This window comes from Pseudomonas sp. BP01 (assembly GCF_022760795.1).
Taxonomy (GTDB): domain Bacteria; phylum Pseudomonadota; class Gammaproteobacteria; order Pseudomonadales; family Pseudomonadaceae; genus Aquipseudomonas; species Aquipseudomonas putida_Q.
In genome coordinates, this window is sequence record NZ_JAFBKA010000014.1 from 56,804 (window position 1) to 111,688 (window position 54,885).

Genomic DNA, 54,885 nt, shown 5'->3' on the forward strand with positions numbered 1-54,885 from the left:
ACCTGCGCCTCGCGGCGCTGCGCCGGCATGCCGGCAAGGGCCCGGTGGATCGCCCACAAGGCAACCAGCCCCAGCGGCAGGTTGATCCAGAATACCCAGCGCCATGACAGGTACTCGGTCAACCAGCCCCCCAGCACCGGCCCGGCGACACTCGCCACTGCATACATGCTGCTGAAATAGCCCTGGTAGCGGCCACGTTCACGTGGGGGCACGAAGTCGCCGATAATTGCCTGGCTGACCGAAACCATGCCACCCGCGCCAATGCCCTGCAGTACCCGGGCCAGCACCAGTTGCTGCATGTCCTGGGCCATGGCGCAGGCGATCGAGGCAAGGGTGAACAGGCTGATGCCGGTCAGGATCATCCGCCTCCGCCCGTACAGGTCACCCAGCTTGCCGTAGATCGGCACGGCCACGGTCATTGCCACCATGTAGCCGGAAATAACCCACGCCAGCAGGCCGACATCGTTGAACTGAGCCGAGATCGCGGGCAGCGAGACGGCGACGATGGTCTGGTCCAGTGCGCCGAGGAAGATCGCCAGCATCAGGGCGGTCAGCACGTTGCGCAGTGTGGTGGGGGGCAGGGCGGCGGTCACGGGAATACCTTGTTTGTCTGTGGCTGCCTCTTCGCGGGCAAGGCGAATTGTAACCTGAGTTAGGTAGCTTCCTATGTACTATCTGCATCCCCTATGCCGAATCGGCATTGGCGCATTCATCCAGTGCAGCATGGCTGCGTGATATCGTTGGTATGCCACAGGGGCTGAAATCCGGGGCTTGCACCAGCTTGGTGCAGCAATATGCCGCAGGATTTTCAGCCCGCTGTCTCCCACACCTTTTATTCCTCTGCCTGCATGTCGAGCATGACCGCCCAGATGGCGACGGTTGGAACAGGTCAGGTAGACCCGATTACAGGGGTCGGTAGTTACCGTTCAAATTTCAACTTATTTGCGGAGTGATCATGCCCAAGGCTTCCCATCAAGATCTGCGTTTTGCCTTCCGCGAACTGCTCGCTTCAGGTTCCTGTTACCACACGGCATCGGTGTTCGACCCGATGTCGGCACGCATTGCCGCAGACCTGGGCTTCGAGGTCGGCATCCTGGGCGGGTCCGTCGCTTCGTTGCAGGTGCTGGCCGCGCCGGACTTTGCCCTGATTACCCTCAGCGAGTTCGTCGAGCAGGCCACCCGTATTGGCCGGGTAGCACAATTGCCCGTGCTGGCTGATGCCGACCACGGCTACGGCAACGCGCTGAACGTGATGCGCACGGTGATCGAACTGGAGCGCGCCGGCGTGGCCGGGCTGACCATCGAAGACACCCTGCTGCCCGCCCAGTTCGGGCGCAAGTCCACTGACCTGATCCCGGTCGAGGAAGGTGTTGGCAAGATCCGTGCGGCGCTGGAGGCACGGGTAGATTCGTCGTTGTCGATCATCGCCCGCACCAACGCTGGCGTGCTCACCACCGAAGAAATCATCGTGCGCACCCAGAGCTACCAGAAGGCCGGTGCCGATGGCATCTGCATGGTGGGCGTGAAGGACTTCGAGCAGCTCGAGCAGATTGCCGAGCACCTGACGGTGCCACTGATGCTGGTCACCTATGGCAACCCCAACCTGCATGACGATGAACGCCTGGCGCGCCTGGGCGTGCGTATCGCAGTCGATGGCCATGGCGCCTACTTTGCTGCGATCAAGGCCACTTACGATTGCTTGCGCTTGCAGCGTGGCCAGCAGAACAAGTCGCAGAACCTGAGCGCCACCGAACTCTCGCACACCTACACCCAGCCCGAGGATTACATCCGCTGGGCCAAGGAATACATGAGCGTCGAAGAGTGACCGGCAGGGCGCCGTCAACTCAACGGACGGCGCTCAAGGTTGCAGTGTGAGGCACGCAATGTGCCTGCTCGCAGCTGGCTGCGGCGCTGGGCTGACTGCGTAGCAGCTCGGCGCGCCAGCACGCTGAACCATACAGCCCTGCGACCGCAGTCAGGGCCATGACAAGGGCGACTCTTCTGGATTTGATGCCCATGGTGCTCACCTCCTGTTACAGCAATAGGTGATACCTTCCAGCGTAGGCCAATTTCAGCGTTACAGATCCCGATCCCACTCCGGCTCGTCCTTGAACCGCTGCACCAGGAAATCCAACATGCTGCGCAAGGTCGCCGGCATGTGCTTGCGTGACGTGTACACCGCATTCAGGTTCAGTTCACGTGGCTGCGCTTCGGGCAGCAGGCGTACCAGTTCGCCCCTGCGCAGGGCGTCGGCGGCCTGGTAGGTTGGCAGCATGGCGATTCCTGCGCTGGCCAGGGCTGCCTTTTGCAATGTCATGGCTTCGTTGGCGCTGATGTTTCCCGCCACCGGTACGGCGACCTGCTGGCCGGCTACCTCGAAATGCCACAGGCTGTGGCCGAAATAGGCATGGGTCAGGCAGTTGTGCCGGCTCAGGTCCTCGACCCGTTGCGGTACGCCGTGCTCGCTCAGGTAGGCCGGGGCCGCGCACACCACCGAGCGGCACACGCTCAGGCGGCGGGCGATCAGGTTGGGGTCCAGCTCGTTGCTGGTGCGGATGGCCAGGTCGATGCGCTCATCCACCAGGTTGACGGTGCGATCGAGCATTTGCAGTTCCACCTTCACCCCAGGATAGCGCCGCACATAGGCAGTCACCGCGTCCACCAGCTGCGCCTGGCCGAAAGAGGTGCTGACGCTGATGCGCAGCGCGCCTTTCGGCGCGTCATCCGGCTGCTGCACCGCGGCCTGCAGGTCGCCGGCCAGTTCCAGCAGTTGCCGGCAGCGGGGCAGGGTTTCCTGGCCGGCCGCGGTGAGGCTGAGCTTTCGAGTGGTGCGCTGCATTAGCCGCGCGCCAACCCAGTCCTCCAGCTCTGCCAGGTAACGCGACACCACGGGGCGAGAAAGCTGCAGGTGGTCTGCCGCTGCCGACTGGCTGCCCAGGTCGACGACGGTAACGAAAACGCGCATGGCGTTGAGACGGTCCATGATTTGCCCGGTTTTAGAAACAAACTATGTTCAAGCATGGCATTTTTTGTCACGGATCGGGCAACTAAGCTGTTGGGCATCGTTCAACTGAAGGCCTTGCCCATGTCCCTGTTCACCCCCCTGCGGGGCCTGCTGCTGGCCTGCGTGACCCTGGCCGGCCCGGCGCTGGCAGCCGAACCGTTGCAACTGGACGTCTACAACCCCGGGCACGCGGCCATTTTCCCGGTCAGCTCGGTGATTGTCAGTGGCGAGCACGATGCCGTGCTGGTCGATGCCCAGTTCGGCAAGGCCCAGGCCCGGCAACTGGTGCAGCGCCTGCAGGCTGGCGGCAAACGCTTGACCACCATCTACATCAGCCACGGCGACCCGGACTATTACTTTGGCCTGGACACCCTGACCCAGGCCTTCCCCGACGCCAAGGTGCTGGCCTCTGCCGCCACGGTTGCACATATCCGCCAGACCATGGACGCCAAGCTGGCGTACTGGGGGCCGCAGATGGGGGCAGACAAACCGGCGCGACTGGTGTTGCCGCAGGTGCTCGAAGGCCAGCGCCTGACACTGGAAGGGCAGGCCCTGGACGTGGTTGGCCTGGACGGCCCGCAGCCAGACCGCAGCTTCGTGTGGATCCCGTCAATCAAGGCGGTGGTCGGTGGCGTGGTGGTGGCTGAAAACATTCATGTGTGGATGGCCGATACTCAATCGGCCAAGTCCCACGCCGACTGGCTTGGCACCTTGGCGCACATCGAAGCGCTGGGGCCACGCACGGTCATCCCTGGGCACTACCTGGGAGACAGCAGCCGTTCACTGCAGGCTGTGCGTTTCACCGCAGACTACATTCGTGGGTTCGATGCCGAAACCGCCAAGGCGAAAGACGCCAACGCGCTGATCGAGGCCATGAAGCAGCGTTACCCGGGCCTGGCCGATGAAAGCTCGCTGGAGCTCGGGGCCAAGGTCGCCAAGGGCGAGATGAAGTGGTAATTCCGTTCAATTGATGGAGAGTGTTCCCATGAGCAAGATCGCAATCATCGGCGCCACTGGCCGCGCTGGTAGCCAGTTGCTGGAAGAAGCCCTGCGCCGTGGCCACAGCGTATTGGCCATTGCCCGTGACCCTTCGCAACTGCAAGGCCGTGAAGGGGTGACCGTCAAGGCGCTGGATGCCAAGGACAGTGCGGCCCTGCAAGCGGCGGTAACGGGGGTGGACGCGGTGTTGAGCGCGGCGCATTTCTCGACCATCGAGCCGCATGCCATCATCGAGCCGGTCAAACGGGCCGGGGTAAAGCGCCTGCTGGTGGTGGGTGGTGCCGGCAGCTTGTTGCTGCCGTCGGGGCATCGGGTGATCGACAGCCCGGACTTCCCGGAGGCCTACAAGGCCGAGGCCACGGCCGGGGTGCGTTTTCTGGAAGCGTTGCAGCGCGACCCGAACCTGGACTGGACCTTCCTCTCACCGTCTGCGGAGTTTGTTGAAGGTGAGCGCAGTGGGCGCTACAAAGTGGGCAAGGATCATCTGCTGATCGGTGCGGATGGCAAAAGCTGGATCACCTTCGCCGACTATGCGATTGCCATGCTCGACGAACTGGAAAAGCCGGCGCATTCGCGGCAGCGGTTTACCGTCGGGTATTGAGTCGCCTGCTTCGCGGGCATGCCCGCGAAGAGGCCCTTATTGGCTAGCCTGGCTCTCCAGCCAGTCCAGTAACTCCATCAACCCTGGCGGCAAGCTTCTGGCCTGGCTCACCAGGTAATACCCTTTACCGGTCACCACCTTCAGCGCAAACGGCATGCACAGCCGCCCCCCGCGCAAGTCATCGCCAATCAGCGACCAGTCGCCGATGGCCACGCCCGTCCCCTGAGAGGCCATGGCCATCGCCATGTCCAGTGTCTCGAAATGCTGCTTCGGCCCATGAGTGGCCAACGTCACCCCAGCGGCCTGTAGCCACAACTGCCAGTCGTGTTCATCCCGCGAGGGGTGCAGCAGCATGTGCCGCGCCAGGTCTTCCACCTGCTGCAACGGTATCGGCCCTTCACGCAGCGAGGGTGCGCACACTGGCGTAAGTTGTTCGTCGAACAGCTTGCGCACCTGCAGCCCGTGATTTGGCGCATCGCCATAGACCACCGCCGCATCGAAGCCCTCGCGACGAAAATCCACCCCATGTTGCACCGTGGTGGTCAATTCCACCGGTACATCCGGGCGCAGTGCCTGCCATTCCATCAGGCGCGGCAGCAGCCAGCGCATCACGCACGTCGGGGCCTTGAGCTGCAAGGTCGTGCTGCGCCCACCCACTTCACGCACGCCTTGCTCGATCAGCGCGAACACCTGCTGTACCCGAGGCAGCCAGTCCTGGCCTTCACGGGTCAGGCTAAGCCCACGGGCCTGGCGCTGGAAAAGCGCATAACCCAGGTGCTCTTCGAGGGCGGCGATCTGGCGGCTGACAGCGCCTTGGGTGATGTGCAGCTGTTGCCCGGCACGGGTGAAGTTGCAGTGCTGGGCGGTGACCAGAAAGGTATGCAGGGCGGGCAGGGGCGGGAGGCGTTTCATTGCGCTGAGCCATGATTGCAGAACATGGCTAGTATGTGTTTTTTTGCATTGTGGCGATAGCCGTCGCTTGGGTCCAATAAGGGCATAATCCAACAAGATTCAGGGTGAAAAGCGATGGCAACCTGCGGCGAAGTACTGGTCAATCTCCTTGAAGGCTATGGTGTGGACCATGTCTTCGGCATTCCCGGTGTACATACCGTGGAGCTGTATCGCGGCCTTGCCGGCTCGTCCATCCGCCACATCACCCCGCGCCACGAGCAGGGTGCCGGGTTCATGGCTGATGGCTATGCGCGTACCGGGGGCAAACCTGGGGTGTGCTTCATCATTACCGGCCCTGGCATGACCAACATCACCACCGCCATGGGCCAGGCGTATGCCGACTCGATCCCGATGCTGGTGATTTCCAGCGTGCAGTCCCGGGACCAGCTGGGCGGTGGCCGCGGCAAGCTGCACGAGCTGCCCAACCAGGCGGCGCTGGTGTCGGGAGTGGCCGCGTTTTCTCACACCTTGATGAGTGCTGCAGACCTGCCGCAGGTGCTGGCGCGGGCATTTGCCGTGTTCGAGAGCGCCCGGCCACGCCCGGTGCATATCGAAATCCCGCTCGACGTGCTGGTGGAACCGGCGGACTTCCTGCTGCCGGGCCGTCCGGTGCGTGGCAGCCGGGCAGGGGCAGCGCCGCAGGCCGTGGCACAGATGGCCGAGCGCCTGGCAGGTGCCAAGCGGCCCTTGATCCTGGCGGGCGGTGGCGCGTTGGCCGCAGGTGCTGCGCTGGCGCGCCTGGCCGAACACCTTCAGGCGCCAGTGGCGCTGACCATCAATGCCAAGGGTTTGCTGCCGGCCAGCCACCCGCTGCAGATCGGTTCGACCCAGTCGCTGCCGGCTACACGGGCGCTGGTGGCTGAGGCCGACGTGGTGCTGGCGATCGGTACCGAATTGGCCGAAACCGATTATGACGTGACCTTCAAGGGTGGGTTCGAGATCCCGGGCAGCCTGCTGCGCATTGACATCGACCCGGACCAGACCGTGCGCAACTACCTGCCCGAGCTTGCGCTGGTGGCCGATGCCGAACTGGCTGCCGAAGCATTGCTGGGTGCCTTGCAGGCTCAGCCGCTACCCGTGCGTGAAAGCACTTGGGGTGTGGCTCGCGTAGCTTGCCTGCGCCAGGAACTGGCGGCAGGTTGGGACCAGCCAACCCTGAGCCAGACGCGTCTGCTGAACGCGATTCTCGAGCGACTGCCCAATGCCGTGCTGGTAGGCGATTCGACCCAGCCGGTTTACACCGGCAACCTGACCCTGGACATGCACCAGCCACGTCGCTGGTTCAATGCCTCCACCGGTTACGGCACCCTGGGTTACGCGCTGCCTGCGGCCATGGGCGCCTGGCTGGGGAGTGCGGAGCAAATCGGCCAGCGCGCGCCGGCGGTGTGCCTGATTGGTGACGGCGGTTTGCAGTTCACCCTGCCAGAACTGGCCAGCGCGGTGGAGGCGCAGGTGCCGTTGATCGTGCTGTTGTGGAATAACCAAGGGTACGAGGAGATCAAGAAGTACATGGTCAACCGGGCAATCGAGCCGGTCGGGGTCGATATCCATACTCCGGACTTCCTCGGCGTGGCGCGGGCATTGGGGGCTGCGGCGGAGCATGTGACGGACGTGAAGCAGCTGCAGGCGGCGCTGGGGCAGGCGGTGGAGCGCAAGGGCCCGACCTTGATTCAGGTTGACCAGAATCAGTGGCAGGAAACCGTGGCGGGTTGAATCAAGGTTATTACCTGTGCGGGCCCCTTCGCGGGTAAACCCGCTCCCACAGGATCACCACAGCTTTCGAACACTGTGGCGATCCTGTGGGAGCGGGTTTACCCGCGAAGAGGCCAGTACAGTAAAAGCTGGACTCAGCCAGCAGTAGCCCGCAACCGGGCCACATCCCGAATCGGCGGCGCGCCATACAGCCGGCTGTATTCACGGCTGAACTGCGACGGGCTTTCATACCCCACCCTGTAGGCCGCCACCGCCGCCTCGAGCCCGTCGTTGAGCATCAACCGCCGCGCCTCCTGCAGGCGCAGCTGCTTCTGGTACTGCAACGGGCTCATTGACGTCACGGCCTTGAAGCGGTGGTGCAAGGTCGACGTGCTGAGGTTGACCTCCCGGGCCAGGTCTTCGATGCGCAGGGGCAACTGGTAGTTATTGTTCAGCCAGGTAATGGCCTGGCAAACCCGGTGAGTCTGGCTGTTGGCCAAGGCAATCTCATATAGCCGGCAACCCTGCGGCCCACGCAGCAGGCGATAGAGAATCTCGCGGCGGAACAGCGGCGCGAGCATGGCGATGTCGCGTGGGGTGTCCAGCAGGCGCAGCAGCCGCAGCAAGGCGTCGAGCAATGCGGCATCGGTCCTTTCCACATACAGACCACGGCCCGAGGGCCGGTTGGGTACCAGCATCGGCCCGCTTTCGGCGATCAGCTGGCTGATCTCGGCCGGGTCCAGGTCCATGCGCAGGCCCAGGCTCGGGTTCTCCGGGCTGGCGTCGAGCCTCACGCCACTCAGCGGCAGGGTCACCGAGACCACCATGTAGTGCAGTGGGTCGTAGGCATACTGCTCGTCCCCGAGGAACAGGCTTTTGCTGCCCTGGGCAAGGATGCACAGCGCGGGTTGGGCCAAGGTCGGCACCGAGCGCACGTTCTCGGTGTAGCGCACCAGATACAAGTCATCAATGGCCGATGCCGGGCCATGGGGGTCGCCGGCATGGCGGCGGATCAGCTCGGCCAGTTCCTGGCGCTGCAATTCCAGGGGCGGGTCGATGGACGTGGCGGTGGTCATGATGGCGTTCCTCTACTGACCGACGCAGCATAGGTTTGGGCAAAGACGGGCGCTAGTCGAAAGCTGCACGCCGCTTGCCTGATCCTGCCGCGCTGTAGGATCAGGCAAGCGGCGAGCAGTAATGGCCTAACGCGCCGCGCGTGTGAGCCCCTAACCTTGGCAGCCTGGCTTTTCCGTCCGCCTGCTTCAAGGAGATTGTGCAATGACCCTAAAACAACCGGTCACCCATCTTGCTTTCATCCGTGCCAGCAGCGGGCGCTCGGCAGAGCTGGGCGCGCGCCTGCGCGACCTGCTCGAGCCCTCGCTGCGTGCGCCGGGTTGCCTGAGTTTCACCGTGCAGCGCTCCCAGGCCGATGCCGACCTGTGGTTGCTCAGTGGCAGCTGGCAGGATCAGCAGGCGATGAGTGGCTACTTTGCTTCGCCGACCCTTGAAGTGTTCGGCGAGCTGGTGCAGGCGCAGGTGGTCAGCAGCCTGGACTTGCATACCTTCGATTGAGGGTGGATGAGGTAAAGTGACGCCCTTGTTCAACCAAGCGGATAGCATCATGGCACGTAGGGAATTCACTCATTTCGAAGCGGTATCGGCGATGGTGCCGGTGGACGGTGGCGGCTACAACGCGGCCATTGCGGTCAAGGCCCTGGCCATGGGCGGCGCGCCGCGCTTTCACAAGGTCCTCGACGGGCAGGTGTTCAAGGGTGCTGTGGCCGCCGACGAAGCGGCCACGGCCGAGCTGCAGCGCCTGCAAGGCGTCAGCGAAGAGGGTGAACTGATCTGGTGATCAGGCCGGCGGGCGGCCCATCTTGAACAGGTTGCCCAGCTCGAAATAGTCCGCCGGGCCACCGCCACGCAGGATCGGTTCGGCGGCCGCGGTATCGTAGATGCCGTTTTTCAGCAGGTGCTCGGCAATGTGCACCGCCACCACCTCACCGAGGATCAGCCAGCTGGGCACCAGTGCCTGGTCGGCCCGCTTGAGCTGGACGATCTGGCTGACCTTGCACTCGAACGCCACCGGAGCTTCGCCTACGCGGGGCACGCTGACGATGCTCGACGGCGTGGCGGTAAGGCCGCTCAATTCAAACTCGCTCACTTCGGCAGCAACCGGCGCGCAGCTCTGGTTCATCTGCTCGGCCAGTGGGCGGGTGGCCAGGTTCCAGACGAATTCGCCGGTCTGCTCGATGTTGTTCAGGCTGTCTTTGCGCCCGACGCTGCAGAAACCGATGATCGGCGGGATGTAGTTGAAGGCGTTGAAGAAGCTGTAGGGCGCCAGGTTCAGGCGGCCTTCGCGGTCATGCGAGGAAATCCAGCCGATAGGGCGGGGGCCGACGATGGCGTTGAACGGGTCGTGGGGCAGGCCGTGGCCTTTGGCAGGTTCGTAGTAATACATCTGTGCTGGGCTTGTTGGCCCTACCTCCTGGTGGACAAGGTGCCTAGTGTGCCAAGCCTGTGCTCGCCTGCAAATGATCAAGCCCGGCCGAAGCCGGGCTGGGTGCTCGCATCAGGTATTAGCTGATGCGGTGGGCGTTGGTGCGGTCAAAGCCGTCTTCGGCGAAGCGTTGGCCACCGGTACGGTCGAAGCCATCTTCAGCAAAACGCTGGCCGCCAGTGCGGTCGAAACCGTCTTCAGCGAAACGTTGGCCTCCGGTGCGGTCAAAGCCGTCTTCAGCGTAGCTGGCGGACTGAGTTTGAGCCGCGGCAAAGGTGTGTGCGCTGGTACGGTCGAAGCCATCTTCGGCGAAGGCACCCGCTGCGAAAACCGAGAGGGCGAGGGTGAGGATCAGTTTGTTTTTCATGGTCGTTGCTCCGGGGTTCGAGAAGTTGTTTGTTTCTATGGGTTTAATCATACGCCGATTAATTTGATTAAAAAGCGCAAAAAATAGCGTTTAAAAATCGAATAAATCGATGTATTTGCGCAGGCTTCGCGTGGGTCAGGCAGCGGTGTTATTCAGTTTCCGCAAGCCCTCGCGTTGTCGTTTCGTCAGCCATCGCAGCTTGAAGGTCGGGAATTAAAGGGGTGTTAACAGCGAAGTATCTTGTTTCAAAGCGCGACTTCCTCACCAAACCCCATGAAAAGGGCGGCCTGGACTTCGGCACAATCGGTTCGTCGGCCGTGCTGGGCGGGGTGCTGCTGGTGCTCGTGTTGATGGCCACCTGGTACCAGCGTCGGGAACCGCGCCAGGTGTTGGAGATGTCCTGAACAGGCTCTGAGGCACGAGTGAGCCGATTAACTGAGCTATTCGGCTCACAGGATGAGCCGAATAGGATTTTTAATCGGCTCACAGCGAGATGAGTGTTGATCGAACAAATGAAAAGGGCGCACCTGGAACGGTGCGCCCTTTTCATTTCAGCAGCTTCAGATTCACTCGGTAGTAATCCGCGAGTGTTGCTTGGTGTCCTTCATGGTCGCGTAAACCAGCAGCGAGCAGGCAATACAGCCGGTGACGTACCAGTAGAAGCCGCTTTCCATGCCTGCGCTCTTGAACCACAAGGCCACGTACTCGGCGGTGCCGCCGAAGATCGACACGGTCAGGGCGTACGGCAGGCCCACGCCCAGGGCGCGAATTTCCGTTGGGAACAGCTCTGCCTTGACCACGGCATTGATCGAGGTGTATCCGCTGACGATGATCAGCGCCGCCATGATCAGGAAGAATGCGCCCCACCAGGTCTGGATGGTGTGCAGGGTGCTGAGGATCGGTACGGTGAACAGGGTGCCGAGCACACCGAAGGCGATCAGGATCGGACGTCGGCCGATTTTGTCCGACAAGCCACCGATCACCGGCTGCAGGCACATGAACAGGAACAGGGTGGCGGCCGAGATGGTGGTCGAGTCGCTGATGCTCATGCCCACGGTGTTGACCAGGTACTTCTGCATGTAGGTGGTGTAGGTGTAGAAGGCCAGGGTGCCGCCCATGGTCAGGCCGACCACGGTCATCAGCTCCTTGGGGTGGCGCAGCAGGGTGCGCATCAGGCTTTCCTTGGCCTTTTCCTTCTTGGTGAACGAGGCGGTTTCTTCCATGCCGCGACGCAGGTACAGGGCCACCACTGCGCACAGTGCACCGATCACGAACGGCACGCGCCAGCCCCAGGCATACAGCTGCTCTGTGGTCAGGGTCTGCTGCAGGACAATCAGTACCGCCAGGGCGATGAGCTGGCCGGAGATCAGGGTCACGTACTGGAAGCTGGAGAAGAAGCCACGGCGTTCCTTGCTGGCCATTTCGCTGAGGTAGGTGGCCGAGGTGCCGTACTCGCCGCCCACCGACAGGCCTTGCAGCAGGCGTGCGATGACCAGCAGGACCGGTGCGGCGACGCCGATGGTTTCGTAGCCCGGGGTCAGGGCAATGACCAGCGAGCCGGCGCACATCAACAGTACCGATGCCATCAGCGCAGCCTTGCGGCCTTTGCGGTCGGCGTACAGGCCCATCAGCCAGCCACCGATCGGGCGCATGAGGAAGCCCACGGCGAAGATCGCGGCGGTATTGAGCAATTGTGCGGTGGAGTCACCGGCCGGGAAAAAGGCCTTGGCGAAGTACAGCGAGAATGCGGCGTAGACGTACCAGTCGTACCATTCGACCATGTTGCCGATGGACCCGCTGAAGATCGACTTCAGGCGGCTGGCGGTGGTTTTTTCCGCGGCGGGCGCAGTGGCCGCCCCGGCGGGCAGGGAGGTGGCGTTATCCATCAGGGATACCTTCTCGTTGTTTTTGTGGAGCGCGCCGTGGCGCAGCTTGCCATGGCAATTGCAGAAGGTGTGCCAAATGGGTGCAGGCTGATTCATTTGAGGGCAGAACCGCGTGATAGCTGGCTTGTAGGAGCGGCCTTGCGTCGCGATGGGCTGCAAAGCAGCCCCAGGATCGTTGGAAATAAGCGGATTCTTGCCGATCAGCCATTGCAGGTAAGCGGAAATCCGCTCATTCGCGCCCGACAAACTCCTCGCGCGCCAGCCCATGCCGCTGCATCTTTTCGTTAAGCGTACGCCGCGGCAGCTGCAACGCCTCCATCACCGACTTGATCTCGCCCCCATACTGGCGCAAGGCTGCGCGCAGGCATTGCGCCTCGAACGCTTCCATCTGTTCGCCCAGCGACTGCCCGGCAGGTGCCACTTCGATGTTCGGCGAGCTCAGCCCCAATGCATGGCGCTCCGCCGCATTGGCCAGCTCCCGGACGTTGCCTGGCCAGTCATGGGACAGCAGTTGTGCCAGTTGTACACCCGACAGCAGCGGGGCGGCACGGCCCAGCTTTTCGCCTGCGGCGCGGGCAAAGTGCTCGAACAGCAGAGGAATGTCCTCACGCCGCTCACGCAGCGGCGCCAGGCGGAGCTCGGCCACATTCAGGCGATAGGCAAGGTCTTCGCGAAAGCGCCCGGCGCGAGCCTCTTCGAGCAGGTCGGGCTTGGTCGCGGCAATGACACGCAGGTCGACGCTGATGCTCTGGTTGGCACCCAGGCGCTCCAGCTTCTGCTCCTGGATCACGCGTAACAGCTTGGCCTGCTGCGCCAGCGGCATGCTCTCGATTTCATCGAGAAACACCGTGCCACCGTTGGCGTACTCCAGCTTGCCGATGCGCTTGCCCTGGGCGCCGGTGAAGGCGCCGCTTTCATGGCCGAACAGCTCGGCCTCGAACAGCGACTCGGGAATGGCCGCGCAGTTGAGTGCGACGAAGGGTTTACCGGCGCGAGGGCCAAAATCGTGCAGGCAGCGGGCCACGCGCTCCTTGCCACTGCCGGTTTCGCCACGGATCAGCACATTGACGGGCAGGCTGGCCAGCTCCAGTACTTGTCGGCGCAGCTGTTGCAGGCCCTGTGACATGCCCAGCAGCGTGCCTTCCAGGCGTGACTTGAGGTCTGCCTGTTCGTGCAGCCGGCGGTTTTCCAGCACCAGCTGGCGCTTTTCCAGGGCCCGGCGCAGGCTGCCCAGCAGGTGCTGCGGGGTGAAGGGCTTTTCGAGGAAGTCGTAGGCACCGCTGCGCATGGCTTCCACGGCCATCGGCACGTCGCCGTGGCCCGTCAGCAAGATGACGGGCAAGTCGGGGTCGTCCGCCTGCAGGCGTTCGAGCAATTGCAAGCCATCCATGCCGGGCATGCGCACATCGCTGATGATCACCCCGGGAAAGTGCCGCGGCAGGTGTGCCAGGCACTCTTCGGCGCGTGCGAACAGTTGCACGCTGAAGCCGGACAGGCTCAGCCATTGCTCGACCGCAGTGCGGATACTGGCTTCATCATCGACGACGATCACTGAATTCAACATACAGGCTCCAGGTCACGGGGCAGGGTAAGGCTCAGGCGTGCACCACCTGGCAGGTTTTCGGCCTGCAGCTGGCCACCGGCCTCGTGGACGATACCGTAGGAAATGGCCAGGCCCAGGCCCAGGCCTTCGCCCACCGGCTTGGTGGTGAAGAACGGGTCGAAGACCTTGGCCAGGTCGGCCTCGGCAATGCCGCCCCCCGAATCCAGCACACTCAGGCGCCACCGCTCGCCCTCGGGTTCGATGCGCACCTCCAGGCGTTTGTAGCGCTTGTTGGCCATGGCGTCGAGGGCATTGCGCAACAGGTTGATCAGCACTTGCTCCAGGCGAATGGCATCGCCGCGTACCCAGGCCGGGCGCGCCAGGTACAGGGCCACCTCTACCTCTTCGCTGCGAATGCGGGTTTCCAGCAGGTGCAGGGCCTGGTCGACCACGGTGGCCAGGTCGAGGCGCTCGCGCAGGCCGACCGGGCTGTTGCGGGCAAAGGTTTTCAGGTGGCTGGTGAGCGCGGCCATGCGCGTCAGCATCTGCTCCAGTGGCTCCAGGGCCTGGCGCGCCTCGTCATGGCGGCCATGGTCGAGCAGCAGGCGCAGGGTTTCCAGTTGCATGCGTTGGGTGGTCAGCGGCTGGTTGATTTCGTGGGCCATGGCGGCCGACATCTGCCCCAACGCCGCCAGCTTGGCTGATTGCACCAGGCCCTCTTGAGCCGTGCGCAGTTCGCGGGTGCGCTCCTCGACCTGGCGCTTCAGCTCCTCGCGGCTGCGCTGGCGAAGACGCGCCAGGCGCAGGCGCTGGCTGACGAACAGCGCGGCGAACACCAGGCTCAGCCACACGGCGGCGGCGCCCAGGGCGGCATTGCGGCCGTCGGCAGTGACCTGCGGTTTGCGCAGCAGGTGCAAGGTCCAGTTTTCGCCTTCCAGTGGCAGGCTTTCCCACAAGTATTCGGCGCTGCCCTCGGGGCCTTGCACGCGGCTAAGGGTACTGTTGGCAGCAAAGCGCGTCAGCACCTGATGCTGCAACGGCACCAGCGGTTGTTTGTCGTACTGGCGGGTTTCGGCAAGCTCGGCACGGTCGGCACCACTGAGCGGCTGCAGCTCGCGGTAGCGCCAGCCGTCCTGGTTGGCGATGAAGGTGATGCCGCGAGCGTCGCTCACCAGCAGGATGTCGCTGCCCTGGCGCCACTCGCGTTCAAGTTCCGGGAACTCCAGCTTCACCACCATGGCACCGAGGAAGCGGCCATGCTCGTCGTTCACCGCACTGGCGAGGAAGTAGCCCGGCACGCCACTCGTCACGCCCACGGCGTAGAAGCGGCCACTGCCCTGGCTGCGGGTTTGCTTGAAGTAGGGCCTGAAGCCGTAGTTGGAACCGACGTAGCTGCTGGGCAGCCGCCAGTTGCTGGCGGCGATGGCCAGGCCGGTGCGGTCGAGCAGTTCGAGCGTGGAGGAGTTTGCGGCGCCGTTGATGCGTTCAAGCTTGCGGTTCAGGGCGTCCTGCACCTGTTCGCTGACCGGGTCGCGCAGGGCGGCGATCAGCTCCGGGTCCAGCGCCAGCACGGCGGGCAGGGCGCGGTAGCGGTCGATCAGGGTATGCAGGGTATTGGCGTACAGGCCCAACTGCTGGCTGGCACGCTGGGCGTCGTCTTCCATGGCCTGGCGCTTGGCCTGGTGCATGGCCCAACCGGCAATGAGGGCGGTACCCAGCACGATCAGCAGGGTGATCAGCCCCAGACGCAGGGCGCGAAAGGAAAAGGGCATTGGGGCGGATCCGGTAATGGGGTATCGGGCCCGGCCCCTTCGCGGGCTTGCCCGCTCCCACAAGTACTGCACAGGCCTCTTGGGCTGTGAGTATTCTGTGGGAGCGGGCAAGCCCGCGAAAGGGGCGGTACAGGCGACCTTCAGTTACAGCAGTTCGAAGCTCTGCTGCTGCACCGCCTGGGAATCCAGCCCGACCTGGACATTGAATTCACCTGGCTCGGCAACCCGCTGCAGCTGGCCATTGTAGAACTTCAGGTCTTCCTCGCTGATGCGGAAGATCAAGGTGCGCGACTCGCCCGGCTTGAGCATCAGTTTCTGGAAATTCTTCAGTTCTTTGACCGGGCGGCTCATCGACGCCGACACATCCTGCAGGTACAGCTGCACCACGGTCTCGCCTGCCACCTTGCCGGTGTTCGTCACCGTCACCCTGGCCTCCAGTGTGTCGCCGCGCTTGAGGTCCTTGTTCGAAAGCTTCAGGCCCGACAGCTCGAAGCTGCTGTAGCTCAGGCCATAGCCAAACGGGTACAGCGGGCCGTTGGGTTCTTCAAAGTACTGCGAGGTGTAGTTGCCCGGCTTGCCAGGGGTGAAGGGGCGACCGATGCGGGTGTGGTTGTAGTACATGGGAATCTGCCCGACCGAGCGCGGGAAGGTGATGGCCAGCTTGCCGGACGGGTTGTAGTCACCAAACAGCACGTCGGCGATGGCATTACCGCCTTCGGTGCCGGCGAACCAGGTTTCGAGGATGGCGTCGGCCTGCTCGCGCTCCCAGCTGATCGACAGCGGCCGGCCGTTCATCAGCACCAGTACCAGCGGCTTGCCTGTGGCCTTCAGGGCCTTGATCAGTTCGCGCTGGCTGGCCGGGATTTCCAGGGTGGTACGGCTCGACGACTCGTGGGACATGCCGCGGGACTCGCCGACCACCGCCACCACCACATCGGCTTGCCTGGCCGCCTTGAGCGCTTCATCGATCAGCACCGCAGGCGGGCGCGGGTCGTCGACGATTTCCGGGGCATCGAAGTTGAGGAAGTTCAGGTAATCGAGGATGGCCTTGTCGCCCGTGACGTTGGAGCCTTTGGCGTAGACCAGCTTGGCCTTGCCTTCCACGGCGCGGCGCAGGCCTTCGCGCACGGTCACCGAGTGCACCGGTTTACCGTCGGCGGCCCAACTGCCCATCATGTCAATCGGGGCATCGGCCAGTGGGCCGACCAAGGCAATGGTGCCAGCCTTTTTCAGCGGCAGGGTCTGGTTGCGGTTTTCCAGCAGCACCAGGCTGCGGCGTGCCACGTCACGCGCAGCTTCGCGGTGCAGGCGGTCGTTGCCGTAATAGTCCTTCAGGTCGGTTTCGGCTTTGCCGATGCGCACGTACGGGTCCTTGAAAAGGCCCATGTCGTACTTGGCGCCAAGCACTTCGCGTACCGCCTGGTCCAGTTCGCGCTGGGTCACTTCGCCGGACTTCAGCAGGCCTGGCAGCTCTTCGCCGTACAGGGTGTCGTTCATGCTCATGTCGATGCCAGCCTTGATCGCCAGCTTGGCGGCTTCACGGCCGTCGCGGGCGACGCCATGACGGATCAGCTCCTGGATGGCGCCGTGGTCACTGATGGTCACGCCTTTGAAGCCCCACTCCTTGCGCAGCAGGTCGTTCATCAACCAGGTGTTGGAGGTGGCCGGCACACCGTTGATCGAGTTCAGTGCCACCATCACCCCGCCAGCACCGGCGTCGAGCGCGGCGCGGTAGGGCGGCAGGTAGTCGTTGTACATTTTCGGCAGGCTCATATCGACCGTGTTGTAGTCGCGCCCGCCTTCCACTGCACCGTACAGGGCGAAGTGCTTGACGATGGCCATGATGCTGTCGGGGTTGGCCGGGCTGCTGCCCTGGAACGAACGCACCATCACCTGGCCGATTTTCGAGGTCAGGTAGGTGTCCTCGCCGAAGCCTTCGCTGGTACGGCCCCAGCGCGGGTCGCGGGCGATATCGACCATGGGTGCGAAGGTCATGTCCAGGGCGTCGGCGGAGGCTTCGATGGCTGCAGTGCGGCCCACCTTGGCGACGGCGTCCATGTCCCAGGTGGCGGCCATGCCCAGGCCGATCGGGAAGATGGTGCGTTCGCCGTGAATGGTGTCGTAAGCGAAGAACATGGGGATCTTCAGGCGGCTGCGCATGGCCGCGTCCTGCATCGGGCGGTTTTCGGGCGCGGTGCGCGAGTTGAAGGTGCCACCGATGCGGCCGGCGGCAATTTCTTCGCGGATCTTTTCGTGGGGCATTTCCGGGCCGATGCTGATCAGGCGCAGCTGGCCGATTTTCTCGGCTTCGGTCATCTGGCTGATCAGATGCTCGATGAACGCCTGCTTGTCCTGCAGGGGCGGGGCATAGGGGGCGGCAAGGGCCGCCTGACTGGCAAGGCCCATGGCCAGGCCCAGCAAAGACAGTTTCATCATCAATTCCGTTGTGGGGCCTCTGCCGTATCCAGGGTGATACGCGCGCGGCCGAAGTTTTCAGGCGGCTATTGTTGTACGATTCGCAGGCTTACTTTCCAGCAGCGGATTATGCCTGAATATGTCGCCTGCGGATGAAGCCCCGAGTGCCGGGACAACAACTATAAGAACGCTCAAGAGACCGACGGCATGACCCCCTTCGACGAGTACCATCAACGGCAGATTGCCGAAGCCATTGCGCGCGCTGAACGGCGCACCGATGCCGAACTGGTGACGGTGCTGGCCCGCCGTGCCGACGATTACGCCTACTGGCCGTTGTTGTGGGCCGCCGTGCTGGCGTTGGCGGTGCCGGGCCTGTTGCACTGGCTGCTGGGCTGGCCCGGCGTGCGAGGCTTGCTGGTGGCCAACGTGCTGCTGTTCGTCGGCTTGTGCCTGCTGCTGCGCAACCCGCGTCTGGCCAGCTGGCTGATCCCCCGTGCCCTGCGTCGCTGGCGTGCTTCACGGCTGGCCCGCCAGCAGTTTCGCGAGCAGAACCTGCAGCGCACCGCAGGCGCCACGGGTGTGCTGATTTTCGTCAGCGAGGCGGAGCGGCATGTGGAAATCCTGGTCGATCGGGGTATCGAACACTGCCTGGATGCCGAAGCCCGGGCAGCGATCGGAGCGCGCTTTGCCGAACAGGTGCGCCAGGGCCGGACGTTGCAGGGCTTTGTCGAGTGCATCGAGGCGTGTGGCGAGCTGCTTAGCCAGCACGTGCCGCCAACCCATGCCCGTAACGAGTTGCCCAACCGGCTGGTGATTCTCGATTGATTCGGATCCGCCTGGCTTGACGCCTTCCCTGTGGGAGCGGGTTCACCCGCGAATGCTGCCTAGAGGCCACCGACGCATTCGCGGGTAAACCCGCTCCCACAGGGTGTAGAATGCGCTTCCCGCTATTCGAGGCACCGTTTCTCCATGTCCGCCAGTACTTCCGCCCCCTCCGCGCCGGATGCGCGCGCTCAGTTTCTCGACCTGCTGAACGCCGCCCTGCACGGCGATACCTTGGTCAAACTGGTGCTGGCGCGCCATGTCGGTGCCGATCAGACCTTGCAACGGATCATCGCCAAGCCGCTGCAGGTCAAGGGCCAGCCGTGCCTGTCGCTGGTCTACCGCCACCAGACCCGCGACATCACCCGCAACCTGCCGCTGGACCAGGCCCAGGCGCTGGTTGCCGAGCTGCTGCCAGACAGCTTCCGCAACGCCCACCTGTTCGATGCTGACGGCGAAGTGCAACTGACCTTCAGCAAGAAGGGCAAGCCGATGCTGCAGCGTCACGGCGCACAGGCACCGCGTGAGGTCACTGCCGGCAGCGGCCATGACCGCGAGAAGAAGCGTTACCTGGAGTTGTCTCGCCCGTTTTTGCGTGACCTGGGCGTAACCGATGCACAAGGCGCGTTGATTCCGTCGATGTCGCGCAAATGGAAGCAGATCAACAAGTTCATCGAGGTCTTCGACCACGCCCTGGCCAGCGCCCCGGTGTCGGCCGAGCAGGCACTGCGGGTAGCCGACTTTGGCTCGGGCAAGGGCTACCTGACCTTCGCCATGCACGATTACCTGCGCAACAGCCTGGGCCGCGATGCACAGGTCACTGGCGTAGAGTTGCGCCAGGACATGGTCGACCTGTGCAACACCGCTGCCGCACGCCTGGAGCACCCGGGCCTGGAGTTTCAGTGCGGTGACGTGCGCAGCGTGGTGCCAGAGGCCATCGAGGTGATGATCGCCCTGCATGCCTGTGACATCGCCACCGACTACGCCATCCATACCGGCATCCGCTGCAACGCCGCGATCATCATGTGCTCGCCGTGCTGCCACAAACAGATCCGCCCGCAGCTGCACAGCCCGGGGTTGCTGCAACCCATGCTCCAGTACGGCCTGCACTTGGGCCAGCAGGCTGAAATGCTGACCGACAGCCTGCGCGCGCTGTACCTGGAAGCCTGCGGTTACGAGACCAAGGTGTTCGAGTTCATCTCGCTGGAGCACACCAACAAGAACAAGATGATTCTTGCGGTGAAGCGGCAGAAGGGGGGAGACAACGGGGCGTTGCTGGAGAAGATTGGCCAGCTCAAGGCTTTTTATGGGGTGCAGGAGCATTGCCTGGAGACGTTGCTGCGGGCGGATGGGTTGCTCTGACGGCAACCCCCAGCAAGCCTGCGCGCGCGCTCCTGCTGGGAGCGTGCTAGCGTCGAGTGGCTGGTAGCTCGATCGCCAAATCTGCCAGCCCCAACGGATGCGTACTGGCATCAAAGAAATGCACCTTCGTCCCCGCCAGATCCCCGAACCGATCAATATAGTGTTGCTTCTGGTTGATCACCGAAGCCTCGCTCAGTGGCCTTATGGCAATCGACAGATGCTTTGGCCGCGCCTGTCGGATAGCTTCGAGCAGGTGCTGGTCGCTGCTGTCCAGATGCTGCCCGAACAGGCATAGCCCCTGGCTCTCCTGTGCCAACTGCCCCAGGCACCAGCCCAGGTAGTCCGAGTTGCGGATGGCGCGCAGTTTTTCGTCGCTGCGGTCTTCGTTGACGAACAGCGGCACCTCGCCAGGGATATTTACCGCAAAGCCATCGAGCAGCTCGGCGTTGTCGGCGCTGCGTTGGCGGGTGGTGCCGTCGGGCAGCTTGAGCAGGTGCAGGCCGCCGTGCAGGTGCAGCACCCGGGTGCCTTCGCTGCGGGTGCGGCGCACATCGAAGAAGCCTTGCTCGTCGAACAGCTCGGCAAAGCCCTGCGGAGCGTGTTGTACGGACCAGGGCAGCAGCAGGTCGTAGTTGCTGGTGTAGACGCTGCGGTAGCCGCGCAGGGCCTGGTTGAGGGCTGCCAGGGTGGTGGCCGGCATCAGTGACCACGGCAGGTGCACCGTGCGCACGGCGTGAATCAACGCTTCCTTGATCGAGTAGTAGCGGTTCAGCGGCGCGGTGGAGTTGATGGCCAGCGCGGCGTTTGCGCGCACGGTGGTGTTCAGGGTGCTGAGCACGGGTTCGAACAGCTCTGTGGCCAAGGATTTGAACAGCGCCTGGTCACTGACCGCCAGGCCTTTCTTGCGACCGGCGCGTTGCGCTTCCTCGAACAGCGAGAAGTAGCCGAACGGCTTCCACACTGCGCGGCTGGCACCGTTGCCCAGCAGCAGGGCGTCGCAGGGGTGGCGGGCAGCGAGTTCTGGCCAGGGAGTGAGGGTGGCGTCAAGTGCGGGCATGCTGGGTTCCGTAGGGTGGAGCGGAGAACGGGGGGGACTTTAGCATGTCATGCAGCGTGAGCGAGGGTTGGTGTCCTGCCAACAGCCTTGTGTTACCTGGACTGGCCCTATCGCCGGCAAGCCAGCTCCCACAGGTACGCCATAGCCTGTGAACCCTGCATCGTATCTGTGGGAGCTGGCTTGCCGGCGATAGGGCCAGTGGCAATAAAACACCTCGTTAGCCCTGCTCGGCAACCGGCACACTGCGGCTCCGGTTACGCCACACCCGGTACGCGCGAATCCCGGCCCGTACAGAACCAAACAGCAGCTTGTCTTCCATTTCCCGCGCCATCCCCGAGCGCACCAGCATGCGCAGAAACGTACCCCGGGCGCGTGCGATGGCAAAGAAGATGCCCTGCGCTGTCAGGGTGTCGCGTACTTCACGCAGGGCAGCGATGCCGCTGACGTCGATGTTGGTGACTGCTTCGGCATCGAACAGCACGGCCTTGGGCTGGTGCTGGCTCTGTACCGCCTCGAGCAGGCGCATCTTGAAGTAGTCGGCGTTGAAGAACAGGATCGCGTCGTCGAAGCGGTACACCACCAGCCCAGGCACGGTACGCGCGTCCTTGAATTTGCGGATGTCGACCTGGCCTTCGGTGCCCGGCAGCCAGCCCAACACGGCATCGGTGGGCTGGTAGATGCTGTACAGCAGGCGCAAAATCGCCAGGGTGACGGCAAACACGATACCGGGCAGCACGCCCAGGCCCAGCACGCCCGCCGTGGTCAGCAGGCACAGCCAGAACTCGAAGCGGCTGAGACGCCTGATGCTACCCAGCGACTTGATGTCGATCAGCCCCCAACCGGCCATCAGCAGCACGGCGCCCAGTGCAGCCTGCGGGATCCACGCCATGGGCGCGGTGAAAAACAGCAGGATCAGGGCGATGACCAGTGCCGCGATGATGCCTACCAGCTGGCTTTTGCCACCGACCATGTCGTTGACCGCCGTACGCGAGTCGGCGCCGCTGATGGCAAAGCCTTGGGAGACCCCGGCGGCCAGGTTGCTGACGCCCAGGGCGACAAACTCGTGGTTGGCGTTGATCGCATAGCCATGCCGGGCGGCAAAGCTGCGCGCAGTCAGCATGGCACTGCAGAAGCTGACGGTGGCAATACCCAGGGCGTCGCGCAACAGGCTTTTCATTTCCTCCAGGTTGCTGTGCGGCCAGGCCAGCTGCGGGATGCCGGCAGGTACCGGGCCGAGGACGGCAACGCCGAAGCGGTCAAGGCCGAACAGCCCGGCCAGCAGCATGAACAGCGCCACGACCGTGAGGGCTGCAGGCAGGCGCGGGTAGCGCCGCGGCAGCCAGATCAGCAGGCCCAGGGCGGCCAGGCCGATGAGCAACGTGACCCAGTGAATCTCGCCCAGGCGCTGGAAGAAGTTGATCAGGCTGAGGATGAAACCGTCGCCTTCGATCTTGAACCCCACCACCTTGGACAGCTGCCCGGCGATCAGGCTCAGGCCGATGCCGTTGAGGTAGCCGATCAGGATTGGCCGCGAGAAGAAGCTGGCGATGAAGCCGGCACGGGCCAGGCCGGCGGCAATCAGCATTACGCCAACCAGCACGGTGACGATCACCGACAGTTCGACGATGCGTTGCGGGTCGCCCATGGCCAGCGGTGCCACAGCACCGGCGATCATCGCGCAGGTGGCGGCGTCGGGGCCGACCATCAGTTGGCGCGAGCTGCCGATCAAGGCATAGACCATCATGGGCAGAACGCAGGCGTACAGGCCGTATTGTGGTGGCAGGCCGACGATTTGCGCATAGGCGATGGCGATGGGGATCTGGATCGCCGCGACCGAAAGCCCGGCCTGCACGTCGGCATGCAGCCACTCACGGCGGTAATGCAGCAGGTTGGCAAGGCCCGGTAGCCAGCGGGAAAGAAACATACGTCATCCTTTCGAAATGTTTCACGAATCCATTGAGCATATTCGCCACAAGCAGTTTCGCTTGCGCGCGAATGCACCCGCAGCGCATTGAAGCGGATCGGCAGGCAAATGGCCATGGGCCAGGTCAACGTGGGGGACAGAAACGAAAAAAGGAGCCAAGGCTCCTTTTGACTGCGATGACGTTGCTGGAACGTCATGCTGGAATGCGATGTGGAGCGGGTAGAGGGAATCGAACCCTCAACTAAAGCTTGGGAAGCTTTCGTTTTGCCACTAAACTATACCCGCGTCTGCGCAGCACTTTTTACCAGAACCCTTCACGAATTAGAAGCCCAAGTTATAAAAAAGCTTGTCGGCACCCCATAGCCTGCGGATATCAGCTACAGAGTGCCGAGGCGCTCAGATGGCCAGTGCATGCTGCCCCTGTTGAACGTGCTGGTAGCGTTGACGAGGTTCACGCACGGTCGGCTTGAGGAAACCAAGCAAGACGCTGCGGGTGTTTTCGCAGGCGGTCTTGTTTTCCATATCGAGGAAATGCCCCGCCTCGCGGATCACGCTGAACTGGCTTCTGCCCACATGCTTGCCGAACTGCCGGGCATCTTCGACCGTGGTGTACTCGTCGCGGGCGCCGTTGACGAACAACACCGGGATGTCGATGTTGCGCGCACCCTCCAGCGCTCGCTCCAGGTCGTGTTGCAGCACCTGGTTGATGTGGAAGTGCATCTGCGCGTACTCATGGCTGTCCAGGCTGCTGACGTGCCGGTAGTTGAAGCGCTTGAACAGTGATGGCAGGTGCTTGCCGATGGTGTCGTTGACCAGGTTGCCGACCTGATACCGGTCGCAGGCGGCCAGGTACTGGCAGCCACGGTCCAGGTAGTCGCGCATCGGCTCGTTGATCACTGGCGAGAACGAACTCACCACAGCCTTCTTCACGTTCCGCGGCTGGTGCGCCAGCGCCAGCAGCGTGCTTGCGCCACCCCACGAGAACGACATCACGTGGTCTGCCTGGAAGTGCTCGATCAGTTCAAGGAGGATATGCGCCTCGGTTTCCTTGCTGATCAGACGTTCCTGACGGTTGTGGGGCTTGGACTTGCCGGCATACGGCTGGTCGAACAGCACGATGTTGAACTGCGGGTGCAGGTTACGTACCGTCTGGGCGAACGAGGCGGTGGTGGCCAGCGAACCATTGATCAGGATGATCGTATTCTCGGCCGCATCCGCGCGATAGAACTCCGTGTAAACCCGGTACTGACCTTGGATATCAAGTACAGCGATTTCTGGCCTCATGTCATCGACTCCTGGCGCAAAAAGGGTATTCGCGTCACCTAGGGTGCACGTTCTTTATGACAGGTAGGCATTTGCCTGAAGAGAAACCGGGGGCCCTGTGTCGATCCTTGGCACTTGCGTCGACGGTATTGTTTTTGGCGGGCAATTCGCCGTGCCCCAAGGCATCGAGGCCTTGGGTAGCCGGCAAAAAGTGTCTTCGACTGCGGGCGTGACTTGCTAGTCACATGCAGACTGACGATTTGGATTCAAGCAGTGGCTCGCGGATCGCGCAAGTGCCGTTCGGGGAGAAATGTGACTTTTGTAGCTGAGCGGTCGTATGGCGACCCTGTAATGTCTGCCCAGGCCTAGACAGTGGCTATCTCGGCCGCCGTCAGGTCTCGGAACTCCCCCGGCGCCAAACTCGTGTCCAGCCGGATGGCCCCCATGCTTTCCCGATGCAACCCCACCACCTTGTTGTCGAAGAACCCGAACATGCGCTTGACCTGGTGGTAGCGCCCTTCGACGATCGCCAGCCGAGCCTGGCGCGGACCGAGGATATCCAGCTGGGCGGGCTGGGTAGTCAGGTCTTCAAATGCGAAGTAGAAGCCCTCACGGAACCTGGCCACATAGTGCTCGCCAATTTCATCCTCGGTTTCTACCAGATAGTGCTTTGGCAGCTTGGTGGCAGGCTGGGTCAGGCGCCGTGACCACTGGCCATCGTTGGTCAGGATCATCAACCCGGTGGTGTTGAAGTCCAGGCGCCCGGCAATGTGCAGGTCATCGCGAAGCGCTGTTGGCAGCAGGTCGAGCACCGTGGGGTGTTGCGGGTCCTGGGTGGCGCTGACGCAACCCTGTGGCTTGTACAGCATCAGGTAACGCGCGGGGCGGCCCGCCTGGAGCAACTGGTCGTCCAACTCGACACGGCTGAATTCACGCACCTCGGCCAGCGGGTCGCTGACAACCTGGCCATCCACCCGCACACGGCGTTGCGCCAGCATCAGGCGAACTTGCTGGCGGTTGTGGCTGGGGAGGTTGGCGAGGAAACGGTCGAGGCGCATTGGAACAGGTCAGTGGGGAGTGGTTGATCGGAGTTGCTCTTCAACGGCAGCGCAACGCGGGCACAGGCAGGCTTTGTCCCGCAACTCGGCGGGCAGGGCCTGCAGCACGGCCGGGTCGATGGTCACACCGTAGCACCAGCAGGCCTGGGTAGCGCGGCGCGGGTCGGCCAGGCTGCATTGGTTGAGGGCACCGCAAGCGGGGCAGTGTTGGCTGTCATTCATGGCGGGTTTCACTGCAGACGCGGTTGCGGCCGGCCTGCTTGGCACGATAGAGCGCACGGTCGGCGCGGGTCAGCAGGGCGTGCAGGGTATCCCCGGGCTGCAGGCTGCTCAGGCCGATGCTGGTGGTCAGGCGCAGCGGCTGTTCTTCGTAGCTGAAGGTCAGCTGTTCAGTGCGGCGACGGATTTTTTCCGCCACCTCGATGGCCTGCCGGCCTTCGGCTTCACGCAGCAGCACGATGAATTCCTCACCGCCCCAGCGGCACAGTATATCCGACTGGCGCAGGCTGCCCTGCAGCACATTGGCAAATTGGCGCAGCACTTCGTCGCCTGCCAGGTGGCCATGGGTGTCGTTCAGTGCCTTGAAGTGGTCCAGGTCGATCAGCAATGCCACCAGCGGCCCACTGTCGCGCTGGGCTTCGTGCAAGGCCTGGGCGGCGAGCAGGTCGAAGCTGCGCCGGTTGGGCAGGCCGGTGAGGCTGTCGAGGGTGGCCAGGGCCTCGGTGCTGGCCTGATGACGGCGGACCATGGCATGCACCAGTGCCAGCACCACCAGGGTGATCATCGCGCAGATGGCCAGGTTCAGGTACAGGGAGTGGCGGATGCGGTCGAGGGCGCCGGTTTCGCGCTTTTCCACCAACAGGTACCAGTCCAGTTCGGGCAGGTGGCGCACGTTGAGGAAGTGGCTGTGGTTGTCGCTGTCGCGGTATTCGTGGCTGCCTTCACCGGGCACCAACTGCTCGGCCAGTACGTCGTTCAGTTCGGGGTTGTCGCTGAGCGGCTGGCCGACCCGCAAACCATGCGGGCCACCTTCCGAGCCGGTCATCAGCACCTTGCCCTTGGCGTCGGTGAACAGCACCGAGCGCTGGTAGCGGCGCTGATACTGGTCGATCAGCTTGACCACCGACGATACGCTCAGCCCGACACCGGCGGCACCGATGAAGCGGTGCTGGTAGTCATGTACCTGGTAGTTGATGAACACAGTCAGGCTGTCCTGGTTGGCCATGTCCAGATCGACGTTGATCTCATAGGGGGCTTTGAGGTCGCGCAGGCGGAAATACCAGGCATCGCGCCAGGTGCCGGGTTCTACCTTCTTGAGCACGCCTTTGGCCTGGTAGTAGGTGAGGGTGCGGTCAGACACGAAAAACGACGTGAAGGTGTCCTGCTTGCCCATGACTTCGCCAAGGTAGCGTGTCATGCGCTCGGTATCCTGCTCGCCGGACAACACCCAGTCGCGCAGGAAAGTGTCCTGGGCCATCATCGAGGCGATCAGCACCGGGCGGATCAGGTCTTTCTGGATCTCTGAGTAGACCGTGTCGGACGTCAGCGGCAGTTCGGTATTGATGATGCCGTCGCGGATGGCGCTGCGCGAGGCGAAGTAGCTGAGCAGTGAAGTGGCGAGGAAGCCGCAAGCCAGGAGCACCAGCAGGGTAAAGATCAGCGAGCGCTGCGAGAACAGAGCGGAACGTAACGGCATGATCTTCCCGTGATGTGTGCCAGGGTGCCCATTCTAGTGAGATGACCGGCAAATGACTGCAAGTTTTTCAGGGTTATCGCACCTGTATCAAATTATTGCAGAAATGGCACTGCACCTCGGCTTCACGGTCTTATTCAGTGTCGATGAACGCATTCCGCATCGATGCTCGGCAGCGCCGCTGTTCGGGCACGCCAGCGGTCCAGGAGGCCGCCATGTCCTATCGAATCCTGTTGATCGCCCTGCTGGGGCTGATGACTTCTGCCTGCGCCCCGTATTACGAGCGTGGGGGTTATTACCGCTCGGATTACTACTCCAGCGACCGCTACGTGTCGCCCGGGTATTACCGCTATGATCGCTACTACGTAACGCCGCAACCGCGCTATTACTACCAGCCGGCACCGCGTTATTACCATCGGTCGGCGCCCGCACCGCAATACCGCCCGTATCCGCAGCCTGGCATGAAACAGTGGCACGGCAACCCGCGCAATGACTACGGCAACCGCCAGCGCCAGGACTACAGGCAGGATCGGGACCGGCATGATTATCGTGATGGCAGCCAGCGTTATCAGCGGGGCGACTGGCACTCCAATGGGCAACGCAATGACGGCGGGCGCTGGGATGGCCGTCGTGGGCAAGGGCGCGGTGGAAACTGGCAGCGCTAGGTGAATGAAGGTAGGTGTGTTCTTACAGGTACTGCAAACCAGCGCGGTACCTGTAGGAGCGGCCTTGTGTCGCGATAGGGCTGCAAAGCAGCCCCAGGTTCTGTAAGTCAACCCAGATCCGCCAATGGATGCCGCCCCTCCCACGCCTTGGAAAAATGCGCCTCGACCACCGCCGCCGGCACCTGAGCCACATCCGGCCAGTGCCAGCGGGGGTGGTTGTCCTTGTCCAGCAAGCGGGCTCGCACGCCTTCGCTGAACTCCGGGTGGCGGCAGCAATTCAGGCTCATGCAGTACTCCATCTGGAACACCTGCGCCAACGACAGGTGCCGCGCCCGGCGAATCTGTTCCCATACCAGGTGCGCGGTCAGCGGGCAGCCCTCATGCAGCCGCTGGCCTGCTTCGGCAAGCAGTGGGTCGTCATGGTGCTTGAGCCCCTCCAGCGCACGCCAGGCCGCTGCAGCATCGGCCACATCCAGCAAGGCATCGATCACCTGCCGCCGCGGCAGCCACTGGGCTTCGGGCAACTCGGCGCAGGCGCGGTGCTGTTCGGCCTTGAGCAGGCTGTTCAATTGCAGGGTGGTCTGCTCCTGCCAGTTCAGTTGCAGCAGTTCTTCGATCAGCGCCTCTTGCTGGTGCTCGCCCAAAAACCGGTCGGCCAAGCCCAGATCAAGGGCGTCGCGTGCGTTGATCGGCGCGCCCGTCAGCCCCAGGAACAACCCCAGTTTGCCCGGCAGCCGGGCCAGGAACCAGCTGGCCCCCACGTCGGGATACAGGCCGATACTGATTTCCGGCATGGCCAATCGGCTGCTGGGTGTGACGATGCGTACATTGGCGCCCTGCAGCAGCCCCATGCCGCCGCCCAGCACGTGCCCGTGGCCCCAGCACAGCAACGGCTTGGGGTAGGTGTGCAGGGCATGGTCCAGGCGGTACTCGGCAGCGAAGAAGGTGGCGGCCAGGGGCGGTACGCTGCCGGGGTGGTCACGGCACGCCTGCACCAGTGCCCGCACATCGCCACCGGCGCAGAAGGCTTTGCTGCCGTTGCCGCGCAGCAGCACGCAGACAACCCCCGGGTCGCGAGCCCAGTCGTGCAATTGTTCGCCCAGCACCTCGATCATCGGCAGGTTCAGGGCATTGAGCGCCTTGGGCGCATCCAGGGTTGCGATGCCGATGCGGGCGCCGTCGGCGCCGGTGAGTACCTCACAATGAATGGCCATGGACTACCTCGCTCAGTCATCGCACAAGTATGGCCTGCCTGACCGAACATGCCGGTCGTCGGTCGGATCGTTTGACAAGCGGGGAGGGCTTACCTAGTGTCGCGCCATTGATTACGGATGGCCCCATGACTGACGACGATCGCATCAAACTCGAACCCAGCTGGAAAGCCGCATTGCGCGCTGAATTCGACCAGCCCTACATGCATCAATTGCGCGAGTTCCTGCGCAGCGAGCGTGCCGCCGGCAAAGAAATCTACCCGCCGGGGCCGCTGATCTTCAATGCGCTCAACTCGACACCGCTGGACCAGGTGAAGGTGGTCATACTCGGCCAGGACCCGTACCACGGGCCAGGCCAGGCGCACGGCCTGTGCTTCTCGGTACAGCCGGGCGTGGCCACGCCGCCGTCGCTGGTCAATATCTACAAGGAAATGCAGCGCGACCTGAACATCCCGATCGCCAGCCACGGCTACCTGCAGAGCTGGGCCGAGCAGGGCGTCCTGCTGCTCAACACCACCATGACCGTGGAGCGTGCCAATGCGGCATCGCATGCCAAGAAGGGTTGGGAGGCCTTTACCGATCGGGTGATCCAGGTGGTCAGCGAGCAGTGCCCCAACGTGGTGTTCCTGTTGTGGGGGGCGCATGCGCAAAGCAAGCAGAAGCTGATCGACGGGACCAAGCACCTGGTGCTGAAGTCGGTGCATCCGTCGCCGTTGTCAGCTTACCGCGGGTTCCTGGGGTGCGGGCATTTCAGCCGGACCAACAGCTTCCTCGAGCAACGCGGGCTGGCGCCGATCAACTGGGCATTGCCACCGCTCTGATCACCTGAAATACCGAGTCGCCTTCTTCGCGGGCTTGCCCGCTCCCACAGGGATGGCACCTGCCTTGTGGGTGGTGCAGTACCTGTGGGAGCGGGCAAGCCCGCGAAGAAGGCGACGCGATTATTCCTGGTTTGCGTTCCACAGCCGGAACAACGGCTCCGCCAGAAACAGCACGAACAGCAAGCGCATCACCTGCAGCGCCGTCACCAAAGGCACGGACAGTTGCAGGGTCTCTGCGGTCAGGCTCATTTCGGCAATGCCCCCCGGCATCATGCCCAACGTCAGCGAGCGCAAATCCAGCGCTGTCATCACGCTCAATACCCACGCGGCACTGCCGGCAATGGCCATGCACAGTGCCGTGGCCAGCAGCGTACGCGCCAGGAACGACGGGGCGCGGCGGAAGAATGCCCGGTTGAAGTGGCAGGCCAGGCCGCTGCCGATCAGCCACTGGCCGATCTGGCTGGCGCCATTGGGCAGGGCGATCTGCAGGTTGCCGGCCAGGCTGGCGCTGGCAGCCACCAGCAATGGCCCGAACAGCCAGGGGTTGGGCTGGCGCAAACGTTGCCAGAGCAACGCCACGGCAACGCCGAGCGGGGCGATCAGGCCCAGCCAGCCCCAGCTGACGCTACCGGCGTGATTCAGCGGCACCCCGTCACCCAGCAGAAACTTGAACAGCGCGGGCACGCACAGCACCACCGTCAGCACCCGCAGGCTCTGCGCCGCCGCCACCTGGCTGAGCACTGCACCGTTACGGGCGCCAAGGTTGACCATCTCACCCGAGCCCCCCGGCATGCTGGCGAAGAATGCCGTGGCACGGTCTTCACCGGTGCGCCGTAGCAGCCACACGCTGATCACGCTGGATACGGTAGTGAACAGGGCGCCAAAAAAAATCAGCGCGAAATGGCTGCCCACCTGCTCGATCACCGCTGGCGTAAAGTGCAAGCCAATGCCGATGCCGATGATGCACTGCCCACATTTGCGGCCGTTGGGAATCTCCGACAGCTGCCATGGCGTCAGGCAGCGCACCAGTATGATCGCCAGCAGCGAACCTACCATCCATGGCAAGGGCCAGCCGACCTGGCTGGCGAGGTAACCGCCAGCAAGGCCGACCAGCCCGGTTGCGATAAACAGCGGCAACGGTCGATCAGGCATCGGCCAGGGCCCGACGCTGCAGGCTGCGTTTGCGCCAGATGCGCAGCAGCGGCAGGGTAAGCATCAACGCCACCAGCGCCCAGACGCCCATGCTGATCGGGCTCGACCAGAGGATGCCCAGTTCACCGTTGGAGATCGACAGTGCGCGGCGCAGGTTCTGCTCCATCAGCCCGCCCAGGATGAAACCGAGCAGGATTGGCGACAGCGGGAAGTCCAGCTTGCGCAGGATGTAACCCATGATGCCGATGCCGACCATCAGGAACAGGTCGAAGGTGGTGGCATGCACGGCGTATACGCCGATGGCGGTGATGATGGCGATCACCGGCACCAGCGCCCAGTTCGGCACGGCCAGGATGCGGGTGAAAATGCGGATCATCGGGATGTTGAGGATCACCAGCATGATGTTGGCGATGAACAGCGAAGCGATCAGGCCCCAGACGATGTCCGGCTGCTGTTCGAACAGCATTGGGCCGGGCGTGATGTTGTACAGGGTCAGGGCGCCGATCATCACCGCGGTGGTGCCAGAGCCTGGTACCCCCAGGGTCAGCATCGGGACCAGGGCGCCACAGCAGGATGCGCCGATGGCGGTTTCTGGCGCCGCCAGGCCACGAGCATCGCCCTTGCCGAACTTGCCGCTTTCCCCGGCCAGACGTTTTTCGGTCATGTAGGCCACGGCACTGGCCAGCGTTGCGCCGGCGCCGGGCAGAACGCCCATGATGAAACCGAGCAGGCCGCAGCGGATGTTGACCACGAATACCGAAGCCGCTTCCTTGAAGTTGAACAGCATGCGCCCGGTGGCTTTTACCGCCTGGTGACCATGGTGGGTCTTTTCCAGCAGCAGCAGGATTTCACTGATGGAGAACAGGCCCAGCACCAGCACCACGAACTGGATGCCGTCGGCCAGGTGCACGCTGTCGCCGGTGAAGCGGTACACGCCGCTGTTGGCATCGATGCCGACCGCCGACAGGAACAGGCCGATCAGTGCGGCAATGAAGGTTTTCAGCGGTTTGTCACCTGCCATGCCGCCCAGCGCGACGATGGCGAACACCATCAGTACGAAGTATTCCGCCGGGCCGAAGGCGATGGCCCATTTCGCCAGCAGCGGGGCGAACAGCACCATGCCGCAGGTGGCGATGAAGGCGCCGATGAACGAGCTCCAGGCCGACAGCGACAGCGCGACCCCCGCCAGGCCCTGGCGAGCCATCGGGTAGCCGTCCAGGGTGGTCATCACGGTCGAGGCTTCGCCCGGGATGTTTAGCAGGATAGAGCTGATACGCCCGCCGTACTCGCAGCCCAGGTATACCGCGGCCAGCAGGATCAGCGCCGACTCTGGCGGCAGGCCCAGGGCGAAGGCGATGGGGATCAGCAGGGCCACGCCGTTGATCGGGCCCAGGCCTGGCAGCAGGCCGACCACCGTGCCGATGAGGGTGCCGGAGAGGGCGGTGACCAGGTTGTAAGGGGACAGGGCAACGCCGAAGCCCTGGCCCAGGTAGCTCAAGGTATCCATGTGTCAGTTCTCCAGTACGCTCAGCAGGCCAAGGGGCAGGGGCACGTCCATCACGCGGTCGAACAGCCAATAGAGGAGCAGGCTCATGCCGACCACCACCAGGGCGCTGTGCAGCCAGCGCCCGCCATACAGACGGGCCATGGGCAGGCCGACCAGGATGGCGCTGAGGATGAAGCCCAGGGCTTCGAAGGTGGCCGCGAAGACGATCAGCAGGCCGACGCAGGCGGTGATCTTGGTCAGGGTTTCGCGGTCCAGTTCCGGTTCGTCGTCCTTGCGCACGATGGGCGTGGGGCGGAACACCAGGTACAACAGGCCCAGGCTCATCAGGCCAAGCATCAGCAGCGGGTAGGCGCGCGGGCCCACCGGTTCATAGGAAAACGCCGCCTGGTAGGGCCAGGCCATCACGGCCAGGACGGCGCATACCGCCAGCAGGGCCAGGGCGAAGATGCGTTGCAGGATCATTGGGGAATCCTCGTTGTTCATCGGCACGACGCAGATCTTTTGTAGGAGCGGCCTTGTGTCGCGAGAGGGCTGCGCAGCAGCCCCGGCAATTTGTGCAGCGGAGCTGAAATCCTGGGGCCGCTTCGCGCCCCTTTCGCGACACAAGGCCGCTCCTACAAGGAGCGAATGGCGTTAAGGCTTACTGGATCAGGCCAAATTCCTTGGCCAGTGCCTTGTAGTCGGCCACTTGTTTCTTCACATAGCCGTCCAGCTCTTCGCCGGTCATGGCGAACGGGAACAACTCGCGCTGGTCACGCAGCTTGGCGAAATCTTCCGAAGCCAGCATCTTGTCGAACGAAGCCTTCCACCACGCATAGTCCTCGTCGCTCACCTTTGGCCCCAGGTAGAAGCCGCGCACTACCGGCCAGACGATGTCGTAGCCTTGCTCCTTGGCGGTGGGGATGTCTTTCATCTCGGGCTCGTCCAGGCGGTCTTTCGAGAACACCGCCAGGATGCGCATGTTGCCGCTTTGGATGTGCGGCATGGAGTCGGAGATGTCGGTAGAGCCGACCTGGATGTGACCGCCCAACAGCGCCGTGGCAATTTCGCCGCCGCCTTCCAGGGCCACGTAGCGCAGGTCACGCGGGTTGATGCCTGCAGCCTTGGCGATCAGGGCAGTCTGCATCCAGTCCTGGCTGCCGACGGTGCCGCCTGAGCCGATCACCACCTTGCTCGGGTCTTTCTTCAACGCCGCGACCAGATCGTCGAGGGTCTTGTAGGGCGAGTCGCTTTTCACCGCGATCGCCCCGTAGCTGGTGCCGACAGCAGCCAGCCACTTCACGGCGTTTTCGTCGAAGCGGCCGAACTTGCCTTGGGCCAGGTTCAGCAACGAGCCGCTGGACCAGGCCACCAAGGTGCCGGCATCGGCCGGGCGTTGAGCGACCACAGCGTTGTAGGCCACCGCGCCAACACCGCCGGGCATGTAGGTGACGCGCATGGGCTTGCTGAGGATCTTTTCCTGCACCAGGGCGCTTTGCACCAGTTTGCAGGTCAGGTCGAAGCCACCGCCAGGCGAGGCGGGGGCGATGCATTCAGGGCGTTTCGGTTCGGCGGCCAAAGCGTTGCCGGCCAACAGCAGGCAGCCGGTAGCGAGGACGAGGCGGCGCAGTGAAAAGGTCATCGTCAATCTCCGTGAGCGTTGTTGTTATTGGATTACCGCTATGGGGTTACCACAGCGCCACGCTGTAGCTGACCAACAGCCTCACTTCGTCCGCGTCGCGGGCGAAGTTGGAGCGGAAGGTGGCGTTGCGCAGGCGCACGGCGACGTTCTTCAACGGGCCGCTTTGTACCACGTACTTCAATTCGGTGTTGCGTTCCCACTCCTTGCCTTCACCACCGGCCGCGCGGCTGACGTTGTCACCACTGATGTAGCGGGTCATGAAGGTCAGGCCGGGTACGCCGAGCGCGGCAAAGTTGTAGTCGTAACGCGCCTGCCAGGAACGCTCGTCGGCACCGGCGAAGTCGTTGATCTGGACAAAGTTGACCAGGTACGGGTCGGCGCCATCGACATACGGGAAGGCGCTGTCGCCGGACAGTTGCTGCCACGCGGCGCTGACCTTGTGCCCGCCCAGGGCGTAGCTGAGCATGCCGTTGACGGTGGTGTTGTCGATGTTGCCGGCCTTGGCGGCACCGGCGTCGTCGCTCACTGCCAGGCGCAGGTCGGCGCCCAGGGTGCCCGGCCCCCAGGGTTGGGTGGCGACCATGCCGATGAAGTGCTGGCGGTAGATATCGTCGAGCTGGGCGAAGTGGTAGCTGCCGGTGATGCGGTCGGTGAACTGGTAGTCCAGGCCGGCCAGTGCCAGGTTATCGGCGCTGAAGGTGCCACCGAAGCGGCCGTTCTTGTTGTTCAGCGCCAGGTCTTCCCAGTTGGTGTCGTTGCGGTCCTTGGCCTTGTCCAGGCGCCCGCCGGTGAAGGTCAGGCCCTTGATCTCTTTCGAAGTGAGCAGGCCGCCTTCGAAGGTTTGCGGCAGGATGCGCCCGTCGTTGGGTTGCAGTGTCGGCAGCTCGGGGATCAGGGTGCCAATCTTCAGCTCGGTCTGGGAGAGCTTTACTTTGCCGGTCAGGCCCAGCTTGGAGTATTCGTCAGCGGCCTTGCCGTCGTCGTGGGTCGGCAGCAGGCCGGTATCGGTGCGGTCGGGGCTGGAATCGAGCTTGATGCCGAGCATGCCCAGTGCGTCCAGGCCAAAGCCTACGGTGCCATCGGTGTAGCCGGACTCGAAGTTGAGGATGAAACCCTGGGCCCACTCGTCGCGCTTGGATTGTTGCGCGCTGGTGCCGTCGCGAAAGTCGCGGTTGAAGTACATGTTGCGGGTTTCGAAGGTGGCTGTGCTGTCTTCGAAGAAGGCGGCCTGGCTCATAGGGGCGACACCGGCAAGCGCGAGGGCGCTGGCAATGGCTGAGGGGCGTGCGGCAAAGGAACGGGTAGGCGCGAACGCCTGCGGCTGCGATGACAGCATCGTCGATGACTCCGTTTATTGTTCTTATTCGTTGCACCTTGCTGGTGCTTTATTCGGCGCGAAGAGCGACCGTGGTGCGATGCTAGGCAACCAACCTTTCGCTAACCTTTCAGTGAGAAAGGTTTGTTACAAGGGGCTTCACAGGCTTGAGGACAGCGGTACACTCCGCGCCACCGCCCCACCCGAGCAGGGAGAAACCGATGCGTGTGCTGCTGGTCGAAGACCACCTGCAACTGGCCGAAAGCGTGGCCCAGGCCTTGAAAAGCCAAGGCCTGACCGTAGATGTGCTGCATGACGGCGTGGCCGCCGACCTGGCCTTGGCCAGCGAGGAGTACGCCGTGGTCGTGCTGGATGTCGGCTTGCCGCGCATGGACGGCTTCGAGGTACTGGCGCGCCTGCGCGGCCGTGGCAAGACCGTGCCGGTGCTGATGCTGACGGCCCGCAGTGACGTCAAGGACCGGGTCCATGGCCTGAACCTGGGCGCCGACGACTACCTGGCCAAACCGTTCGAGCTGACCGAGCTGGAAGCACGGGTCAAGGCCCTGCTGCGCCGCAGCGTGCTCGGTGGCGAGCGCCAGCAACGCTGCGGGCCGCTGGTTTACGACCTGGATACCCGGCGCTTCGCCCTCGGCGACGACAACCTGACCCTGACCTCGCGCGAGCAAAGCGTGCTGGAAGCGCTGATCGCCCGCCCGGGCCGGGTGATGAGCAAGGAGCAGTTGGCTGCCCAGGTGTTTGGCCTGGACGAGGAAGCCAGCCCCGACGCCATCGAAATCTACATCCACCGCCTGCGCAAGAAGCTCGACGGCCACCCGGTGGCCATCGTCACCTTCCGCGGCCTGGGCTACCTGCTAGAGCACCGCGATGCGTGACAACGGCAGCCTGCGCGGGCGCTTGCTGGGTAACCTGGCGTTGTTGCTGGTGGTGCTGATGCTGGCCAGCGGCCTGAGTGCCTACTGGAATGGCCGTGAAGCCGCCGACACGGCCTACGACCGCACGCTGCTGGCTTCGGCGCGGACCATCGCCGCCGGCCTTTCGCAACGCGATGGTTCACTGAGCGCAGATGTGCCCTACGTGGCGCTGGACACCTTCGCCTACGACAGCGCCGGGCGTATCTACTACCAGGTGCTGGACATCAAGCAGCGGCTGATTTCGGGCTATGAGAACCTGCCGCCGCCGCCGCTGGGGACGCCGCGCACCGACGACTACCCGGCGTTGGCGCGGTTCTACAACGCAACTTATCTGGGCCAGGACGTGCGCGTTGTCAGCTTGCTCAAGCCGGTAAGCGAGCCGAACATGAACGGCATGGCGGAAATCCGCGTGGCCGAGACCGAGGAAGCGCGGGTGCGCATGGCCCGTGGGTTGATGGCCGACACCCTCCTGCGCCTGGGCATGCTGGCGCTGGGCGCGCTGATGATGGTGTGGTTTGCCGTGAGCGCGGCATTGCGGCCGCTGGAGCGCCTGCGCACGGCGGTGGAGGAGCGCCAACCAGATGATTTGCGGGCATTGCCGGTGGTGCAGGTGCAGCGCGAGCTGAGCCCGCTGGTGCGGGCGTTGAACCACTTTACCGAGCGCTTGCGCGGTCAGTTCGAGCGCCAGGCGCAGTTCATCGCCGATGCCGCCCATGAACTGCGTACGCCGCTGGCGGCCTTGAAGGCTCGGGTCGAGCTGGGGTTGCGCTCTTGCGAGCCGCAGGAGTGGCGGCAGACCTTGGAAGCTGCGGCCCAGGGCACCGACAAGCTGACCCACCTGGCCAACCAGCTGTTGTCGTTGGCACGGGTCGAAAACGGCGCGCGGGCGATTGCCGAAGGCGGTGCGCAGCGCCTGGACCTGAGCCAGCTGGCCCGTGAGCTGGGCATGGCCATGGCGCCCTTGGCGCACAAGCGCGGGGTGGCGCTGGCCCTGGAGGCAGAGGCCCCTGTTTGGCTCAAGGGTGAACCGACGCTGCTCAACGAGCTTTTGAGCAACCTGGTGGACAATGCCCTGGCGCATACGCCGGCTGGCGGCAACGTGATTTTGCGGGTGGTGGCGCCAGCGGTGCTGGAGGTGGAAGACGACGGGCCTGGCATTCCCGAGGCTGAGCGCGAGCGGGTGTTCGAGCGGTTCTACCGCCGCAGTGCGCAGGGTAGCGGGCTGGGCCTGGCGATTGTCGGCGAGATCTGCCGGGCGCACCTGGCGCAGGTTAGCCTGCATGATGGCGAGAAGGGCGGGTTGCGGGTGCGTGTGAGTTTCATAGCCGATTGATATGTTGCCTGCCCGCGAAGAGCCCCGGGCAGGCTGACACAGGTCAGCTCAACATGCCCCGCGCCTCGAGCAGTTCATCCACTTCCAGCTCGGTGCCGAAAGGCAGCCCCAGGTGACGGTACGCCGGCAGTGCCGCCAGCGGCCGGTGGCGGCCGCGCTGGCTGATGCAGCGGGCGATCTGCACGATGTCGATGTAGTCGACCTTGTCGGTTTGCCGGTCCAGGTCCTGAACCTGGCTCGGCAAGTTGATCAACTGCTCCGGAAACTCCCAGGCCTTGAGGATCTTGTCCCCCAGCGCTGGCTGGATCTGCTCGATCACGTAATGCAGGCAAACCGGGTCGGACAACAGCTCGTTGTGCTCTTCGGCATAGATCAGCACCGGCAGCGCGCCGATCTGGTTGACCAACCCGCCCAAAGTGGCCTGTTCAGGCTTGAGCTGGGTATAGCGGCGGCAGATTTCGTAGCTGATGCCTGCTACTTCCAGGCTGTTGGTCCAGATATCGCGAAGCTTCTGTTCAACCGCCGGTGAACGGGCATGGAAAATCTGCTCGATTACCAGGCCGATGGCCAGGTTGCAGCTGTAGTTGATACCCAGTCGCGTGATGGCGGTGTGCAGGTCGGTGACCTCGACCGCCGCACGCAGCAGCGGGCTGTTGACTACCTTGATCAGGCGCGCAGAAAGGGCCGCATCGCGACCGATCACCTTGCTCAGGGCCGCTACGCTGATCTCGCTGTCTTCCGCCGCCTCGCGGATGCTCAAGGCAACCTCGGGCAGGGTCGGCAGGACCAGGTCATCCTTTTCGATGGCATCGAGCAACTGTGCTTGAACCATCTCGGCCAGCTTGTTCATGGGCGTTTCTACCGCAGTGGTGGTGCGGCCCCGCCACCGGGGCGGGGCAGGCTGGTCAGCGCTGGATTTCCCGGTCGCGGTCCAGTTCGTAAGGCAGGGTCAGCACTTTCAGGCGCGGGCCTTCCAGGCTGCCCAGGTGCAGGTTGTCGTCTTCCACCGCGTCGGCGCTCAGCACCGCCAGCAGTTCGCAGCCTGCACCGTTGCCGGCAGCAATCACCACTTCACCCACCGACGAACCGTGGGTGGGCGAGAAGATCTGGGCACCCGGGGCCGGAATGGCCTGCTGGTCCAGTGCCAGGCGGTACTGGCGGCGTTTGAGCTTGCCCAGGTACTGCATGCGGGCGACGATTTCCTGGCCGGTGTAGCAGCCTTTCTTGAAGCTGACGCCGTCGATCGCTTGCAGGTTGATCATTTGCGGGATGAACAGCTCACGGGTCGGCCCCATGACCTGGCCGATACCGGCACGCACCTGGCCAAGCAGCCATTCGTTGAGGCTGCCTTCAGGCAGGGCGGCGGCGAGGGCCTGGCGCACAGTGGCGGCATTCTCCGCCGGCACCCACAGCTCCACACGTCCTGCGGACACGGCAATGGCGATCAGGCCTTCATGGCGCACGGTACTGCCGGCGTCTGCGGGCACGTCTAGCCCCAGCGCCTGCAGCGCAGCGTCGCCGCCTTGCAGCCCGAAGCGTGCCCAGGCGGCGCTTTCATCGGTCAGCGTGGCCTTGGAGAACACAGCGTACTTCTTCAGGTCGGCCAGTTGCGCTTCAAGCAGTTCGCTGGCCATGGCCAGCAGGTAGCCGTTGCCTTCGGGCAAGATGCGGAAGCTCGACTGCATGCGCCCTTTGACCATGCAGCGGGCGCCGAGGCTGGCGTATTCCTGGCTGAGGTAGTTGATGTTGCAGGTCAGCTGGCCTTGCAGGAACTTGCCTGCATCGGAGCCGCGGACGGCGAGGATGCCCTCGTGGGACAGGGGGCAGAAGAAAGCGGAATCGGCCATGGGTCATCGCGGTGGCTAAAGACTGGCGGCCATCATAGAACGCCGGTAACAAAATAGGTAGGTGACTAGACCAACGCCCGGTGTCGCTATGCTCGCCGGGCTGTATACTGGCGGGCCATTCGAGGAGGGCCCCATGGTCGAACAAACTGAACTCAACCGGCTTTTCTGGCACAGCCGCCGCGGCATGCTGGAACTGGACGTACTGCTGGTGCCTTTCACCCAGGAAGTCTACTCCACCCTCAACGAGACCGATCGCGAACTCTATGTGCGTCTGTTGAGGTGCGAGGATCAGGACATGTTCGGCTGGTTCATGGAGCGCACCGAGTCCGAAGACCCAGAGCTGCAGCGCATGGTCCGCATCATTCTGGACCGTGTCCAGCCCAAGTGAGTGTTTCGAGTGCCGCTGGCAAGGTTCGCGCCTGCTGCTAGCGGCCTACCTGGGTTGCCAGGTATTGGCGTGGCTGGCCGTATGGGCGAGCCCGTTGCCAGGCTGGCTGGCCCTTTGCATTTTCGCCACCTGTATTGCCCACGCTCGCTGGGCCATTGCGCGACGAATCCTGTTGACCCATGAGCATGCCGTTGTCGGCCTGCGCCGTGATGTGCGCGGCTGGCAGGTGTTCAGCCGTGCCCGTGGCTGGCAACCGGTGCGGTTGTGCCGGGACAGCGTGGCGTTGCCGCGGCTGGTGGTGTTGCGTTTTGAGCGAGCGGGGCAATGGGTGGGGCAGAGCCAGTGCATACCGCAGGATGCGCTAGGCGCGGATGAGCATCGGCGCTTGCGGGTGCGGTTGAAGTTCAGCCGGCGGCGTTGGGCCGCGGTGAGCCGGGCATAGATCAAGATCGGGCTAGCTTCTTCGCGGGCGAGCCCGCGAAGGCCCCGCCACCGTTTTCAAAGCGGACTGAGGATGGTGTCCTTGGCCTCGTCCAGCATCCCCGGGTAATCCAGGGTGTAGTGCAGTCCACGGCTTTCCTTGCGCTGCATGGCTGACAGGATCATCAGTTCGGCCACCTGCGCCAGGTTGCGCAGTTCGATCAGGTCGCGGCTGACCTTGTAGTTGCTGTAGAACTCGTCGATTTCATCCAGCAACAGGCGAATGCGGTGCTGGGCCCGCTGCAGGCGCTTGCTGGTGCGCACGATGCCCACGTAGTCCCACATGAACCGCCGCAGCTCGTCCCAGTTGTGCGCGATGATCACGTCCTCGTCCGAGTCGGTGACCTGGCTGGCATCCCACCCAGGCAGTGCCTTGGGCATGGCCACGTGTTCCAGGTGCGCCTGGATGTCGGCAGCGGCGGCGCGGCCATAGACAAAGCATTCCAGCAGTGAGTTGCTGGCCATCCGGTTGGCGCCGTGCAGGCCGGTGAAGCTGGTTTCGCCGATGGCGTACAAGCCTGGCACGTCGGTGTGGCCGCGGTCGTCGACCATCACCCCGCCGCAGGTGTAGTGCGCCGCCGGCACGACCGGGATCGGCTGGCGGGTGATATCGATGCCAAAGGCCAGGCAGCGCTCGTACACGGTGGGGAAGTGGCCCATGATGAAGTCGGCCGGTTTGTGGGTGATGTCCAGGTACACGCAGTCCACGCCCAGGCGCTTCATCTCGTGGTCGATGGCGCGGGCCACGATGTCGCGCGGGGCCAGCTCTTCGCGCGGGTCGAAGCGTGGCATGAAGCGCTCGCCATTGGGCAGGCGCAGCAGCGCACCTTCACCGCGCAGGGCTTCGGTGATCAGGAAACTCTTGGCCTGTGGGTGGTACAGGCAGGTCGGATGGAACTGGTTGAATTCCAGGTTCGCCACCCGGCAGCCCGCTCGCCAGGCCATGGCGATGCCATCACCGCAGGCGCCATCGGGGTTGCTGGTGTAAAGGTAGACCTTGGCTGCACCGCCGGTGGCCAGCACGGTGAAGCGCGCGCCGAAGGTGTCCACCTCACCGGTGTTGCGGTCGAGCACGTAGGCGCCCAGGCAGCGCTCGCCAGGCAGGCCAAGGCGACGTTCGGTGATCAGGTCGACCGCCACGCGTTGCTCCAGCAACTGGATGTTCGGGCGCCTGCGGGCCTGTTCCAGCAGCGTGGTGAAAATGGCTGCGCCAGTGGCGTCGGCGGCGTGGATGATGCGCCGATGGCTATGGCCGCCCTCACGGGTGAGGTGGAATTCGAAGCCTCCATCGTCAACGCTGGAGTGCTCGTCGCGGGTAAAGGGCACGCCCTGCTCGATCAGCCACTGGATGGCTTCGCGACTGTGTTCGACGGTGAAACGCACCGCCTCTTCATGGCACAGACCGCCGCCGGCATTGAGGGTGTCCTCGACATGCGACTGCACGGTATCGGTGTTGTCCAGCACCGCCGCGACCCCGCCTTGGGCCCAGAAGGTCGAGCCGTTGGCCAGGTCGCCCTTGCTGAGCACGGCAACACGCAGGTGGCTGGGGAGGTTCAGTGCCAGGCTGAGACCGGCGGCACCGCTGCCGATCACCAGGACATCATGTTGGAATTGTTGGCTCATGTCGGGACACTAGTAATCTTGAGAGGGGGCGCGGCACAATAGTCACGCGCAGATGGCATTGTGAAACTATCGTTAAACTTGGCCAGGTTGCCTTTATAGCAGCCCGCGGTGGCCAATTTCCATGCCACTTGGCCACTTACCGAGGCGCGCGCCAACCTTTGTGGGAACTTTCCGACATGGCCGGAAATCCTATGAAGGTTGCCCGCACGTCACAATTTGCCGCGGCGACGCAGGGCGGCAAGGCCTGTTCGGGCTGTCCCTGCGTATTCGAAACCTGATTATCGACGTAGCCGGCCGTGCCCGCGCCGCGTCTTCCGTGCAAGCCGACCAAGGGCTGCAGGAAACTTGCTTGGAGGGGAGAACTTTTGCGAAAAGCCCGAGTCTATGGTTGCAAGCCTGATCGATGGCTGTTGCAACGCTCCTTCGAGTTCACTGAGGAGTGTTCATGCTAACCCAGGAAGAGGATCAGCAGCTTGTCGAGCGCGTTCAGCGCGGTGACAGGCGAGCGTTCGATCTGTTGGTGCTGAAGTATCAGCACAAGATTCTCGGGTTGATCGTGCGGTTCGTTCACGATACCCACGAGGCCCAGGATGTAGCACAGGAAGCCTTTATCAAGGCCTATCGTGCGCTTGGCAATTTCCGCGGTGACAGTGCGTTTTATACCTGGCTGTACCGCATCGCCATCAACACGGCGAAGAACTACCTGGTGTCCCGTGGAAGACGGCCACCAGACAGTGATGTGAGCTCCGAGGATGCGGAGTTTTACGACGGCGATCATGGCCTCAAGGATCTCGAGTCCCCAGAGCGCTCGTTGTTGCGGGATGAAATCGAAGGCACTGTCCATCGCACCATCCAGCAACTGCCCGAAGACCTGCGTACGGCGTTGACCCTGCGCGAGTTTGACGGGCTGAGTTACGAAGACATTGCCAGTGTCATGCAATGTCCGGTGGGTACCGTGCGCTCTCGAATCTTCCGCGCTCGGGAGGCCATAGACAAAGCCCTGCAGCCGTTGTTGCAGGAAACCTGAGACAGCGGCGACAGCCAAGAGAGGAACCGCCATGAGTCGTGAAGCTTTGCAGGAATCGCTGTCCGCGGTGATGGATAACGAAGCGGACGAGCTGGAACTGCGTCGGGTGCTGAGCGCCGTAGACGACGCCGAAACCCGTGCCACCTGGTCGCGTTACCAGGTAGCCCGTGCAGCCATGCACAAGGAACTGCTGCTGCCTAACCTCGATATCGCCTCGGCGGTGTCGGCGGCATTGGCTGATGAAGCCGTGCCGGCCAAGGTCAACAAGGGCCCGTGGCGCAGCGTCGCTCGCCTGGCGGTTGCCGCCTCGGTCACCGTTGCGGTGCTGGCAGGCGTGCGGATGTACAACCAGGACGAAATCACCGGTGCCGAACTGGCTGCCCAGCAGCCTGTACAGCAAGGCCTGAGCATGCCACAAACTCAGGGCCCGGCTGTTTTGGCAGGCTATAGTGAAAGCAGTGAGCAACCGACCGGGCCGATGGCCAACGGCGTGCTGCAAAACCAGGCCGGCTGGGACCAGCGTCTGCCGGGGTACCTGCGCCAGCATGCTCAGGAGTCCGCGCTCAAGGGCACTGAAACTGCTCTGCCGTATGCCCGTGCCGCCAGCATGGGAAACCCCGCTAAGTAAGGAGGATCATGCGCGCGCTACCTCTTCTGTCGCTGCTGATTGGCAGCTGCATGACGGTGCCGGCATTGGCGGCCAACTCCTCGCCCCAGGCGAGCGAGTGGCTGAGCAAGCTGGCACAAGCCGAGCAAAAGCAGAGTTATCAGGGTTCGTTCGTCTACGAACGCAACGGTAGCTTCTCTTCCCACGATATCTGGCACAGGGTCGAGGACGGCAAGGTCAGCGAGCGGCTGCTGCAGCTCGATGGCGCCGCCCAGGAAATCCTGCGCGTGGATGGCAAGGTGGAGTGTGTCAGTGGGGCCTTGGTCAGCGGTGTGACTACCCCTACGGACTCTGCACAGCGTGTGCTTGATCCGCTGAAACTGATGGGCTGGTACGATTTGAGCGTGGCAGGCAAGTCACGGGTCGCCGGGCGCGATGCCGTGATCTTGACGCTCACTCCCCGCGACCAGCACCGCTATGCCTTCGAATTGCACCTGGACCGCAACACCGGCCTGCCACTGCGCTCGTTGATGCTCAACGACAAAGGGCAGCTGCTGGAACGCTTCCAGATGACGCGCCTCGATACCGACAAGCCGCCTGGCGACAATGACCTGCGCCCCAGTGCTGCATGCAAGCCGGTGCAGCGTGTCGCCTCAGTCAGCAATGACAGCGTCGCTGGCTGGCGCTCGGACTGGCTCCCGCCAGGGTTCGAGCTGGTAAACAGCTCGGTACGGCGTGATCCCAAACATGACAGCACGGTCAGTAGCCTGATGTACGACGATGGGCTTGCACGCTTCTCGGTGTTCCTTGAACCCGTGAAGGACGATGCCGGGACCGATGTGCGTACCCAGCTTGGCCCGACCTCGGCGGTTTCGCGACGCCTTAATACGCCCAAGGGCAAGGTGATGGTCACCGTGGTTGGCGAAATTCCGCTCGGTACGGCAGAACGCGTCGCGTTGTCGATGCGGCCCCAGGATGCCCAGGCGCGCCAGTAGTGGCGCGCTTTTGCGGGCCATGCCAAGGCGAACGGATATGCGCCTGAAATGAAATTAAAGCATTGTCATTTGCAATCCACTGGCAAATTTTCTATAGGTCAGGCTTCTTGGAGCCTGGCCTTTCCTGCTTTGTGCAGGGGCCTTTCTAAACTACCGCTCGTTGTGACGGGAGCCGTATGTCTACACCACGCTTGAAATCCTACCTATCGATGTTCGCCGCTGTGCTCATGCTCGGCCAGGTGCTCACCGCCCAGGCCGAGGAAGCCCTGCCGGACTTCACCACCCTGGTCGAGCAGGCCTCGCCGGCCGTGGTCAACATCAGTACCAAGCAGAAGCTGCCAGACCGTCGCATCGCCGCGGGGCAGATGCCGGACCTGGAAGGCCTGCCGCCGATGTTCCGCGAGTTCTTCGAGCGCAACATGCCACAGCAGCCGCGTTCGCCGCGTGGCGAACGCCAGCGCGAGGCGCAATCGCTGGGGTCGGGCTTCATCATTTCCAGCGATGGTTATGTGCTGACCAACAACCACGTTGTAGCCGACGCCGACGAAATCATCGTCCGCCTGTCGGACCGCAGCGAGCTGCAGGCCAAGCTGGTCGGCACCGACCCGCGCACCGACGTGGCCCTGCTCAAGGTCGAAGGCAAGAACCTGCCGATCGTGAAGCTGGGTGATTCCGAGAAGCTCAAGGTGGGCGAGTGGGTGCTGGCCATCGGTTCGCCATTTGGCTTCGACCATTCGGTGACCAAAGGCATCGTCAGTGCCAAAGGCCGTACGCTGCCTAACGAGACCTACGTTCCGTTCATTCAGACCGACGTGGCTATCAACCCGGGTAACTCGGGCGGCCCGCTGTTCAACATGAAGGGCGAAGTGGTGGGTATCAACTCGCAGATCTTCACCCGTTCTGGCGGCTTCATGGGCCTGTCGTTCGCCATCCCGATCGATGTGGCGATCGACGTGTCCAACCAGCTGAAGAAAGATGGCAAGGTCAGCCGCGGCTGGCTGGGCGTGGTGATCCAGGAGGTCAACAAGGACCTGGCTGAATCCTTCGGCCTGGACAAGCCAGCGGGTGCGCTGGTGGCCCAGGTGCTGGAAAACGGCCCGGCCGCCAAAGGTGGCCTGCAGGTGGGTGACGTGATCTTGAGCATGAACGGCCAGCCGATCGTCATGTCGGCCGACTTGCCGCACCTGGTCGGTAGCCTCAAGGACGGCGAAAAGGCCAAGCTGGAGATCATTCGCAATGGCAAGCGCCAGACCCTGGATGTTGGGGTCGGGGCAATGCCGGATGACGATGCCGACATCGGTACCGGTGCCGAGGGCAGCGCCGAGCGCAGCAGCAACCGCCTGGGCGTGTCGGTGACCGACCTGACCGCCGAGCAGAAAAAGTCCCTCGAACTCAAGGGCGGCGTGGTTATCAAGGAAGTGCAGGATGGCCCGGCAGCGATGATCGGCCTGCGTCCGGGTGACGTCATCAGCCACCTGAACAACCAGGCCATCGGTTCGGCCAAGGAATTCACCGAAATCGCCAAGGAACTGCCGAAGAACCGCTCGGTGTCCATGCGCGTGCTGCGTCAGGGGCGTGCCAGCTTTATCACCTTCAAGCTCGCTGAATAAGCGGATTTGCAGGCAGGAAAGGGCAGCTACGGCTGCCCTTTTTCATGAAAATTCACAATTGCAGGCGGCAAAGCGCTGTACCGCCCGATAGAGGAATCTCCCATATCCCTGCTGCTTGAGGTACAATTCCCGGCTATTTTTCGGCGGGCGTCCCGGCTCGCAGCCTTTTCGAGTGTTGACCCGTGAGTGATTTGAGTCATATCCGCAATTTCTCCATCATCGCCCACATCGACCATGGCAAGTCGACGCTGGCCGACCGTTTCATCCAGATGTGCGGTGGCCTGTCGGCACGCGAAATGGAAGCCCAGGTGCTTGATTCGATGGACCTGGAGCGCGAACGCGGGATTACCATCAAAGCCCACAGCGTCACGCTTCACTACAAGGCGCAAGACGGCAAGACCTACCAGCTGAACTTCATCGACACCCCCGGCCACGTCGACTTCACCTACGAAGTCTCGCGCTCGCTGGCGGCCTGTGAAGGCGCACTGCTGGTGGTTGACGCCGGCCAGGGTGTTGAAGCCCAGTCCGTGGCCAACTGCTACACCGCCATCGAGCAGGGCCTGGAAGTCATGCCAGTCCTTAACAAGATGGACCTGCCCCAGGCCGACCCGGACCGCGTCAAGGACGAGATCGAGAAGATCATCGGCATCGACGCTACCGACGCCGTGGCCTGCAGCGCCAAGAGCGGCATGGGCGTGGACGAGGTGCTCGAGCGCCTGGTGCACACCATCCCCGCGCCTGTAGGCGAAATCGACGCGCCCTTGCAGGCGCTGATCATTGACTCCTGGTTCGACAACTACCTGGGCGTGGTCTCGCTGGTGCGTGTGCGTCAGGGCCGCGTCAAGAAGGGCGACAAGATTCTGGTCAAGTCCACCGGCAAGGTGCACCTGGTCGACAGCGTGGGTGTGTTCACCCCGAAACACACCCAGACCGCTGATCTGAAAGCCGGCGAAGTAGGCTTCATCATCGCCAGCATCAAGGACATTCACGGTGCGCCGGTGGGTGACACCCTGACCTTGTCCTCGACCCCCGAGGTCGAAGTGCTGGCAGGCTTCAAGAAAATCCAGCCGCAGGTCTATGCCGGACTGTTCCCGGTCAGCTCCGACGACTTCGAGGACTTCCGCGACGCATTGCAGAAGCTCACCCTCAACGACTCGTCGCTGCAGTACATGCCGGAAAGCTCCGACGCCCTGGGCTTCGGCTTCCGTTGCGGTTTCCTCGGCATGCTGCACATGGAAATCATCCAGGAGCGCCTGGAGCGCGAATACGACCTGGACCTGATCACCACCGCACCAAGCGTGATCTACGAGCTCGAACTCAAGACCGGCGAAACCATCATCGTCGACAACCCGTCAAAGCTGCCGGACGTCTCGGCTGTGACCGACTTCCGCGAGCCGATCGTCACCGCGACCATCCTGGTGCCGCAGGAGCACCTGGGTAACGTCATCACCCTGTGCATCGAGAAGCGTGGCGTGCAGCGCGACATGCAGTTCCTCGGCAGCCAGGTGCAGGTGCGTTACGACATGCCGATGAACGAAGTGGTCCTGGACTTCTTCGACCGTCTCAAGTCCACCAGCCGCGGCTATGCTTCGCTGGATTATCATTTTGATCGCTACCAGTCGGCCAACCTGGTCAAACTGGACGTACTGATCAACGGCGACAAGGTCGATGCCCTGGCATTGATCGTGCACCGCGACAACGCGGCCTACAAAGGCCGTGCGTTGACCGAGAAGATGAAGGAACTGATCCCTCGGCAGATGTTCGACGTGGCGATCCAGGCAGCCATTGGCGGCCAGATCATTGCGCGGACAACCGTCAAGGCGCTCAGAAAGAACGTACTGGCCAAGTGCTACGGTGGTGACGTCAGCCGTAAGAAGAAACTGCTGGAGAAGCAGAAGGCCGGTAAGAAACGCATGAAACAGGTCGGCAACGTGGAAATTCCACAGGAAGCCTTCCTCGCCGTGCTCAGGTTGGATAGCTAGGTCCTATGTCGCTAAATTTCCCGCTGTTGCTAGTCATCGCCGTCTTTGTCTGCGGTCTGCTGGGCTTGATCGACCTGCTGTTCCTGGCCCCGCGCCGGCGTGCAGCAATCGCCAACTATCAGGGCAGCGTCAGCCAGCCCGAGATGGCCGTTGTCGAGCGCCTGAACAAGGAACCGTTGCTGGTCGAGTACGGCAAATCGTTCTTTCCGGTGCTGTTCATCGTGCTGGTGCTGCGTTCATTCCTGGTCGAGCCGTTCCAGATCCCTTCGGGGTCGATGAAACCGACCCTGGAAGTGGGCGACTTCATCCTGGTGAACAAGTTCTCGTACGGCATTCGCCTGCCGGTGATCGACAAGAAGGTCATCGAGGTGGGTGACCCGCAACGCGGTGATGTAATGGTGTTCCGCTACCCGAGCGACCCGAACGTCAATTACATCAAGCGAGTGGTCGGCCTGCCGGGCGACCAGGTCCGCTACACCAACGACAAGCGGTTGTTCGTCAACGGCCAGCCGATTGCCGAACAACTGGTGGGCACCGAACCGGGCACCTTGGGCAGCGCCGAGCTGTACAAGGAAAAGCTCGGCGAGGCCGAACACCTGATCCGCAAGGAAATGAGCCGTTATCGCATGCCGCCGGACCAGCAGTGGACCGTGCCGGCAGGCCATTACTTCATGATGGGCGACAACCGCGACAACTCCAACGACAGCCGTTACTGGGATGACCCGAACATTCCCAAGGAACTGCACGGCATGGTTCCGGACCGGAACATCGTCGGCAAGGCCTTTGCGGTGTGGATGAGCTGGCCAGAGCCCAAGCTCAGCCACCTGCCCAACCTGTCGCGGGTCGGCCTGATCCATTGATACCCATCGGCGCTGTCCAGCAGACAGCGCCGAATGCATTTCTGACATAGGCTGTGTTCTCAGGGATCGGGAGATTCGTCGCATACGGCGGCGGGCCACAGCCAAACAGTCTTTCAGGATGTTGATTTGAACAACGCGTTGAACAACAAACGGGTGGTTGCATGAGTGCTTCCCTTGCCCATCTGGAGCGAAAGCTCGGTTATACCTTCAAGAATCAGGACCAGATGCTTCTGGCACTGACCCATCGCAGCTATGCCGGGCGCAATAACGAGCGCCTGGAGTTTCTCGGTGACGCCATTCTCAACTTCGTCGCCGGCGAAGCGCTGTTCGAGCGCTTCCCGCAGGCCCGCGAAGGCCAGCTGTCGCGCTTGCGCGCGCGCTTGGTCAAGGGCGAGACCCTGGCCCGCCTGGCCCGTGGTTTCGACCTGGGCGAATACCTGCGCCTGGGTTCGGGTGAGCTCAAGAGTGGCGGGTTCCGTCGCGAATCGATCCTGGCCGACGCCCTGGAGGCGCTCATTGGTGCCATCTACCTGGACGCCGACATGGACACGGCCCGGGAACGCGTGCTGGCCTGGCTGGCCGACGAGTTCGAAGGCCTGACCCTGGTCGACACCAACAAGGACCCGAAAACCCGCCTGCAAGAATTTCTGCAATCGCGCAGCTGTGAGCTGCCGCGTTACGAAGTAGTGGATATCCAGGGTGAACCGCACTGCCGTACGTTCTTCGTCGAATGCGAAGTCGTGCTGCTGAACAACAAAAGTCGTGGTCAGGGCGTTAGCCGGCGTATTGCCGAGCAAGTCGCTGCCGCGTCTGCACTGATCGCCCTGGGCGTGGAGAATGGCAATGACTGATAACAACCCGACGCGCTGCGGCTACGTGGCCATTGTCGGCCGCCCCAACGTGGGCAAGTCGACCTTGCTCAACCACATCCTGGGCCAGAAGCTGGCGATCACTTCGCGCAAGCCGCAGACCACCCGCCACAACATGCTCGGTATCAAGACCGAAGGTGATGTGCAGGCGATCTACGTCGATACCCCCGGTATGCACAAGGCCAACGACAAAGCCTTGAACCGCTACATGAACCGCAACGCCTCGGCGGCCCTCAAGGACGTCGACGTGGTGATCTTCGTGGTCGACCGCACCAAGTGGACCGACGAGGACCAACTGGTGCTGGAGCGCGTGCAGTACGTGACCGGCCCGCTGATCATCGCGGTCAACAAGACCGACCGCATGGAAGAGAAGGCCGAGTTGATTCCGCACCTGCAGTGGCTGCAGGAGCAACTGCCAAACGCCGAAGTCATGCCGATTTCTGCGCAGCAGGGGCACAACCTCGAAGCGCTGGAAGCACAGATCGCCAAGCACCTGCCCGAGAACGATCACTTCTTCCCGGAAGACCAGATCACCGACCGCAGCAGCCGCTTCCTGGCCGCCGAGCTGGTGCGCGAGAAGATCATGCGCCAGCTGGGTGCGGAGTTGCCGTACCAGATCACCGTGGAGATCGAGGAATTCAAGCAGCAGGGCCATGTGCTGCACATTCATGCGTTGATCCTGGTTGAACGCGACGGCCAGAAGAAAATCATCATTGGCGACAAGGGCGAGCGTATCAAGCGTATCGGCTCCGAGGCGCGTAAGGACATGGAAGTGCTGTTCGACTCCAAGGTCATGCTCAACCTGTGGGTCAAGGTGAAAGGCGGCTGGTCGGACGACGAGCGCGCCCTGCGCTCGCTGGGCTACGGCGACCTGTAACGCCCGCACGGTCCCTGTAGGAGCGGCCTTGTGTCGCGATAGGGCCGCACAGCGGCCCCAGATTTTCAGCTTCGCAGCATAAATCGCCGGGGCTGCTGTGCAGCCCAATCGCGACACAAGGCCGCTCCTACAAGGGCCAGTGCAACCCCTGGGGCAAGTGACTTCCATGGAACAACCTGTCGGCCAGCCAGCCTACGTGCTGCACAGTCGTGCCTACAAGGAAACCAGCGCGCTGGTGGACTTGTTCACGCCGCAGGGCCGCGTGCGCGCCGTACTGCGGCGTGCGCGTGGCAAGGGCGGCAGCCTGGTACGGCCGTTCGTGCCCCTTGAGGTGGAGCTGCGTGGGCGTGGCGAGCTGAAGAATGTCGGGCGGATGGACAGCGCCGGCATTGCCGCCTGGCTGCACGGCGATGCCCTGTTCAGCGGGTTGTACCTCAATGAACTGCTCATGCGCCTGCTGCCTGCCGAAGCGCCGTTCCCGGCCCTGTTCGAGCACTACGCCCTGACCTTGCAGGCTTTGGCCGCCGGGCGCCCGCTGGAGCCGCTGCTGCGCTCGTTCGAATGGCGGCTGCTGGACGAACTGGGTTATGCGTTCTCGTTGAACCATGACGTTAACGACCAACCCATCGCGGTCGACGGCTTGTACCGCTTGCGCGTGGATGCCGGCCTGGAACGGGTCGAACTGCTGCAGCCCGGCCTGTTTCGCGGCATCGAGCTGTTGGCCCTGGCCGACGCCGACTGGGATACCCCAGGCGCTTTGCTCGCAGCCAAGCGCCTGATGCGCCAGGCACTGGCGGTGCATCTGGGCGCAAAGCCGTTGGTCAGCCGGGAACTGTTTCGCAAGCGCTGATCACGACGTATGCTGTGGGGCTCAACCTTCAGGAGAGCCTTTCGTGACTCACAGCAACCGCATGCTTCTCGGCGTAAACATCGACCACGTGGCGACCCTGCGCCAAGCCCGGGGCACGCGTTACCCTGATCCGGTCAAGGCTGCTCTGGACGCCGAGGAAGCGGGCGCCGATGGCATCACCGTGCACCTGCGCGAGGACCGTCGGCACATCCAGGAACGCGACGTGGTGCTGCTCAAGGACGTGCTGCAGACGCGCATGAACTTCGAAATGGGCGTCACCGAAGAGATGATGGCCTTCGCTGAGAAAATTCGCCCGGCGCACATCTGCCTGGTGCCTGAAACCCGTCAGGAACTGACTACCGAAGGTGGTCTGGACGTGGCCGGGCAGGAGGCACGGATCAAGGCAGCAGTGGAGCGCCTTGCCCGCACCGGTGCCGAAGTGTCGTTGTTCATCGATGCTGACGAGCGCCAGATCGAGGCCTCACGGCGGGTAGGTGCGCCGGCCATCGAGCTGCATACCGGGCGTTATGCCGACGCCGAAACCCCGACCGAAGTGGCCGAGGAGTTGCAGCGTATTGTTGATGGCGTGGCGTTTGGCGTGGGGCAGGGGCTGATCGTCAATGCTGGCCACGGGCTGCATTACCACAACGTCGAGGCGGTGGCGGCGATCAAAGGTATCAATGAACTGAACATTGGCCATGCCTTGGTGGCGCATGCCTTGTTTGTAGGCTTCAAGGCCGCAGTGGCCGAGATGAAGGCACTGATCGTGGCGGCTTCGCGCTGATAGGTTGGTTGCCTGTTCTGGCCCTTTCGCGGGTAAACCCGCTCCCACAGGGATTGTATGAGCCTCAAGGCCTGTGAAGTCCCTGTGGGAGCGGGTTTACCCGCGAAAAGGCCGGTACAGGCAATCGATTACTCGGCAGGAAACACCAGAGTGAAGCGGGTAGGCCCAAGGGGTCTGCTGTTCACTTCGACCCGCCCGCCATGCAGCTGCATGATCGACTTCACGATTGCCAACCCCAACCCGGTTCCACCCTCCAGCCGCGAACGCCCCGGGCCCACCCGGTAAAACCGCTCGAACAAGCGCGACTGGTGTTCTGTAGCAATGCCAGGCCCCTGGTTCTCTACCGAAAGCCATACTTCGCTGCCCGAGCGTTCGATGCGCAATTCGACGCGCTCACCCTCAGGGCTGTGGCGGATGGCATTGCTCAACAGGTTCGACAACGCCCGCTGAAACATCAGCCGATCCCCCAGCGCCGTTCCCCAACCCTGCACACGCAGCTCAACTGCTTTCCCCTCGGCACTGAAGGCAAACAGCTCGACAACCCGCACTGCCTCGTCAGCCAGGGCCAAGGGTTTCAATGCAACCTGCGTTTGCGGCTGGCTCACCTGGGCGAGAAACAGCATGTCATTGATGATGCGGTTGAGTCGGGTCAGTTCCTCGATACTGTCTTCCAGCACTTCCCGGTAGTTGGCGTTGTCCCGCTCACGGGCAAGGGTCACCTGCGCCTTACCCATCAGGTTGCTCAACGGGGTGCGCAGCTCATGGGCCAGATCGTCGGAAAACTGCGACAACTGGCTCACGCCCTGATCGAGGCGGTCGAGCATCACGTTGATGCTGCTGGCCAGCTCCGCCAGTTCTTGCGGCAGGCCGGTAGCCGGCAGGCGATGCTGCAGGTCCTGGGCCGACACTTGCCCGGCAATGCGCCGGAAGCGCCGCAGCGGTTTCAGGCCGCGCTGCATCAGCCACCAGGCACCCGCGCCAATCAATACCAGCAGCAGTGGCAAAGCGAGCAAGGTCGAATGCAGGTAGGCCTGCAACAGGGCGTTGTCGTCGGCGCGGTTGAGCGACATCATTACCTTGACCGGTGTGTTGTCGCGCAGGCGCATCAGCCGGGTCACGGTAAGGATCTGGTTGCCGCTGCTGTCGCGCCATGCGTGAAAGGCCAGGCGGGCCCCGGTGTGCAACTCGCTTACCCGCGACTCCAGGGCCGGCCCGAGGCTGAGCAGGTGCGGGTGGCGGCCTTCCAGGGCCATTACGCTGAGGCTGAGGTTGTCATGCCCCATGACCAGGTCGAGCAGTGGATGCGCGCGACTGCCCAGGTCCTCGCTGCGCAGGTCGACGCGCAAATTGTGCTCGACCTGCAGCATCTTGCGCGCCAGGTCCTTGCGTGCGCGGCTGTCCAGTTCGTGGTCCAGAGCAAACACCGCCAGGCAGGCCAGCAGCAGCACCAGTGCGGCGCCCATCAGTGTCACGCTCAGGCCCAGGCGCAGCGACAGGCTGGCGTTTTTCAAACCCGGGCCTCAAGGACATAGCCTACGCCGCGCAGGGTATGGATCAGCTTGTTGTCGAACGGGTCGTCGATCTTCGCCCGCAGGCGGCGGATCGAAACCTCGACCACGTTGGTGTCGCAGTCGAAATTCATATCCCATACCAACGAGATGATCTGGGTGCGCGAAAGCACTTCGCCAGTCTGGCGCATCAGCAGGTGCAGCAGGGCGAACTCCTTGGCGGTCAGGTCGATGCGCTGCCCGGCGCGGTAGGCGCGGTGGCGACCAGGGTCCAGCTCCAGGTCGGCGACGCGCAGGGTGCTGGGCTGCAGTTGCTGGTCGTTACGCCGCAGCAGGCTGCGGATGCGCGCCAGAAGTTCAGGGAATTCGAAGGGCTTGAGCAGGTAGTCGTCTGCGCCCAGGTCCAGGCCTTTGACCCGGTCGGCCAGGCGACCGTGGGCGGTCAGCATCATGATGCGCGTGGCCGATTCGGCGCGCAGCCGCTGCAGCACGGTCCAGCCATCGATTTCAGGCAGGTTGACGTCGAGGATGACCAGGTCGTAGGGCTGTTGGCGGGCCAGGTGCAGGCCATCGGTGCCGGTGTGTGCGCAGTCGACCACGTAGCCGTTTTCGCGCAGGCCCTGTTGCAGGTAATCGGCGGTACGCAGTTCGTCCTCGATGATCAGTAGGCGCATGGGGGAGCTCGGTGTAAGGAAAGGGGGCGATTCTCGACCCTGTAGTGACATCAGGGTCAAGGGGCAGGATGTTACGGCATGCCTATGGCGCTGCGGCGCAGATAACGGATTTGTAATCCTGCTGTTATCTGGCTGCATGCCAGGGCCCTTTCGCGGGTAAACCCGCGCCCACAGATACGGCACAGCGTTGAGATCTGTGCGCATCCTGTAGGAGCAGCCTTGTGCTGCGAAGAGGCCCCGACAGGCAACACAAGGCCACATTGCAGGACTGTAATCCGCGGCTCACCTTGCTGTTAGCCGCCCCTCGCTAGGATGGCCGCATCTGATCGGTTATCACGAGGCAAACACGATGAACCTGACCAAATACCTGCTGCTGGCCACACTGGCCCTGGGCAGTGCCAGTGCCTATGCCGAGGGCGGTGCGGAGCGCTCGAAGCA

At 63.2% G+C, this 54,885-nt stretch carries 53 protein-coding genes and 1 tRNA gene (2 of these 54 only partly in view); 26 read left to right on the plus strand and 28 right to left on the minus strand.

The features are described 5' to 3' along the window. Positions 1 to 593: the start of an MDR family MFS transporter gene (locus JOY50_RS14460; RefSeq protein WP_243055453.1), read on the minus strand. The gene continues 859 nt to the left of window position 1, outside the view; only the first 593 of its 1,452 coding nucleotides appear in the window; it begins with the start codon at positions 591 to 593; its stop codon lies off the left edge, out of view. Positions 594 to 955: 362 nt separating this feature from the next. On the opposite strand from JOY50_RS14460, the gene JOY50_RS14465 reads away from it, so the two are divergent. Then, the gene (locus JOY50_RS14465) at positions 956 to 1,825 is read left to right on the plus strand and encodes an oxaloacetate decarboxylase (RefSeq protein ID WP_132842272.1); all 870 of its coding nucleotides are present in this window, start codon (positions 956 to 958) and stop codon (positions 1,823 to 1,825) included. Positions 1,826 to 2,077: 252 nt separating this feature from the next. Here JOY50_RS14465 and JOY50_RS14470 read toward each other — a convergent pair whose 3' ends face one another. Next, a complete protein-coding gene (locus JOY50_RS14470) occupies positions 2,078 to 2,983 on the minus strand; it encodes a LysR family transcriptional regulator (protein WP_019472698.1) in 906 nt (301 codons plus the stop codon). 102 nt (positions 2,984 to 3,085) lie between these two features. On the opposite strand from JOY50_RS14470, the gene JOY50_RS14475 reads away from it, so the two are divergent. Together JOY50_RS14475 and JOY50_RS14480 are read left to right on the plus strand one after the other, a co-directional pair. Next, positions 3,086 to 3,961 (plus strand): MBL fold metallo-hydrolase, encoded by an 876-nt coding sequence (locus JOY50_RS14475; protein ID WP_132842270.1) that lies wholly within the window; start codon positions 3,086 to 3,088, stop codon positions 3,959 to 3,961. Between the two features lie 28 nt (positions 3,962 to 3,989). After that, positions 3,990 to 4,604: an NAD(P)-dependent oxidoreductase gene (locus JOY50_RS14480; protein WP_138737406.1), complete on the plus strand. Its 615-nt coding sequence runs from the start codon at positions 3,990 to 3,992 to the stop codon at positions 4,602 to 4,604. A 36-nt stretch (positions 4,605 to 4,640) separates the two neighbouring features. Here the strand turns inward: JOY50_RS14480 and JOY50_RS14485 are convergent, their stop codons facing one another. Continuing rightward, positions 4,641 to 5,516 carry a LysR substrate-binding domain-containing protein gene (locus JOY50_RS14485; RefSeq protein ID WP_243055454.1) on the minus strand — a complete coding sequence of 292 codons (876 nt, stop codon included), beginning with the start codon at positions 5,514 to 5,516 and terminating at the stop codon, positions 4,641 to 4,643. 114 nt (positions 5,517 to 5,630) lie between these two features. Here JOY50_RS14485 and JOY50_RS14490 point away from each other — a divergent pair, with 114 nt between their 5' ends. Continuing rightward, positions 5,631 to 7,268, plus strand: a complete 1,638-nt coding sequence (locus JOY50_RS14490) for a 5-guanidino-2-oxopentanoate decarboxylase (protein WP_243055455.1) — start codon at positions 5,631 to 5,633, stop codon at positions 7,266 to 7,268. 134 nt (positions 7,269 to 7,402) lie between these two features. Here JOY50_RS14490 and JOY50_RS14495 read toward each other — a convergent pair whose 3' ends face one another. Next, the gene (locus JOY50_RS14495) at positions 7,403 to 8,323 is read right to left on the minus strand and encodes an AraC family transcriptional regulator (RefSeq protein ID WP_019472703.1); all 921 of its coding nucleotides are present in this window, start codon (positions 8,321 to 8,323) and stop codon (positions 7,403 to 7,405) included. A gap of 202 nt (positions 8,324 to 8,525) precedes the next feature. Here JOY50_RS14495 and JOY50_RS14500 point away from each other — a divergent pair, with 202 nt between their 5' ends. Together JOY50_RS14500 and JOY50_RS14505 are read left to right on the plus strand one after the other, a co-directional pair. Beyond that, positions 8,526 to 8,819, plus strand: coding sequence for a putative quinol monooxygenase (locus tag JOY50_RS14500; RefSeq protein WP_003251976.1), 294 nt, complete (start codon positions 8,526 to 8,528; stop codon positions 8,817 to 8,819). A 16-nt stretch (positions 8,820 to 8,835) separates the two neighbouring features. Further along, entirely contained in the window at positions 8,836 to 9,102 is a 267-nt protein-coding gene (locus tag JOY50_RS14505) for a hypothetical protein (RefSeq protein ID WP_132842261.1), read from the plus strand. Here JOY50_RS14505 and JOY50_RS14510 read toward each other — a convergent pair whose 3' ends face one another. Then, the gene (locus tag JOY50_RS14510; protein ID WP_019472705.1) at positions 9,103 to 9,708 is read right to left on the minus strand and encodes a flavin reductase family protein; all 606 of its coding nucleotides are present in this window, start codon (positions 9,706 to 9,708) and stop codon (positions 9,103 to 9,105) included. 118 nt (positions 9,709 to 9,826) lie between these two features. Beyond that, entirely contained in the window at positions 9,827 to 10,114 is a 288-nt protein-coding gene (locus JOY50_RS14515) for a hypothetical protein (RefSeq protein WP_054833436.1), read from the minus strand. Positions 10,115 to 10,335: 221 nt separating this feature from the next. On the opposite strand from JOY50_RS14515, the gene JOY50_RS14520 reads away from it, so the two are divergent. Next, positions 10,336 to 10,518 carry a hypothetical protein gene (locus JOY50_RS14520; protein WP_138737402.1) on the plus strand — a complete coding sequence of 61 codons (183 nt, stop codon included), beginning with the start codon at positions 10,336 to 10,338 and terminating at the stop codon, positions 10,516 to 10,518. A 162-nt stretch (positions 10,519 to 10,680) separates the two neighbouring features. Here the strand turns inward: JOY50_RS14520 and JOY50_RS14525 are convergent, their stop codons facing one another. From JOY50_RS14525 to bglX, 4 genes are all read right to left on the minus strand, one after another. Next, positions 10,681 to 12,000, minus strand: coding sequence for an MFS transporter (locus JOY50_RS14525; RefSeq protein ID WP_138737401.1), 1,320 nt, complete (start codon positions 11,998 to 12,000; stop codon positions 10,681 to 10,683). 229 nt (positions 12,001 to 12,229) lie between these two features. Further along, positions 12,230 to 13,564, minus strand: a complete 1,335-nt coding sequence (locus JOY50_RS14530; RefSeq protein WP_132842254.1) for a sigma-54 dependent transcriptional regulator — start codon at positions 13,562 to 13,564, stop codon at positions 12,230 to 12,232. Further along, a complete protein-coding gene (locus tag JOY50_RS14535; RefSeq protein WP_138765968.1) occupies positions 13,558 to 15,315 on the minus strand; it encodes an ATP-binding protein in 1,758 nt (585 codons plus the stop codon). Before JOY50_RS14535 ends, JOY50_RS14530 begins: the two co-directional genes overlap by 7 nt. A 144-nt stretch (positions 15,316 to 15,459) precedes the next feature. Next, entirely contained in the window at positions 15,460 to 17,751 is a 2,292-nt protein-coding gene (bglX, locus tag JOY50_RS14540; protein WP_243055456.1) for a beta-glucosidase BglX, read from the minus strand. 186 nt (positions 17,752 to 17,937) lie between these two features. Here bglX and JOY50_RS14545 point away from each other — a divergent pair, with 186 nt between their 5' ends. Together JOY50_RS14545 and JOY50_RS14550 are read left to right on the plus strand one after the other, a co-directional pair. Continuing rightward, on the plus strand, positions 17,938 to 18,555 hold the full coding sequence (locus JOY50_RS14545) for a TPM domain-containing protein (protein ID WP_019471781.1): 618 nt from the start codon (positions 17,938 to 17,940) through the stop codon (positions 18,553 to 18,555). Between the two features lie 144 nt (positions 18,556 to 18,699). Next, on the plus strand, positions 18,700 to 19,914 hold the full coding sequence (locus JOY50_RS14550) for an SAM-dependent methyltransferase (RefSeq protein WP_138737398.1): 1,215 nt from the start codon (positions 18,700 to 18,702) through the stop codon (positions 19,912 to 19,914). Between the two features lie 46 nt (positions 19,915 to 19,960). On the opposite strand, the gene JOY50_RS14555 is transcribed toward JOY50_RS14550, so the two are convergent. The 7 genes from JOY50_RS14555 to JOY50_RS14585 form a co-directional block, all read right to left on the minus strand. After that, complete coding sequence (locus JOY50_RS14555; RefSeq protein ID WP_243055457.1) at positions 19,961 to 20,971, minus strand: DUF4917 family protein; 1,011 nt, start codon at positions 20,969 to 20,971, stop codon at positions 19,961 to 19,963. Positions 20,972 to 21,188: 217 nt separating this feature from the next. Continuing rightward, positions 21,189 to 22,895, minus strand: a complete 1,707-nt coding sequence (locus JOY50_RS14560) for a SulP family inorganic anion transporter (protein WP_243055458.1) — start codon at positions 22,893 to 22,895, stop codon at positions 21,189 to 21,191. Positions 22,896 to 23,106: 211 nt separating this feature from the next. After that, positions 23,107 to 23,180 (minus strand) — tRNA-Gly (locus tag JOY50_RS14565). Between the two features lie 111 nt (positions 23,181 to 23,291). Further along, entirely contained in the window at positions 23,292 to 24,179 is an 888-nt protein-coding gene (phaG, locus tag JOY50_RS14570; RefSeq protein ID WP_019471776.1) for a (R)-3-hydroxydecanoyl-ACP:CoA transacylase, read from the minus strand. A 344-nt stretch (positions 24,180 to 24,523) separates the two neighbouring features. Beyond that, positions 24,524 to 25,216 carry a pseudouridine synthase gene (locus tag JOY50_RS14575; protein WP_132842236.1) on the minus strand — a complete coding sequence of 231 codons (693 nt, stop codon included), beginning with the start codon at positions 25,214 to 25,216 and terminating at the stop codon, positions 24,524 to 24,526. Positions 25,217 to 25,225: 9 nt separating this feature from the next. Next, on the minus strand, positions 25,226 to 25,438 hold the full coding sequence (locus JOY50_RS14580; RefSeq protein WP_019473058.1) for a cysteine-rich CWC family protein: 213 nt from the start codon (positions 25,436 to 25,438) through the stop codon (positions 25,226 to 25,228). Then, entirely contained in the window at positions 25,431 to 26,912 is a 1,482-nt protein-coding gene (locus JOY50_RS14585; protein ID WP_138737395.1) for a sensor domain-containing diguanylate cyclase, read from the minus strand. The genes JOY50_RS14580 and JOY50_RS14585 overlap by 8 nt, the downstream gene beginning before the upstream one ends. Positions 26,913 to 27,124: 212 nt before the next feature. Between JOY50_RS14585 and JOY50_RS14590 the strand changes: the two genes are divergently transcribed. After that, the gene (locus JOY50_RS14590; protein ID WP_132842231.1) at positions 27,125 to 27,574 is read left to right on the plus strand and encodes a hypothetical protein; all 450 of its coding nucleotides are present in this window, start codon (positions 27,125 to 27,127) and stop codon (positions 27,572 to 27,574) included. A gap of 107 nt (positions 27,575 to 27,681) precedes the next feature. Here the strand turns inward: JOY50_RS14590 and JOY50_RS14595 are convergent, their stop codons facing one another. Next, on the minus strand, positions 27,682 to 28,788 hold the full coding sequence (locus JOY50_RS14595; protein WP_132842229.1) for an enoyl-CoA hydratase/isomerase family protein: 1,107 nt from the start codon (positions 28,786 to 28,788) through the stop codon (positions 27,682 to 27,684). A 125-nt stretch (positions 28,789 to 28,913) separates the two neighbouring features. On the opposite strand from JOY50_RS14595, the gene ung reads away from it, so the two are divergent. Further along, positions 28,914 to 29,606: a uracil-DNA glycosylase gene (gene ung, locus JOY50_RS14600; protein ID WP_132842227.1), complete on the plus strand. Its 693-nt coding sequence runs from the start codon at positions 28,914 to 28,916 to the stop codon at positions 29,604 to 29,606. 120 nt (positions 29,607 to 29,726) lie between these two features. On the opposite strand, the gene JOY50_RS14605 is transcribed toward ung, so the two are convergent. From JOY50_RS14605 to JOY50_RS14625, 5 genes are all read right to left on the minus strand, one after another. After that, the gene (locus JOY50_RS14605) at positions 29,727 to 30,758 is read right to left on the minus strand and encodes an AbrB family transcriptional regulator (RefSeq protein WP_138737394.1); all 1,032 of its coding nucleotides are present in this window, start codon (positions 30,756 to 30,758) and stop codon (positions 29,727 to 29,729) included. Further along, a complete protein-coding gene (locus tag JOY50_RS14610) occupies positions 30,751 to 32,265 on the minus strand; it encodes a tripartite tricarboxylate transporter permease (protein WP_019473052.1) in 1,515 nt (504 codons plus the stop codon). The genes JOY50_RS14605 and JOY50_RS14610 overlap by 8 nt, the downstream gene beginning before the upstream one ends. A gap of 3 nt (positions 32,266 to 32,268) precedes the next feature. Continuing rightward, positions 32,269 to 32,727, minus strand: coding sequence for a tripartite tricarboxylate transporter TctB family protein (locus JOY50_RS14615; protein ID WP_019473051.1), 459 nt, complete (start codon positions 32,725 to 32,727; stop codon positions 32,269 to 32,271). 178 nt (positions 32,728 to 32,905) lie between these two features. Further along, the gene (locus JOY50_RS14620) at positions 32,906 to 33,886 is read right to left on the minus strand and encodes a tripartite tricarboxylate transporter substrate binding protein (protein ID WP_132842222.1); all 981 of its coding nucleotides are present in this window, start codon (positions 33,884 to 33,886) and stop codon (positions 32,906 to 32,908) included. A 46-nt stretch (positions 33,887 to 33,932) separates the two neighbouring features. Next, on the minus strand, positions 33,933 to 35,222 hold the full coding sequence (locus JOY50_RS14625; RefSeq protein WP_132842221.1) for an OprD family porin: 1,290 nt from the start codon (positions 35,220 to 35,222) through the stop codon (positions 33,933 to 33,935). Between the two features lie 200 nt (positions 35,223 to 35,422). On the opposite strand from JOY50_RS14625, the gene JOY50_RS14630 reads away from it, so the two are divergent. Both JOY50_RS14630 and JOY50_RS14635 read left to right on the plus strand, forming a co-directional pair. Next, complete coding sequence (locus JOY50_RS14630) at positions 35,423 to 36,094, plus strand: response regulator (RefSeq protein WP_019473048.1); 672 nt, start codon at positions 35,423 to 35,425, stop codon at positions 36,092 to 36,094. Next, a complete protein-coding gene (locus JOY50_RS14635) occupies positions 36,087 to 37,466 on the plus strand; it encodes a sensor histidine kinase (protein ID WP_019473047.1) in 1,380 nt (459 codons plus the stop codon). The genes JOY50_RS14630 and JOY50_RS14635 overlap by 8 nt, the downstream gene beginning before the upstream one ends. A gap of 43 nt (positions 37,467 to 37,509) precedes the next feature. On the opposite strand, the gene JOY50_RS14640 is transcribed toward JOY50_RS14635, so the two are convergent. Both JOY50_RS14640 and JOY50_RS14645 read right to left on the minus strand, forming a co-directional pair. Next, positions 37,510 to 38,316, minus strand: coding sequence for an HDOD domain-containing protein (locus JOY50_RS14640; protein WP_019473046.1), 807 nt, complete (start codon positions 38,314 to 38,316; stop codon positions 37,510 to 37,512). A 55-nt stretch (positions 38,317 to 38,371) separates the two neighbouring features. Further along, a complete protein-coding gene (locus JOY50_RS14645) occupies positions 38,372 to 39,313 on the minus strand; it encodes a folate-binding protein YgfZ (RefSeq protein ID WP_138737392.1) in 942 nt (313 codons plus the stop codon). 133 nt (positions 39,314 to 39,446) lie between these two features. Between JOY50_RS14645 and JOY50_RS14650 the strand changes: the two genes are divergently transcribed. Both JOY50_RS14650 and JOY50_RS14655 read left to right on the plus strand, forming a co-directional pair. Beyond that, positions 39,447 to 39,701: a succinate dehydrogenase assembly factor 2 gene (locus JOY50_RS14650; protein ID WP_132842216.1), complete on the plus strand. Its 255-nt coding sequence runs from the start codon at positions 39,447 to 39,449 to the stop codon at positions 39,699 to 39,701. Beyond that, positions 39,685 to 40,143 (plus strand): protein YgfX, encoded by a 459-nt coding sequence (locus JOY50_RS14655; protein ID WP_138737391.1) that lies wholly within the window; start codon positions 39,685 to 39,687, stop codon positions 40,141 to 40,143. The genes JOY50_RS14650 and JOY50_RS14655 overlap by 17 nt, the downstream gene beginning before the upstream one ends. A gap of 56 nt (positions 40,144 to 40,199) precedes the next feature. Here the strand turns inward: JOY50_RS14655 and nadB are convergent, their stop codons facing one another. Then, positions 40,200 to 41,804 carry an L-aspartate oxidase gene (nadB, locus tag JOY50_RS14660; protein ID WP_132842211.1) on the minus strand — a complete coding sequence of 535 codons (1,605 nt, stop codon included), beginning with the start codon at positions 41,802 to 41,804 and terminating at the stop codon, positions 40,200 to 40,202. 445 nt (positions 41,805 to 42,249) lie between these two features. On the opposite strand from nadB, the gene rpoE reads away from it, so the two are divergent. From rpoE to pdxJ, 10 genes are all read left to right on the plus strand, one after another. Then, positions 42,250 to 42,831, plus strand: coding sequence for an RNA polymerase sigma factor RpoE (rpoE, locus tag JOY50_RS14665; protein ID WP_003252049.1), 582 nt, complete (start codon positions 42,250 to 42,252; stop codon positions 42,829 to 42,831). 31 nt (positions 42,832 to 42,862) lie between these two features. Then, a complete protein-coding gene (locus tag JOY50_RS14670) occupies positions 42,863 to 43,459 on the plus strand; it encodes a sigma-E factor negative regulatory protein (protein WP_019471433.1) in 597 nt (198 codons plus the stop codon). 8 nt (positions 43,460 to 43,467) lie between these two features. Then, positions 43,468 to 44,433 carry a MucB/RseB C-terminal domain-containing protein gene (locus tag JOY50_RS14675; RefSeq protein ID WP_132842209.1) on the plus strand — a complete coding sequence of 322 codons (966 nt, stop codon included), beginning with the start codon at positions 43,468 to 43,470 and terminating at the stop codon, positions 44,431 to 44,433. Between the two features lie 209 nt (positions 44,434 to 44,642). Beyond that, positions 44,643 to 46,043, plus strand: a complete 1,401-nt coding sequence (locus JOY50_RS14680; protein ID WP_405045988.1) for a DegQ family serine endoprotease — start codon at positions 44,643 to 44,645, stop codon at positions 46,041 to 46,043. A 182-nt stretch (positions 46,044 to 46,225) separates the two neighbouring features. Beyond that, positions 46,226 to 48,025, plus strand: coding sequence for a translation elongation factor 4 (gene lepA / locus JOY50_RS14685; RefSeq protein WP_016498174.1), 1,800 nt, complete (start codon positions 46,226 to 46,228; stop codon positions 48,023 to 48,025). Between the two features lie 5 nt (positions 48,026 to 48,030). Next, positions 48,031 to 48,885, plus strand: coding sequence for a signal peptidase I (gene lepB, locus JOY50_RS14690; RefSeq protein ID WP_019471437.1), 855 nt, complete (start codon positions 48,031 to 48,033; stop codon positions 48,883 to 48,885). A gap of 161 nt (positions 48,886 to 49,046) precedes the next feature. Further along, positions 49,047 to 49,736: a ribonuclease III gene (rnc, locus tag JOY50_RS14695; RefSeq protein WP_016488825.1), complete on the plus strand. Its 690-nt coding sequence runs from the start codon at positions 49,047 to 49,049 to the stop codon at positions 49,734 to 49,736. Next, positions 49,729 to 50,631, plus strand: coding sequence for a GTPase Era (era, locus tag JOY50_RS14700; protein ID WP_016498176.1), 903 nt, complete (start codon positions 49,729 to 49,731; stop codon positions 50,629 to 50,631). Before rnc ends, era begins: the two co-directional genes overlap by 8 nt. A 166-nt stretch (positions 50,632 to 50,797) precedes the next feature. Further along, positions 50,798 to 51,481, plus strand: a complete 684-nt coding sequence (gene recO, locus JOY50_RS14705) for a DNA repair protein RecO (protein ID WP_019471438.1) — start codon at positions 50,798 to 50,800, stop codon at positions 51,479 to 51,481. 61 nt (positions 51,482 to 51,542) lie between these two features. Then, positions 51,543 to 52,265 (plus strand): pyridoxine 5'-phosphate synthase, encoded by a 723-nt coding sequence (pdxJ, locus tag JOY50_RS14710; RefSeq protein WP_217435896.1) that lies wholly within the window; start codon positions 51,543 to 51,545, stop codon positions 52,263 to 52,265. 128 nt (positions 52,266 to 52,393) lie between these two features. Here pdxJ and JOY50_RS14715 read toward each other — a convergent pair whose 3' ends face one another. Next, complete coding sequence (locus JOY50_RS14715; protein ID WP_243055460.1) at positions 52,394 to 53,776, minus strand: heavy metal sensor histidine kinase; 1,383 nt, start codon at positions 53,774 to 53,776, stop codon at positions 52,394 to 52,396. Beyond that, complete coding sequence (locus JOY50_RS14720; protein ID WP_016488821.1) at positions 53,773 to 54,447, minus strand: heavy metal response regulator transcription factor; 675 nt, start codon at positions 54,445 to 54,447, stop codon at positions 53,773 to 53,775. The genes JOY50_RS14715 and JOY50_RS14720 overlap by 4 nt, the downstream gene beginning before the upstream one ends. Before the next feature lie 349 nt (positions 54,448 to 54,796). Between JOY50_RS14720 and JOY50_RS14725 the strand changes: the two genes are divergently transcribed. After that, positions 54,797 to 54,885: the 5' end (the start) of a hypothetical protein gene (locus JOY50_RS14725; RefSeq protein ID WP_132842202.1), read on the plus strand. Its footprint extends 115 nt past the window's final position; only the first 89 of its 204 coding nucleotides appear in the window; it begins with the start codon at positions 54,797 to 54,799; the stop codon falls past the right edge of the window.

What these genes read in the sequence shown, in the direction of transcription:
- JOY50_RS14465 (WP_132842272.1), top strand. Translation starts at nt 956, where the DNA reads ATGCCCAAGGCTTCCCATCAAGATCTGCGTTTTGCCTTCCGCGAACTG.
- JOY50_RS14470 (WP_019472698.1), bottom strand. Translation starts at nt 2,983, where the DNA reads ATGGACCGTCTCAACGCCATGCGCGTTTTCGTTACCGTCGTCGACCTG.
- JOY50_RS14475 (WP_132842270.1), top strand. Translation starts at nt 3,086, where the DNA reads ATGTCCCTGTTCACCCCCCTGCGGGGCCTGCTGCTGGCCTGCGTGACC.
- JOY50_RS14480 (WP_138737406.1), top strand. Translation starts at nt 3,990, where the DNA reads ATGAGCAAGATCGCAATCATCGGCGCCACTGGCCGCGCTGGTAGCCAG.
- JOY50_RS14485 (WP_243055454.1), bottom strand. Translation starts at nt 5,516, where the DNA reads ATGAAACGCCTCCCGCCCCTGCCCGCCCTGCATACCTTTCTGGTCACC.
- JOY50_RS14490 (WP_243055455.1), top strand. Translation starts at nt 5,631, where the DNA reads ATGGCAACCTGCGGCGAAGTACTGGTCAATCTCCTTGAAGGCTATGGT.
- JOY50_RS14495 (WP_019472703.1), bottom strand. Translation starts at nt 8,323, where the DNA reads ATGACCACCGCCACGTCCATCGACCCGCCCCTGGAATTGCAGCGCCAG.
- JOY50_RS14500 (WP_003251976.1), top strand. Translation starts at nt 8,526, where the DNA reads ATGACCCTAAAACAACCGGTCACCCATCTTGCTTTCATCCGTGCCAGC.
- JOY50_RS14510 (WP_019472705.1), bottom strand. Translation starts at nt 9,708, where the DNA reads ATGTATTACTACGAACCTGCCAAAGGCCACGGCCTGCCCCACGACCCG.
- JOY50_RS14515 (WP_054833436.1), bottom strand. Translation starts at nt 10,114, where the DNA reads ATGAAAAACAAACTGATCCTCACCCTCGCCCTCTCGGTTTTCGCAGCG.
- JOY50_RS14525 (WP_138737401.1), bottom strand. Translation starts at nt 12,000, where the DNA reads ATGGATAACGCCACCTCCCTGCCCGCCGGGGCGGCCACTGCGCCCGCC.
- JOY50_RS14530 (WP_132842254.1), bottom strand. Translation starts at nt 13,564, where the DNA reads ATGTTGAATTCAGTGATCGTCGTCGATGATGAAGCCAGTATCCGCACT.
- JOY50_RS14535 (WP_138765968.1), bottom strand. Translation starts at nt 15,315, where the DNA reads ATGCCCTTTTCCTTTCGCGCCCTGCGTCTGGGGCTGATCACCCTGCTG.
- bglX (WP_243055456.1), bottom strand. Translation starts at nt 17,751, where the DNA reads ATGATGAAACTGTCTTTGCTGGGCCTGGCCATGGGCCTTGCCAGTCAG.
- JOY50_RS14545 (WP_019471781.1), top strand. Translation starts at nt 17,938, where the DNA reads ATGACCCCCTTCGACGAGTACCATCAACGGCAGATTGCCGAAGCCATT.
- JOY50_RS14550 (WP_138737398.1), top strand. Translation starts at nt 18,700, where the DNA reads ATGTCCGCCAGTACTTCCGCCCCCTCCGCGCCGGATGCGCGCGCTCAG.
- JOY50_RS14555 (WP_243055457.1), bottom strand. Translation starts at nt 20,971, where the DNA reads ATGCCCGCACTTGACGCCACCCTCACTCCCTGGCCAGAACTCGCTGCC.
- JOY50_RS14560 (WP_243055458.1), bottom strand. Translation starts at nt 22,895, where the DNA reads ATGTTTCTTTCCCGCTGGCTACCGGGCCTTGCCAACCTGCTGCATTAC.
- phaG (WP_019471776.1), bottom strand. Translation starts at nt 24,179, where the DNA reads ATGAGGCCAGAAATCGCTGTACTTGATATCCAAGGTCAGTACCGGGTT.
- JOY50_RS14575 (WP_132842236.1), bottom strand. Translation starts at nt 25,216, where the DNA reads ATGCGCCTCGACCGTTTCCTCGCCAACCTCCCCAGCCACAACCGCCAG.
- JOY50_RS14580 (WP_019473058.1), bottom strand. Translation starts at nt 25,438, where the DNA reads ATGAATGACAGCCAACACTGCCCCGCTTGCGGTGCCCTCAACCAATGC.
- JOY50_RS14585 (WP_138737395.1), bottom strand. Translation starts at nt 26,912, where the DNA reads ATGCCGTTACGTTCCGCTCTGTTCTCGCAGCGCTCGCTGATCTTTACC.
- JOY50_RS14590 (WP_132842231.1), top strand. Translation starts at nt 27,125, where the DNA reads ATGTCCTATCGAATCCTGTTGATCGCCCTGCTGGGGCTGATGACTTCT.
- JOY50_RS14595 (WP_132842229.1), bottom strand. Translation starts at nt 28,788, where the DNA reads ATGGCCATTCATTGTGAGGTACTCACCGGCGCCGACGGCGCCCGCATC.
- ung (WP_132842227.1), top strand. Translation starts at nt 28,914, where the DNA reads ATGACTGACGACGATCGCATCAAACTCGAACCCAGCTGGAAAGCCGCA.
- JOY50_RS14605 (WP_138737394.1), bottom strand. Translation starts at nt 30,758, where the DNA reads ATGCCTGATCGACCGTTGCCGCTGTTTATCGCAACCGGGCTGGTCGGC.
- JOY50_RS14610 (WP_019473052.1), bottom strand. Translation starts at nt 32,265, where the DNA reads ATGGATACCTTGAGCTACCTGGGCCAGGGCTTCGGCGTTGCCCTGTCC.
- JOY50_RS14615 (WP_019473051.1), bottom strand. Translation starts at nt 32,727, where the DNA reads ATGATCCTGCAACGCATCTTCGCCCTGGCCCTGCTGGCGGTATGCGCC.
- JOY50_RS14620 (WP_132842222.1), bottom strand. Translation starts at nt 33,886, where the DNA reads ATGACCTTTTCACTGCGCCGCCTCGTCCTCGCTACCGGCTGCCTGCTG.
- JOY50_RS14625 (WP_132842221.1), bottom strand. Translation starts at nt 35,222, where the DNA reads ATGCTGTCATCGCAGCCGCAGGCGTTCGCGCCTACCCGTTCCTTTGCC.
- JOY50_RS14630 (WP_019473048.1), top strand. Translation starts at nt 35,423, where the DNA reads ATGCGTGTGCTGCTGGTCGAAGACCACCTGCAACTGGCCGAAAGCGTG.
- JOY50_RS14635 (WP_019473047.1), top strand. Translation starts at nt 36,087, where the DNA reads ATGCGTGACAACGGCAGCCTGCGCGGGCGCTTGCTGGGTAACCTGGCG.
- JOY50_RS14640 (WP_019473046.1), bottom strand. Translation starts at nt 38,316, where the DNA reads ATGAACAAGCTGGCCGAGATGGTTCAAGCACAGTTGCTCGATGCCATC.
- JOY50_RS14645 (WP_138737392.1), bottom strand. Translation starts at nt 39,313, where the DNA reads ATGGCCGATTCCGCTTTCTTCTGCCCCCTGTCCCACGAGGGCATCCTC.
- JOY50_RS14650 (WP_132842216.1), top strand. Translation starts at nt 39,447, where the DNA reads ATGGTCGAACAAACTGAACTCAACCGGCTTTTCTGGCACAGCCGCCGC.
- nadB (WP_132842211.1), bottom strand. Translation starts at nt 41,804, where the DNA reads ATGAGCCAACAATTCCAACATGATGTCCTGGTGATCGGCAGCGGTGCC.
- rpoE (WP_003252049.1), top strand. Translation starts at nt 42,250, where the DNA reads ATGCTAACCCAGGAAGAGGATCAGCAGCTTGTCGAGCGCGTTCAGCGC.
- JOY50_RS14670 (WP_019471433.1), top strand. Translation starts at nt 42,863, where the DNA reads ATGAGTCGTGAAGCTTTGCAGGAATCGCTGTCCGCGGTGATGGATAAC.
- JOY50_RS14675 (WP_132842209.1), top strand. Translation starts at nt 43,468, where the DNA reads ATGCGCGCGCTACCTCTTCTGTCGCTGCTGATTGGCAGCTGCATGACG.
- JOY50_RS14680 (WP_405045988.1), top strand. Translation starts at nt 44,643, where the DNA reads ATGTTCGCCGCTGTGCTCATGCTCGGCCAGGTGCTCACCGCCCAGGCC.
- lepB (WP_019471437.1), top strand. Translation starts at nt 48,031, where the DNA reads ATGTCGCTAAATTTCCCGCTGTTGCTAGTCATCGCCGTCTTTGTCTGC.
- rnc (WP_016488825.1), top strand. Translation starts at nt 49,047, where the DNA reads ATGAGTGCTTCCCTTGCCCATCTGGAGCGAAAGCTCGGTTATACCTTC.
- era (WP_016498176.1), top strand. Translation starts at nt 49,729, where the DNA reads ATGACTGATAACAACCCGACGCGCTGCGGCTACGTGGCCATTGTCGGC.
- recO (WP_019471438.1), top strand. Translation starts at nt 50,798, where the DNA reads ATGGAACAACCTGTCGGCCAGCCAGCCTACGTGCTGCACAGTCGTGCC.
- pdxJ (WP_217435896.1), top strand. Translation starts at nt 51,543, where the DNA reads ATGCTTCTCGGCGTAAACATCGACCACGTGGCGACCCTGCGCCAAGCC.
- JOY50_RS14720 (WP_016488821.1), bottom strand. Translation starts at nt 54,447, where the DNA reads ATGCGCCTACTGATCATCGAGGACGAACTGCGTACCGCCGATTACCTG.